Raw genomic sequence first — 56880 nt, 5'->3', positions numbered from 1 at the left:
AACCTTCTGCTTTGCTGATCGTCATAGCTGCGCCCGCTTTTTGTAATAAAACCGCGGCATCTATTCCATCGCAGGGGGCCTGTGCTATCCCTATGCTTGAGGGGATAGTGATCACAAAATCTGCGACACCGAAAGGGGTGTTACAGCAGTTCATGATCTGATTGATGAGTCTATTGACCTCGGTATGTGAGGAAGTATGGGACTGAACTATCACAAATTCGGCGCCTGCGATGCGGGCAACAAAGGTATTTTCATCGGCATAATGTTGTAAACGCTGGCTGAGAATGGTGAGAATTTTATCGCCTATCAGGTAACCGTAACTGTCGTTGATTGATTTGAAATTGCGTAATCCCACATAGAGGACAGAAATATTTCCCTTGGGATGAGTTTCTTCAAGCATATGTGCAAGGTTATTAATCAAGGTGATACGGTTTGGTAGGCCCGTCAGCGGATCGTAACTTTTATGGTATTCCAATGAGCTTTCGGTTGAAGTGCGGGTTTCGATTTCGCGGATAAGTTTAACGCTAAGTTCCGCCAGTTCATGGGTGCGTTGTTGGACTACTTGTTCGAGCTGTTGATTATGGATTTGTAGTTTAGCCTGTTGAAAGAGTGTGACTAAGTTAGCTTCAATCCCGTTCTGAAAACGACTGAGCAAACTACGGAACTGTTTACTGTAGTGATGCTCCTTGTTGTCTAACATGCAGATAGTGCCAAAGGCCGTATTATCTGGCCAGCGCAATGGTAGGCCACAATAGGCGATCATGCCGAGTTTGATATCAGGGTTTTTATCCCAATTTTTATCTTTAAGTGCATTAGGAATATGCAGTTCTCTGCATTCTTCCATCACTGTTTCGCAGTAGAGCCCATGGCCTAGATTGTCTTTATCATGTTGTTTATAGGGGTTGCCTAGGCTATGACTCGAGGCAAAGACTTCTATGTCAGATTGATGTACCCGCATGATGAGTGCTGCTGGGGTATCGACTATTTCAGAGAGTAAATCTAAGGTTTGTTGCCAGTGCCCGAGCATTTCTGCTGGCACTATGATTCCGTCGGTATCGATAGCAAGGTCGGCGAATATTCGCTTTTTTTGAGATTGCTGAAGGGCGATATTATAAGGCATAGAGGCTCAATCCTAGAGGCACAATGTTATTTATAAACTATAGCCTTTTTGTCAGTGATTCGAATTTTTTACTGCTATTAAGTTGAATGGGATGTCAGGCTGACATTGTGAAATTCCTTAAGCTTTCGATAAGAATCCACTATTACCCTAGTACTAGATATTCTGATAATTGGGTTTTGTAGTGGTTAACATGTTGAAAGATAGTAATAAAGTGGGTTTTATCCGCTTTGCCAAGAGTCATTTATTGTCCCCACTTCTGGTTTTTTCGGTGATCATTTTTGGACTTGAATGGACTCATGCCGATATGAAAATGGCAAGCATGTTATTTCAGTGGCAGGGAGGTGTCGATTCCTGGCCATTAAGAGGCCATTGGATAACTGAAAATCTTCTGCATGTCGCGGGACGTGATTTAGTGATCTTGCTGGCCCTAGTTGTGGTGATGGGGATTGTTTTTAGTTTCCGTCGCGATGCGATTCGCCCCTATCGTAAGGGATTGATCTATTTATTCTGTAGTGTGTTTGCCAGCGTATTATTGGTACGTATCGGCAAGAATCTAACCCATATGAGCTGTCCATGGGATGTGGTTGAGTTTGGTGGCCGGCTCATGCATTCCTCTCTCTTTGCCCGTTTACCTGAAGGGGCTGAGTTTGGGCAATGCTTTCCCGGTGGGCATTCGAGTGGCGGTTTTGCTTGGGTTGCAACTTATTATGTATTGAAACAATATCACCCCCGTTATGCCAAAGTGGGGTTAGTGTTCGGGCTCCTACTGGGTGTGGTTTTTGGCATTGCACAGGAGCTACGCGGCGCACATTTCTTAAGCCATGATTTATGGAGTCTCGCGGTTGCTTGGACCAGTGCAAGCCTATTGTATTACGGCTTTTTCCTCCGAGTCCCTAAGGTGGAGAGCGTTAACGTCGCCCATAGCGTTAGTATGATTAATGCTAAATAATGGAACCTAATTATACTTGCTGCGCAGCAAAGTATGCCCTTGTGAGATTGATTAATTTGGCAGTGGCTGTTCCAGTGTTTTAAGGCTCAAAATCTAAAATCGAAGCGAATATCTCCTTGGCGTAAGCGCAGTCTTTCATCCAACAGGTGATTTTTTTCGTTGAGCAGCACATTTTTTTGTTTTAAGAGTGCGGCTTTGTCGGTGAGATTATCCAATTTATTATCGATACTGCCGAGTTCAGTGTCGATGGCATATAAGCGTTCGGCGATTTCGGCTAAACGTTTATTGACTAAATATCGTTCATATCCTTGGTTATAACGTTCTACAAATTGATTATTGCTACAGATCCCATTGTAATGCTCCCCCGCTAATCCTACACGATAACCATTTTCGGGTAGACAATAGTTAATGAGCCCCTGCTGATATCCCTGCTGCCACTGTACCGAGTCCACTTTGAGGTTAAATTCGTGGCAATCCTTTTGGTATTGATTGAGTTGGGTCGCCGTCGCACCACGATTGCCGTCCGCGAGTCCGAGGCTATACCAATCACTGTTACGACATTCTTCGAGTGAGAGACTCGTGCACTGGGTTAAAGATAGGACGGATAGTGCCAGTGTAAGCTGTAAATAACGCATTCAATGCTCTCAAGGGATAAAAGGGGGATCAGAATAATGGTTCGGGGAGGTGAAGCCAAGCGATGAAAGCTGAATCGAGATCAATGCTAATCATCAAGGTTATTACAACGGGTGACAGGCGGCTATGACTGTAAACCCCATTGTCCTGTTTGTGTTGGTTTTGTTAGTCTAACGACTGCGTCTGTGGTGGCGTTGGAGAATGGGATAGTCGTGTGATTAGTTTAGTTAACCATAGGCAAACATGCGGAAATTTAAGGTTAATTTTCAGCATGTTTGTTAACTTCAAACCAAGATAAATCTGTTATTGTGTTTCTGTTCTATGTGCTTTAGTTTTTACTTAAATTTAATCAATCATTTTTTCCTATTTCCGCTAGGAGTCCGCTTTTTTATGAAGATTTGTCCGCAGTATTCCATCTCAAGCCTAAGTAAGGTATAAGGGCGCTATGAAAACTCCGAAACGAATCCAACCTCTGGTTGATGAAGGACTGGTCGATGAGGTCATCAGCCAGTTAATGAGCGGTAAAGAGGCAACTGTGTACGTGGTACGCAGCGGCGAGGATATTCGCTGCGCCAAGGTTTATAAAGAAGCGGACAAACGCAGTTTTAAGCAGGCGGTGCTTTATCAAGAAGGCCGCAAAGTCCGTAATAGTCGCCGTGCCCGTGCGATGGAAAAAGGCTCTAAATTTGGCCGCGATCAAATGGAAGAAGCCTGGCAAAGCGCCGAGGTCGATGCACTATATCGGCTAGCCCATGCTGGCGTTCGAGTGCCAACACCCTATGGCTGTTTCGATGGTGTCCTCCTAATGGAGTTAGTCACCGATGCCGAAGGCAATGTGGCACCACGCTTAAATGATGTGACCCTGTCTGCCGAAAAAGCGGTTCGCGATCACACTTTGGTGATGACCTATGTCAAGCGTATGCTCTGCGCAGGTTTAGTGCACGGTGATCTGTCCGAGTTTAATGTCTTAGTCGATAGTGACGGTCCGGTGATCATCGACTTACCCCAGGCGGTAGATGCGGCGGCGAATAATCATGCTAAATGGATGTTAGCTAGAGATATCAATAATATGACTCAGTATTATGGCCAGTACGCCCCCGAGTTATTAAGGACGCAGTATGCCAAGGAGATGTGGGCCTTGTTTGAGGCGGGTGAATTAAAGCCTGATACCCTACTCACGGGTGAATTCACAGAGGTGCTTGTCGAAGCGGATGTCGGTTCAGTGTTAGAAGAGATCCAGGCGGCGTATGAAGAAGCGCAGGAGCGGAAGATGCGCATCCAAGAGGCGAATGAAGATTATTAGTTGCTATCTTCCCTCGGATTTTGCTGAAACGGGTTGTTTCCTATTAACACAAATCACAGCCTTCCTTGGCGCGCCACACTCACTATAGCGCTAGATCTTCATTGATCCCGTGAATAAAAGGACAAGACCCAAGAGGGTAATATGCTAGTGACTTGGGGGAGCACAATTCACATATTTGATCTTGGGGGAGATAACTCCCTCTAAAGCCTTGCCAAAACCTTTGCTTTCTCTCTTTATATTGACGCTTAAATGACTGCTACAACCTTCTGTGGGGTTAGTCATTAAAGTGACAGAGTCGGATAGTAAACAGCACACTTATTGTTGTTATTTGCACAATTTATATCTTAGGTCGTTGGGGAGCGATAATAGATACCCATCCGACTCTGTCTAAACTGGTTAACTTTCTCTCTTTATTAACTTTTTCACTTAACAATGTGGATGACAAGGCCGGACGAAAAAGGGCGCTGTTATTATTGTTGTTAGCACATCTTTTACATCGTTAGCGTTATCAGCAGGGCGATATGCAATCTTGTCCGGCCTTGTCTATTAGGGCACCGATACGAATGTAAACATTAGCTTATGGTGCGTAATTCATTGTTAAGCTGCTTAATTTTTTCTGCAGTTGGGCTATCTCACCCATGAGAGCACATTCTCTTTGCCGTGGTTGTTGGTCACTTTCTCTTACCCACTGGTATACGGCTTTAGCCGAAATACCGTATTGACGAGCCACATCCGAAAGTAAACGACCTTTCACTTTCACTTCGGAAATGACATTGTGCTTGAGGCTATTGTCGATGATTCCCATGTGCTATCCCTCTTCACTGCGTTCTAACAATATTCAATTTAATGGAGTTGATTTTCCCTTAGTTGCTAACGATGCTGCTCTAAATCCCACTGGCTATATCCAACGTGGCGTAAATAAATCCACTCATGGCGACACAGTTCAATCAATTTCATCATGCCTTTCATCTTTCCTCCTCAACACCTATGACCTGAGGTATTTTCTGTGATTAACACATCTAGACGAGACTCTAGCCAACTGTAATAGGGTTATCGCTTCTTCCTACTCACTAAGTAGTATGTAAAATTCGTGCCAATATTCTAATTTTTATTTTTAATAAAAATCAATTATTTGTAAGTTTGTTTTAAACTGCTTAAATTTTTATGTTTGTCAAAAACGGTGCAAAGTGCACTATTTCAGGGCTTTGCATAGGGGATTGGGTAGTGCGATTTATTGATGGGTTTATCAGTTGTTCCTGTATTTTTGCTGACTAAATTACCGATTGGTGGCATTGGGCTGAGATTAATGATTGTCTCTAGGGAGAATACTTATATACTGCGTTTTTGAATGTTCAGTGGCTGTTTGTCTATGCCATTAGTCGTGAATTTTTTGCCTTCTTTGAGGACATTCACCGTTATCAACTATGTTATGAGGTCATTAGTGATGAAGCGTTTTCAAGCCAGTTCATTTGCACCATCTAAGCTCACTATCGCGGCGATCATCAGTGGGTTATTGGTATCCGGTTGTACAACAGTGAATCCCTATACCAATGAACAACAAACCGCAAAAGCGACGACTGGCGCCTTAATTGGTGCCGTTGCCGGAGCGGCCGTGGGTGTCGCCTCTTCTAGCAAGAGCGACCGCGGCAAAGGCGCCTTAATTGGTGCGGCATCTGGTGCGGCTGTCGGTGGTGGTATTGGTTATTATATGGATGTACAAGAAACGAAATTGCGTCAACAACTTGCATCAACAGGCGTAAGCGTCACCCGTAATGGTGACAATATTATTCTCAACATGCCTAACGAAGTGACCTTTGGTGTGGATCAAACCGAGCTAAGTGATGGCGCTAAGCGCGTGCTGAATTCTGTCGCCGTGGTGGCAAAGGAATACAGTAAAACTCAACTTAACGTATTAGGTTATACCGACAGCAGTGGCTCGGATTCTTACAACTTACGTCTATCGCAGGTACGTGCCAGTGAAGTAGGCAACTACCTGATGAGCAAAGGCGTAGCCTCTGCCCGTGTGAAGTCAAAAGGCATGGGGGAAGCGAGTCCTATCGCATCGAATGCGAACGCCGAAGGCCGTGCACAAAACCGCCGTGTGGAAATCGTGTTAACCCCAACGGGACAGTAATCGTACTTTCAAAATAAGAGTCGCCTACGGGCGACTTTTTGCTTTCTTGCTAGGGACAATTTGTCCCTTACTGTTAAAGAGTTAAGTGATCTTGGCCACAATCATCTCGATTTGAGTTTATTCCACCACCGTTGTACTTGATCCCGCCCGATGTTTTCTCGTTTTGTATGCAATAGATTGAATAAGGATGACTATTCAGTAAGTATTCAGCACCAAAGGAGACAAAGGCATGGAAAAACAGGGCTTAGTGTTGGCATTAAGTTTAGGAGCTACATTAATGGCGGGTATGGTACAAGGTGCGCCAATAGAACTTAGGGCAGCAGGCAGTTTAAAGGCGGCAATGAACGATATTATTGCCGCTTATCAGGCAAAATCCACAACCGATGTGGCTACGCAGTATGCGCCTTCTGGTTTATTGCTTAAGCGGATCCAAGAAGGTGAGCGAGTCGATATTTTTGCCTCGGCGAATATGAAACATCCGCAGGCATTAGTCGATGCGGGATCCGGTGAAAAGGTGCAGATGTTCGCTCGTAATCAACTCTGCGCCATTGCCCAAGCGGATGTGCCACTGACCAGCGCTAACCTATTAGAAACCTTGCTAGCGCCTCAAACCAAAATCGGCACCTCGACGCCCAAAGCCGATCCGGCGGGTGACTATGCTTGGGCCGTCTTTGCTAAGGCCGAGGCCCTAAAAGCCAATGCTAAAACCACATTAGAGACCAAAGCATTGCAACTGACAGGCGGGCCTGAGAGTGCTAAGCCTCCGAAGGATCGTAATCCCTATGCATGGGTGATGGAAAACAAGCAGGCAGACGTGTTTTTAACCTATTGCACTAATGCTGTGCTGGCACAAAAAGAAGTGCCGAGGCTTAAGATTGTAGATTTACCCCCTGAACTGGCCGTTGGCGCCGACTATGGATTGTTGGTGTTAAAGGATGCCAATCGTGCGGCGGCACCGTTAGCCGAGTTTATTTTATCCCCTGAGGGGCAAGCGATTTTAACGGCTTATGGTTTTCAGCCGCCGAAAAAATAATGGCTAATGGACTCATTAAAAATGGCGCTATTAAGCGCCATTTTTGTTGCTTTACTCTAAGACTGAGAGTTAGTGCATTAAATACAACGTTGCTAATCCGAGGAAGGCAAATAGCCCTATCACATCGGTCACTGTGGTGAGCACCATGCCGCCAGCGAGTGCGGGATCGATTTTTAAGCGTTTTAATATCAATGGAATACTCGCGCCTGCAAGCCCTGCAATGGTCATATTGATCAGCATGGCGCCACCAATCAGGCTGGCGAGGGCTAAATCATCTTTCCAGATGAGTACCGCGATAAAGACTAAAATCGACCACATTAAGCCGTTCAAAAAACCAATGGCAAGCTCTTTGCCAATCAGCCAACGGGCGTTACTTTGGCCTATATGCCCTAAGGCAATCCCGCGGATCACTAGGGCTAAGGTTTGATTGCCTGCCACTCCGCCCATACTTGGCACTATGGTCATTAAAATCGCAATGGTGGCAAATTGCTCTATTGTCCCCTCAAACATATTACTGACCGACGCGGCGAGCAGGGCGGCGAACAGATTGATCGTCAACCAGAGTGAGCGGCGAAAGGTACTTTTAAGCACAGGGGCGAAGGTGTCCTCGTCGTCGTCCATCCCCGCCATCCCCATCATAGAGTGCTCGGCATCTTCACGGATCACATCGACCACATCGTCAATGGTGATACGACCCAGTAATTTGCCATCGCTATCCACCACGGGGGCTGAAACCCAATCATGGCGTTCGAATAACTGCGCCACTTCGCTGTCGGACATGCCGACAGGAATGCTCTCGATATCCGTGTCGATAATGCTGCTGATATGGGTATTGGGATCGCAGGTGAGCAAATCGGCAAGTCTAACACCGCCGAGCACTTTGTCCTGTTTATCGACAACATATAGGGTATCTGTGGTATCGGGCAGATTACCCCGCTGGCGTAGATAGCGCAGTACCACATCGATATTGACATCGGGCCTGAGCGTCACTGTGTCTGTGTTCATTAGGCTGCCAGCCGTTTTATCCGGGTAGGATAATGCTTGCTCAACCCGCAGGCGATTTTGCAGGCTCATGGATTGCAAAACTTGCTTATACACAGTGTCGGGTAAACTGCGCAGAATATAGGCGAGATCGTCGGTGTCCATACTGGCGGTCGCCTTAGCGACTCGTTCGGGGCTCATGGCGCGGATCAACGGATCTTTAAGTTCTTCACTCAACTCATCGAGAATATCACCTAACTGCTCTTGGTCAATCAGTTGCCACAGCACTTGCCTCGCCTTTGGAGGAGAAGATTCGAGGATTAGGGCGATATCGGAAGAGGCCATGTTCTGCAGCATTTGCCGCACATGGACAAACATACCGCTACTAAGGGCTTGACTCAGTTGGTCGAAGCGTTGCCCAACTTGATGGCTGTCTGAAGCGTCTACGGGCATTTAACCTCCATAGCATTGTGAACCTGTGGCCTATTAAGCTTTGTATCTTTTACCGATGTTGAGTATACATCTGGCAAAAGAACAAAAGTGTCATATTGTAATTGAGCGGGACGGACAAGGTCGAGTGGCAAGTGAATATGGTGAGACTTGATTTTAACCAAGTGAAATCAAAGGTAAAATACGGCTAATAAACCCTAAAAACTCAGATTAGCAAGCTTCGTCAAACTTAGCGTCAATTAACGCACAAATGGCATCGAGCGCGGACGCGGCATCGGGGCCTTCGGCAATCAGTTTAATGGTTTTGCCCATGCCAGTTTCGAGCATCAATAAACCAAGTACACTGGCGGCTGAGGCCTGTTTATCACCTTGGATTAACGTGATAGTCGCATCGAACTCCGATGCCAGCACCACGAGCTTTGTGGCGGCGCGGGCGTGTAAACCGAGTTTATTGCAAATGGTGACTTGGCGCTCAAGCTTTGGCATGACTCAATTCTCGATGGCGGGCATTTACTTTATGTTTGCCATTGCTAAAACGTTTGGCGAGTTGCTCGGCAACATAGACGGATCTGTGTTGCCCACCCGTACAACCTATGGCAATCGTTAGATAGCTGCGGTTATTGCGTTCTAAATGGGGCAACCAAGTCTCGAGCAGGTTTTCGATTTGCCAGATGAACTTATTGACCAGTGGCTGGCGATTTAAAAACTCCGCCACGGGTTCGTCTAAGCCAGTGAGTGGGCGTAGTTCGGGCTCCCAATGGGGGTTGGGCAGAAAGCGCACATCGAACATAAAGTCGGCTTCGGTGGGCATGCCGTGTTTAAAACCAAAGGACTCGAAGTTGATCACTAATTCTTTATCGATACTGCCGAGCAAAATTTGCCTGACCTGATCGCTTAACTCATAGATATTTAAGTTTGATGTATCTATGTAGTGGTCCATTTGCTGCGATAGGGGCTCGAGCAGTTTGCCTTCGAGCTTAATGGCTTCTTGCAATGAGACACGGCTCTTAGATAAAGGATGTAAACGGCGGGTTTCGCTATAGCGTTTAAGCAGTATTTTATCACTAGAATTGAGGAAAAAGCTGGTCAGCTCCGTGCCCTCGGGGAGATTCGCCAGTTGCCTCACTAACACTTTATCTTGCTCAGGCAGGTTACGTACGTCGACACTGATGGCGACGAGATCGTTACTGCCCTTGAGCTGTTCAAGCAGGCTGCCAATCAAAGGCAAGGGAAGATTGTCGACACAGTAGTAGCCGAGATCTTCAAGCACTCTCAGTGCGACAGATTTGCCTGAGCCCGAGCGCCCTGACACTATGACCAATTTCATCCAGTGATTACCTGATAGAGTTCCGTTTCATCATGCGTCTTGCGCAATTGCTTTAATATTTGCTTGTCGCTGAGCTTTTCGGCCATGCAAGACAAGGTACTTAAGTGTTGCTGACATTGGTCCGCTGGTACGAGCAATGCAAATAAAATATCGACAGGTTGCTTATCGATAGCATCAAAGGCTATCGGCTCCTCACATTTTACGAGTATCGCAATGGGTTGTGTTATATCGGTTAATCGACCATGTGGAATGGCGATACCGTTACCTATACCTGTGCTCCCCATCTTTTCGCGCGCCACAAGGCTTTCGAATATCTCTTGAGATGAGAGGGTTGGGTACTGGGCAGCGGCTAAGTCACTGATGAGTTCCAGTACCTTTTTCTTACTGCCCGGAGTGGCGCAGGTAGTGCACTCCGGCCGCAGTATGGTACAAAGTTCCATTATTAGTGTTTTGTTAACTTCTCTTTGTGTTTAATAACCTGACGATCAAGTTTGTCTATCAGGACGTCTATGGCAGCATACATGTCTGCATGCTCTGAAGTTGCAAAAACTTCACCACCGGTGAGGTTAATTCTCGCTTCGGCAATTTGTTGCATTTTCTCAACATTGAGCACAACGTGCACATTATTGATCTGTTCGAAATGACGTTCAAGTTTTGAAAACTTTTCCTCTACATATGCCCGTAACGATTCGGTAATCTCGATATGGTGTCCACTTAGGTTTATTTGCATAGAAACGTCCTCCGATATCCACTGTAGGCTATAAACTTTTACGCTGGTTAGAAGGAGGAATAAGCATAGCTTCTCGATACTTCGCAATGGTTCTGCGGGCTACGTTAATCCCCTGTTCTGCCAGAAGTTGCGCCATCTTGCTGTCGCTTAATGGTTTTTTCTGGTTTTCTGCGGCAACCAGTTTCTTGATGAAGGCTCTGATTGCCGTGGATGAGCACTCGCCGCCATCGTCGGTGCCGACGTGGCTTGAGAAGAAGTATTTTAGTTCAAAAAGTCCCTTAGGGGTATGCATGTATTTTTGTGTGGTCACCCGAGAGATGGTGGACTCATGCATTTCAACGGCTTCGGCTATATCATTGAGTACCATAGGCTTCATCGCTTCTTCGCCATATTCGAAGAAACCTTGTTGGTATTGCACTATGCAGTTGGCTACCTTGAGCAGGGTCTCGTTCCGGCTTTCAAGGCTTTTAATAAACCACTTGGCTTCCTGCAGATGCCCGCGAATAAACTGGCTATCGGCTTGGCTCTTAGTGCTGCGAGCCATTGAGGCATATTGTTGATTAACATTGATTTTTGGCATGCAGTCAGGATTTAACTCCACCACCCAGCGGCCATTTTTCTTCGAGACCGACACATCGGGGATCACATATTCTTCATCGACGGGAGTGATGAGTAAACCGGGGCGAGGATTCAGGGTTTGGATCAGGGCAATGCCTTCCCTTAATTCATCTTCTTTGAGTTTGGTCTTACGCATTAACAGTCTAAAATCGCGGGCGGCGATCAGATCTAAATGATCTCTGATCAGCATGCGGGCGTTTTCGAGGTGCGGTGTATCCGGTGAGAAATGGGATAACTGGATAAGCAGGCATTCACTTAAATCCCTCGCGGCCACGCCAACGGGATCGAAGTGTTGAATGCGCTTGAGCACGGCCTCGACTTCATCCAGTTCGATTTCTGGATCTCCCATGGCTTCGAGAATATCTTCTGTGCTTTGGGTGAGATAACCCTGATCGTCGATGGCATCAATAATGGCGGTGGCGATCGCTAAATCGGTTTCAGAAAAGGGCGTGAGGTTCTTTTGCCATTCTAGATGTTCGTATAGGCCTTCGCTGGTTTCACCTTGGAAGGGCATATCGTCTTCACGGCTGCCACCCGGACCCGAGTTCGGTGAGGCGGTAAAGACTTCATCCCAAGTCGTATCCATGGGGAGTTCATCCGGCATGGACTCTTTAGTCAAAGATTCTGCGGTGTCGACCGTGGAACTATCCTGTTCGGGCGGCAGAGTACTGGACTCACTGAAATCGGTATCGGCTATGGTCTGGTTGCGTTCGCTAGGTGCGTCAAATTGCTCCTCTTCCAGCTCGAGAAGAGGATTAGAGTCTAAGGCTTGCTGGATCTCTTGCTGCAGTTCCAATGACGACAGTTGCAATAGACGAATAGCCTGTTGCAATTGTGGCGTCATAGTTAACTGTTGACCCAGTTTGAGCTGGAGTGACGCTTTCATGTTACCGCTGATCCCTAGGTTATTATTTTAGAATGAGGTCGCTTGTTATCATTATGAAGGAAGTCCAATGATGTTAAATTTAATGATCATTGGCTCCATTTCAGTAACTATAGCCTGAATTGTTCACCTAAGTACACAGCCCTAACTTGCTGATTGTCTAAGATCTCTGCGGGTGTACCTTCGGCGATCAGGTTTCCGTGACTCACGATATAGGCATGTTCACACACATCTAATGTTTCACGCACATTGTGGTCGGTAATCAAGACTCCGAGTCCACGGCTCTTAAGTTGCTCGATAATTTTTTTGATATCGATAACCGAAATCGGGTCAACACCGGCAAAGGGCTCATCGAGCAAAATAAACTTAGGGTTGGCAGCAAGGGCTCTGGCTATCTCCACTCTGCGGCGCTCACCACCGGACAATGACATGCCCTGGCTGTCGCGAATATGGGTGATATGGAACTCTTCGAGTAAGTGTTCCAATTCCTCTTCGCGTTGATCACGATTGAGCTCTTTACGGGTTTGCAGTACCGCCATGATATTGTCGTGCACTGTGAGTTTACGAAAGATGCTGGCTTCCTGTGGCAGGTAACCGATCCCTTTGCGGGCTCGCAGATGCATAGGATCGGCGGTTAAATCGTCATCATCAATAAAGATATGGCCTTTATCGCTTTTAACCAGCCCGACAACCATGTAGAAGGTGGTGGTCTTACCCGCACCATTGGGGCCGAGTAGGCCAACGACCTGACCCGTTTTGACCGTTAGGCTGACATCTTTAACGACTTGGCGACTCTTATAGCTCTTCGCCAGATTTTGTGCTCTTAGGGTGATCTGGGTCATTTAGAATCCTGTTGTTTCACAGGGGTATCCGCTGGGGTTTCTGGCTTGACATCATCTTGGTAGCTTTCGGGTTGGATGATAGTGATCACCCGATCATTGCCGTTGCCTGTGCTTTCGGCGATGAGTTTTTGCTGGGTGATGTTGTAACGGATGAGATTTCCCGTCACTTGGCTACCCGCCTGATCTAGGGTGGCCGATCCCGTTAGAGTAAGGGTGCGAGTCGCCATTTCGTAGCGAATTTCTTTGGCGCTGGCGGAGGCGGGGCGACCATCGTCTAAAATTTGGGAATAAGTTGCAGGATTGCCCGTGGCCACCAAAATTTTACTGTTTTCACCTTCCGCCGAAAATGCGCGCAGTTGTTCGGCATTAATTTTAATCGAGCCTTGGGTGACTTCTACAGGGCCAAAGAAGATGATTTGGTTGTTTTTAATATCTGCTGTTTGGCTGACCGCCTTGATTTTAACTTCTTGCTTCAGGTCATCCACTTTTGCGAAGACGCCCATGCTCATCATTAGCATTAGGCTGGCAAGTAATACGTTATTTTGCTTCATAGGTTCCTACTACCTGACTGGTCAATTGCACTTCCTGCGCGTTTAGGTCGGCATAAAGGCCTTGCCCTTGAATATTAAAATCTTTCCCTGTGACATAAATGATACGGTCTGAGGTCATTATCATAGTATTGAGATCGAGTTCCAGAAAACTGGTGGACAGGGTCTGTATCGGTTCTTGCGAGTTAATGGCGTCGATAATAACATTATTTTCTAATACAACCTTGCCTGTATCTTTATTGAGCCGACCTTGATCTGCCCGGACCTGCCATTGTGCTTTACCTTGGTCGGGGTAAACAAGGTATACGGGCTGAGTGAAGAAGGTTTGATTCTTTAGCTCATAGTGTTCCATGTGTTTTGCCGTGACACGGCTATTCACTTGGCCCTGATCATTAAATTCAACACTGTGCAGGTCTTCAATAATGTAATCGGGTCTGTCGGCATCACTCAAGCTGTCATCCATATCACCACCACGCTTATGTTGCACTTGCCAATAGAGGATAAGTGCGGTGCCAAAAAAGGCAATGATGGCGAGGGTCACACGACTCATATACTCATCCCGTGGGCCGTGGCGAACTTATTCTGGCTAAGCAACAGCAAGTCGGTTAATTCCCTGAGTGCACCATGACCACCATTGAGGTTGGTGACTAAATGGGCGTGTTGGCGTACATAGGGATGACCATCGGCGACACAGACGGCTAGGCCTACAAGGTTCATCACGGGCAGATCGACAATATCATCACCTATATAGGCCACTTCTTCAGGTGAGACATTATAGAGTGATAACAGTTCTTCATAGGGTTCGAGTTTATTATCAACACCTTGATAAATATGGGTGACACCCAGAGCCGTCATGCGGTTTTCAACAATTTTAGATTGACGACCTGTGATGACTGCGATGTTGAAACCGCTGGTCAACAGCGAGCGAACGCCGTAACCATCGCGGGTGTGAAAGGCTTTGAGCTCTTCCCCTGAGTTACTTAAATAAATACGTCCATCGGAAAACACGCCATCGACATCACAGATGAGCAGTTTAATGTTTTGCGCCCTCTGCCAGACATCATCACTGATTGGGCCATAAAATCCTTGCTGTGGCATTAAATCACTCCCGCTTTAACCATGTCGAGCATATTGAGTGCTCCGATAGGGTGGTGGTCTTTGTCTATCACTATCAGGCCGTTGATATTTTTCGAATCCATCACTTGCAGTGCTTGTGCCGCGAGTACGTTGTCGGTAATTGTGACACAGTTTCGCGTCATGACATCGGCGATAGGCGTAGTGCGTAGGTTCACCTGTGCATCAATCACCCTGCGTAAATCACCGTCGGTGAAAATGCCGACAAGTTTGTGTTCATCATCGATAATCGCCGTCATTCCTAGGCCTTTTTTCGAGATCTCATACAGGGCTTCTGTGATGCAAATATCGTGATTAACCAGTGGTAAGTCGTCACCGCTATGCATAACATCATTGACTTTTAACAGCAATTTTCGTCCTAGCGCGCCACCAGGGTGAGACATAGCAAAATCTTCTCGGGTAAAACCTTTGGCCTGTAGCAGGGCGATGGCGATGGCATCGCCCATCACTAAGGTTGCTGTCGTACTCGAGGTGGGGGCGAGTCCGAGTGGGCAGGCTTCTTCCGGCACCTCAATACATAAATGAATCTTAGCCAAGCGCGCCATATTGGAGTCAGGTTTACCTGTCATGGCGATGACGGGGATGGCTTTACGCTGGATAACTGGCATTAAGGCGAGGATTTCACTCGATTCGCCTGAATTGGAGATCGCTAAAATAATATCGTTGTCGGACAATACGCCTAAATCACCGTGACTGGCTTCCCCTGGATGTACAAAGAAGGCGGGGGTCCCCGTGCTGGCGAGGGTGGCAGAAATTTTATTGCCAATATGGCCGGATTTGCCCATGCCCATAACGATAACTTTGCCAGTACAGTTAAGGATCAGTTCGCACGCCTGTGCAAATTCGGCTGAATCCACATACTGATATAGATTGTCTAGGGCTGACTTCTCAATGTCGATAACTTTGCAGCCCCACTGGCGTAGTTGTGATTGATCTACCATGTCTATCTCTCTTCTTGCATTGTCTTTGTCGCCCCATTGATGGGATTGGAATAGCACAATTTGGTACGCGATAAAGATGATAAAAAATAGGGCGTCCTGCCAGGGTTAGGTTGCGCTTAGGCTATTTTTCTCGTTAGGTTCATTTCTATCGTATCTCACCCGCCTATTGCGGCAGGCTAGTGTTAAGGCGTTAGCTCGTCAAGTAGCCTATGGGCTAATGGGTCAGAATAGCCTGTTTAGTGCTTCAATGTCTTGAGCAGTATCATCGTCTTTACAGTTTATGCCTATGAAATTACCCCATATGGCCTATTGCCTTGCCGAGGCTTCTTCGAACATGACCGCCAAGGTTAGGTTTTTGTGCTATTTAGCGATGATTTAAACAGTGGTGACCAATTTCCTAACCCACTGGAAAACATTAAGTAACATTTTACCCTTAGGGATAGAAAACTTCGCGCGCATTTTCGCTGGAAATGAGGCAAATTGAAAGTATCGCAGGACGATAGTGTCGATTCGGTTGTAGGTTAAAGCGCAATTACGTACAATTTGCGGCTCTTCGATTGGTCTGCAACAGGAAGACGCAGATCACCTCTTTTCAAATATCGGAATCAAGCATGACTCAAGAACAAACGCCGTTGGTTGAGATCCGTCATTTGGGGTTTAGCCGTGGTCAACGTGTCATATATGAAGATATTAGCCTGTCTATTCCTAGGGGCAAAGTGACCGCCATCATGGGGCCGAGCGGTATTGGCAAAACCACATTGTTAAAGTTAATTGGTGGTCAGCTTACCCCCGATCATGGGCAAGTATTGTTTGATGGCCACGATGTGCATGGCGTGAGTCGTAATGAGCTATTCGGATTACGCAAACGAATGAGCATGTTGTTTCAAAGTGGCGCTTTATTTACCGACATTAATGTCTTCGATAACGTGGCTTTCGCCCTGCGGGAACACTCTGGCCTACCCGAAGAAATTATCCGTACTATTGTGCTGATGAAACTGGAGGCGGTCGGACTGCGTGGGGCGGCGCAAATGATGCCGAGCGAATTATCTGGCGGCATGCAACGCCGTGCGGCACTGGCCAGAGCCATCGCCCTTGAACCCGAAATGGTCATGTATGATGAACCTTTTGCTGGGCAAGATCCTATCTCCATGGGTGTGTTAGTGAAGCTTATCCGTGAATTGTCCGATGCCCTTAATCTCACCTCAATTGTGGTCTCCCACGATGTAGATGAAGTGTTAGGGATTGCTGATTATGTCTATGTTGTTGCAGATAAAAAGGTTATCGCCCATGGTACACCGGAGCAACTCAAATATGCTGATAATCCGCAGCTTAAACAGTTTATTCAGGGGGCGCCGGACGGCCCTGTACCATTCCATTATCCAGCGAATAACTATCAGCAAGAATTGATGGCAAAAGGAGTTGGCAAGTGAAGTTATTAGACAGTATTGCCGACTTAGGCCGCAGTGCGATTGAGCTTGTGCTCGGTTTTGGTCGTGCGGGGCTTATGCTTTGGGGGGCCATTTTCCGCTGGCCTAGGGTACGCAAAGGGTTTCCATTATTGGTGCGCCAGATCTATGTGGTTGGTGTGCAATCTATGGTGATCATCTTAGTCTCAGGGCTTTTTATCGGTATGGTGTTGGCGCTGCAAGGCTATAACATCTTAGTCGGTTTTGGCACTGAGGAAAGCCTCGGGCCTATGGTGGCTTTGAGTCTGTTGCGTGAACTTGGGCCCGTGGTCACGGCATTGTTATTTGCCGGGCGTGCGGGTTCGGCATTAACCGCTGAAATCGGCCTAATGAAGAGTACTGAACAGCTCTCAAGTTTAGAAATGATGGCCATAGATCCGCTGCGGCAGATTATTGCACCACGCTTTTGGGCTGGGGTGATCAGCATGCCTTTGCTGGCGTTAATGTTTACGGCTGTGGGTATCTATGGCGGCCATTTAGTGGGTGTGGAATGGAAAGGGATAGATAACGGTGCTTTTTGGTCGATTTTGCAAGCATCGGTAGAATGGCGTAAAGACATAGTTAACTGTTTGATCAAGAGCGGTGTCTTTGCCGTAGTTGTCACTTGGATTGCCCTATATCGTGGTTACCAAGTGATCCCTAATCCGGAAGGGATTAGCCGAGCAACGACATCGACCGTAGTGCAATCAAGCCTCGCCGTACTGGCATTAGATTTTTTACTGACAGCCCTGATGTTTGGCCGCTAATGGAACATTGCGGATTTCGACACAGGTTAGATGGATTAACAGAGTGGTAACTGAGCATGTTGACACGAAAAATTGAATTGTTAGTGGGTGTGTTTCTTTTAACGGGTTTAGCCGCCTTTCTAGTATTGGTGTTCAAAGTCGCCAATATCGAGGTGAAAACCAGCGACAGCAGCTACACCTTAACGGCCAATTTCACTAATATTGGTGGCCTTAAAGTGCGCTCTCCGGTCAAAGTGGGCGGGGTCGTGGTGGGACGGGTGAGCAATATTGACCTCGATCCTGTCAAATTGGTGGCCGTGGTGACGGTTGTGATGGACAAACGTTACGATAAATTCCCTGAAACCAGTAGTTTAGCTATTTTGACTTCGGGCTTGCTCGGTGAGCAATTTCTCGGTTTAACCCCAGGGTTTATGGATGACGATGTGAGCATGCTTAAGGATGGCGATAAGATTGACGATACTCGCTCAGCCTTAGTGTTAGAAGACCTGATTGGTCAGTTTTTATATAGTATGGGTTCAAAGGATAAATAGGGGTTACCACTATGTTTAAAAGCTTATCTCGCTTTTTACTGCCGTTAGTGATGGTTTTTACCGCAATGAATGTTATGGCGGCCGATGTCACGATCAACACTATGGATCCTTATGCCATGGTGAAAGCTGCTGCGAATAAAACCTTCGACCGTTTCCATCAAGATAAGGCTTTAATCGATGCCGATGCGGATCATCTCAAGGTGATTGTGCGCGAAGAATTAATGCCATACGTCGATTATAAATATGCCTCTTACAAAGTATTAGGCCAGTATTTGAAGGATTCTACCGAAGAACAGCGCAATCAATTTGTCACCGCCTTCGAGGGATATTTAATCTCTACCTACGCACAGGCATTTACTGAGTACACTAATCAGAAAGTTGAATTTTCACCCGGTGCCGATTTTCGCAACGAGAAAATTGTCGATGTTAACGTACAGATTATCGAAGCGGGTCGTCCACCGATAAAATTACTGTTTAAAGTGCGTCGTTTGAAGGATGACTCATGGAAAGCGTTTGATTTAGTGGCCGAGGGCGTGAGTTTACTGTCATCTAAACAATCTGAAATCTCTAACCTTATCCGCCAACAAGGTATTGATCCTGTGATTAAGATGCTTGAAGAGCGCACTAAAGAAAAAGTGGTTAAACAATCTAAATCAGGGAAGTAATCGCCGTGGTTGAATTTGTGCAGCAGGGCAGGGTTTGTCATCTCAAGGGGCGCTTATCACAGGCGCAAGTGATAACGCTGTGGCCGCAGAGACAAAGTTTGCTGGAAAAGCAGACACAAGTGTTGTCTTTGTCAGAGCTTGAATATAGTGATAGCGCAGGAGTGGCTTTTTTACTGGCCCTAGTGCGTGCCCATGACTCGCCTCTGACACTTTGTTCCGCCTCGGAGCAGCTTAAAAAATTAATCGATTTATACGATTTACAGTCCTTCTTCACCGAAGAAGCACTTTGAAAACAAGGTACTAAATTTTATGGAATGCAGCTTAATAGAACAGATTTTACGTGATGCGTTAGCGCTTGACGAAGTTCACGCTAGCTCCGATGGCAGCCATTATAAAGTGATCGCCGTAGGCGAATGTTTCGATGGTATGAGCCGAGTTAAACAGCAACAAGCCATTTATGCACCGCTAACGGCACACATTGCCAGTGGTGAATTACATGCATTAACGATTAAAACTTTCACGCCGACTCAATGGAAACGCGAAAAAGTTTTCAACATGCCTAGCTAGTGAGGAAAAGTGGATAAATTAACGATTCAGGCAAGCCCTCCGCTTGCTGGTGATGTGATTATTTCTGGCGCCAAAAAATGCGGCCCTGCCTATTCTGATGGCGGGTGTCTTGGCCGAAACCGACTTTGTGGTTTCTAACGTGCCGAATCTGCGCGATGTGAGCACTAGCTGTAAGTTATTACGTTGTCTGGGCGCCGAAGTGACCGAGCTTGGCGACGGACAGATCCGCATTTCGACCACTAATCTGAATGAGTTTTGTGCTCCCTACGATCTAGTGAAAACCATGCGTGCATCTATCTTGATCTTAGGACCATTATTGGCCCGCTATGGTACCGCTGACGTTTCATTACCGGGTGGCTGCGCCATTGGTGCACGTCCAGTAAACCTCCACTTGCATGGCCTCGAAATGATGGGCGCCAAGATTGAAGTGAAAGAAGGTTATATCAAGGCCCGTGTCGATGGTCGCTTAAAGGGCGCCCATATTTTCATGGACATGGTGAGTGTCGGTGCGACCGAAAACTTACTGATGGCAGCGGCATTGGCCGATGGCGAAACCGTGATTGAAAACGCAGCCCGTGAACCTGAAGTGATCGATTTGGCTAATTGCTTAATTGCCATGGGCGCAAAGATCACTGGTGTAGGCAGTGCAACCCTGCGTATTCAAGGGGTTGAGCGTCTACAGGGCTGTGAGTATCGCGTGATGCCGGACCGCATTGAAACAGGTTCATTCCTGGTTGCCGCCGCGGTGACCCGTGGCCACATTCGTTGCTTAAAGGCCGATCCTGCGTCATTGGAGTCGGTGATCGCTAAGCTTGAGGATGCGGGCGCCGTGATCACTACAGGTGAAGACTGGATTGAACTGGACATGCAAGGCAAACGTCCAAAAGCGGTTAACATTAAAACCGCGCCATATCCTGGCTTCCCAACCGATATGCAGGCGCAGTTCTGTGTGCTCAATGCGCTAGCGCAGGGCACAGCGACCATTACCGAAACCATCTTCGAAAACCGCTTTATGCACGTGCCAGAGCTTATCCGTATGGGCGCAACCATGGAGCTTGAAGGTAATACCTGCATTATCCAAGGGATTGAATCCTTAAGTGGTGCCCAGGTGATGGCAACGGATTTACGCGCGTCAGCGAGTCTAGTGATCGCAGGCTTAGTCGCCGATGGCAAGACTATCGTCGATCGCATCTATCACTTAGACCGCGGCTACGAGCATATCGAGCAGAAGTTCCAGGGCTTGGGCGCGCATGTAGAGCGTGTGCAATAACATTTGCTTAGGACTAGCTCCCAATAAAAAACACAGCCTAGTGCTGGTTTTTTATTGGGCTCAATTTGTTCAGCTAAAAAGGAAGGGACAAAACGAGCTGAATTTTTCGCAAGATTATCTGCATTCGGATAAACAGAAGTAATGAAAAATTCATTGTGAAATATTCCTCTTATCTTAATCATTATGTAGCGGTGCAGCATCAAACTGCCCACTTCTACTGGCAACAACTGTTCAGGTTGCTGGTAAAATTGCCCTGTTTAGGACAAGAAAAAGCCCCAAGAACGTGGGGTGATTTACGAAGAATGACCTCTTTGTAGACATTTTTCTGATGTCGATTATTCTTATTAAATCTACCTGGTTAATAAGTAAATATCATTATATTTCATGGTGTTAATCTCATAAATATTCCCTCGGCCAAATAGCAATATACGCTAAACATTTAACTATAAAGGTATTTATTTCACTACTCGATAAAGTATAACGGGGGAATAACTTTCCAGAATTTGCCGTAATAGGCGGCCTAATGCTATCGCTACAAAAAACATCATCGCTGATGATGACATGAGTCCCCAACATAGAAGTACTAACATGGTTAATAAAAAGCCGTTTAGTGTCAATCGACAAAGTCGATGAGTGAAACGAGCAGGCTTAAATTGTCTTGTTCCTATTGTCGCTTTGCAGATCTTTGTGCCTATAGTGCGTCTGAACGGGCCAAGTTCCATGATAGTTACATACAATAAGTAGCAAATGAACAGCGAAATCATAAACATTGGCAAGGCTTTTAACTCACTTAAGGCGAATAGTCCATTTGACACTTTATTCAATACCTGTTGTTTAACGGGCTGAAAAAGGCCGATATTTGACGTTAATTGGATGGACTCAACCATTGCATGAAGTTTGGTAATTAAACTCGATGGCGAGGTTAGATAAGGAACAACAAATATGGCTGGGATACAACAGATACAAAAATCCACCAGCATCATTATAAATCTGTCCATACCATCAACTTGCTGTAAATAGCTTTGTTGAGATCCACCTCCACCGATTTGAATTTGTTCTTGTTGAATAATAAAGTATCGTGGAATTACTTGCTTAATGTCATTTTCATCATACAGGTCAGTGAGGGCGTTGTTCTTAGACCATAGAAAGGTTTCATCAAAACATTTCATCACTTTAAATGGGTAGGTGATGTATTCTTTTCTGCCGCGTCTTTTTGAAAAGCGTTGCACATATTTCAATAATAAATAAAAGGCTTGGTTCGATATTTTTTGACGAGAAAATAAGTCAAGCTGCTCAACTTGATCAAGGACTTTTTGCCAAGGTTCAGTTATGTGTTCAACATTTTTGTCCATAGTTAACGATGTCAGCTGTTCGACAATACTCTCAGCGGTAATAGATTGAACATCATTTTCAGTTAACTGTGGCGATAAAAATAGCTTTTCTTGACTAAGATTACTTAACGTAAGCTTATTTTTATCATAATCGGTGTTAACTCCAACCTCTAAGTCTTGCAATAAGTTTGTTTCTGTATGCTCGAATTGTTGTCTGTTACAGTTTTCCATTGCTACTAAATTTTGCTGATTAGTAACTTTAGCCGCTATTCTTTCAGCAAGACTTTCTCTAGTTGATCCATGGCTTTCATTATCTTCATCCTGAATTTGATTTAGTAATATCTCGTACGCAGTGCGAATTTGTTTGAATTCTTCGGGGAATTTTTCTGGTTTAAATTGCTTTATTTTTTTACTGTAAGCCTGCCGAAGTCTTTTCTTGTCATGGGTAGGCGTTAACTCAAGCAGCTCCCAATAGTGTTCTGTCATTGGAAAATACCTCGAATATCATATTCTTCAATCACATCTTTAAGGTAGCTACTGAAGCGTTTTATCTCTTGGACATTTTGTGATTCAATTAAACTTGAGAATTTCTCTATTAACGACGAAACAAATTGTTTATCTATATCAGTAGATTGAATGTAAATCCTATCAAGCGACTCTAACAGCGTAATATTTTGCAATACTGTTCTTGGATGGACTTTTAATTCAGCTAACTTGGCTAATGCGCTGGCTTTGTCGGCATCAGATAATTTACCGGAACTTTGCTCAAATAATGCACTACGTTTCTGCTTTGTCGCGTCTATATACACATCGACTTCGAGTAGACCATTGGTATCGTAACTAAAACGAACTTCAACGCAGGTTTCCCCGGCCTTTGACTTGGGGATGTCGACAAGTACATCACCTAAATGCAGATTATTCTCTAAGAACTTACTTTCACCTTGGTAAACTTTAAAGCAAATTTCTTCTTGTCCATCAGCGGCATTAACATATAGTCGACTAACGCTAACTGGGAGTAGAGTATTGCGACTGATTATAGGATCAAAAAAACTCCGGTCAGGGCTTTCTAAGCTTCTTACATTAACGCCAAGACTAAAGGGGCTTACATCAGTTAATACTACGTCTTCAAGGGCTTGGTCATCTGCTGCTAAAGCTGCCTGAATACCCGCTCCTTTTGCGACAACGATATCGGGATTTAAACGATATGATGGGATACGCCCAAGTAATTTTGAAATAGTTTTGTGAAATATAGGCATACGTGTCGCACCACCGACTAATATAACATCGTTAATTTCACTGAGCTGGCTTATGCGGCTATCGTTGATGACACGTTCAATAGGTAGGACAATACGCTTTAATATTGATGAGCATTTAGTTTCAAAATCGACTTCGTTCAAGCTGTAACTGTAAGAGTTGCCATCGAGTATTAATGTAAAGCTTGCTTGTTTTTCTTGGCTGAGCTTAATTTTTAACTGTTCACAATATTGATGAAGAGAAGAAAGGGCATCGGCACTCAATTGTGATTTAGTTAGTTTATGCTGGATTAAGAAATCACTGACGATCACATCTAGAAAGTCCATACCACCTAAAAAATTATCACCACTAGAGGCATGCACCTCCATTACGCCATCAAAGTATTCTAATAGAGTGACATCGAAAGTGCCGCCACCAAGATCGAGAATAAGGTAGGTCTGATCATCTGGCGATTCATGGACGCCATAACATAGTGCTGCGGCGGTGGGCTCATTGATGAGTTTTTCAACGGTAAGACCAGCAAGCTCAGCGGCCATTTTAGTCGCTTGGCGCTGAATATCATTAAAATAAGCGGGGACCGAGACTATGGCTCTATTGACAGTCTCATTCAGGTAGGCTTCGGCATCGCTCTTTAAAGATTTAAGTAACATAGATGATAATTCAATAGCGCTAAAACTGCGTTTACCCAGTAAAATCACTTTATCAGTGCCAATAAAACGTTTGAATTGTTCAGTGGTATGGTGCGGAGCTGTGATCAATCTTTGTTTAGCGGCTTTACCAATAAGAATATTACCTGCATCATCGACATTGACTACTGAGGGAGTTAACTCGTCTCCAAGGGCATTCTTAATGAGTTTGACTTCACCGTGTTCCCAGACGCTGATGGCGCTATTGGTGGTACCTAAATCTATCCCTACAATTGGCATTTGATCCCTTAAATAACAATTCTTTGATAATTGTGCTTGTTCATAAAGTTAACCTAAAATCCAATTGCAATAAATATTGCCATCTATATTTATGATAAATAATTGCATTTGTCGCGATATGATACATTCGGAATAGAGGATTTATGGGGTCTTACTTTTAGGGACCCATTACTTTATGTATCTCAAATTATCAGACAGCAAAGGGCTGACCTTCTAGCCGTGGCTTGCTTTGGAACAATACTTTTTAGCTAAACGAACAGTTTAAAAGGGAGTTAAGATTGGAATTGTTGTGCCAGTGACTGTTGGCGACATGGCCGCTATTTCACATCTGACCCATAGGGATATGGGGAGTGTCACTGGGGAAACAATGGCAATTCACCCTGATCACTAGACGATAAAGTTATCTTGCTTTGGAGGGGACTCAGAATAAGGCGCTATTCCTGCCTTATTCTGAGCTTAACTCAATAGGATGATGCAACAGAGCTTAATTATCGACGACGACTTTCTCATCGATAATCACAGGCAGTACTTGCTCCTTGCCTTGGCGAATAACTGTCATCATGACTTTCTTGCCGGGAGTTGTCTCGGCAATTCTATCCATCAGCATTTCGACCCCAGGCACATCCTCGCCATCGTATTTGATGATTACATCCCTTGGCATTAGCTGCGCCCGTGCTGCTGGGCCATTAGGATCTACACCCATAATGACCACACCTTTTAAATCGGGCAGATTGAGAATTTGTGCAATGACAGGGTTAATCGGCTCGCCGGAAATGCCTAATGCACCACGGATCACGCGGCCGTTCTTAATCAATTTGCCCATAATGCTGTGGGCCAATTTAATCGGGATGGCGAAGTTAATGCCGTGACCACCGCCTTCTTCACCTATTTGGAATGCGGCGGTGTTAATCCCTATGAGGCTACCGTTGGTGTCGATTAAGGCGCCGCCGGAGTTGCCCGCGTTAATCGCTGCATCGGTTTGCAGGAAGTCTAAATAACCCGAACTTAAACCGTTACGGCCAGTGGCACTGATAATACCTTGGGTAATGGTTTGGCCTAAATTGTACGGGTTACCAATGGCGAGCACCACATCACCGACTTGAGGTGGGCTATCTAGATTAACGGGGACAATCGGTAAGTTATCGCCTTCAATTTTAAGGACAGATAGATCGGTTTCAGGATCGAAACCAACCACTTCCGAGGTAAACTTGCGTCCATCTTGCAGGGCGACAACAATCTCGTCAGCTTTCTTAATGACATGATAATTTGTGAGAATATAGCCTTCTTTGCTCATTATCACCCCAGAACCTAGGCCCTGTAGCGAGCCTGAATTGAGTGGGCGACTCTGATCTATGCTGAGGCTGTAAATATTGACAACGGCAGGGGCTGCGCGGCGCACCGCCTTGGCAAAGGACAACTCTACTGTGTTATTCGCCCGGGGCTGAAGCAGACTATTGCCGAGGTGTTGGTCATCAAAATAACGGGTGACCAATAAGAACATTGCCGCCATGATAAGACCGAAAAGGATGGCTTTACCTAGATATAACAGGGTGTCTTTTATTGTCATGGCAGGATAAATATTGAAAAAGGTGGGTTAGATTAACATGTTTAACTGAGCAAAGCATAGGGAACGAGTGTTCCCTATGCTGATCTGAGTCTGAAAAATTGCTTAAGTTTCAGACGCGAGCATCGGTTAGCGTAACACTAAGTACAACATACTCTTATCACGGAGGATCTTCAGTGCTACCGCACCTTCTTGATCCTTCAGTTGTGCTTTTAGCGACTTCAGATCTTTCACCCCAGTACGGTTAATCCCTACAATCACATCGCCTTTTTGCAAACCACTCATCGCCGCGGGTGAACCTTGAGCCACATCGGTAATTTCAATGCCCTTAGCCGAGTTTTCCAAGGAGGCCCCCTGTAGCATTGGGTGGACTGCACCCGCGGCGGCCTCAGTGGTTTGACTGGCTTCGCCTAAAGTGACTTTAACCGTTTTAGAATCACCATCGCGGATCAGCCCTAGCTCAACTTTAGCGCCAGCACCCATAGTGGCAACCTTAGCGCGCAGCTCCTGGAATGACTTAATCGAACGACCATCGACACTAACAATAATATCACCCGCTTTAATGCCTGCTTTCTCGGCAGCACTGTCTTTTGATACTTCATTCACGAAGCCGCCGTGTTGGGTGTCTAAACCAAAGCCTTGGGCGAGTTGACTATCAAGATCGCGTCCCGAGATACCCAGTACCCCACGGCGAACTTCACCGTGTTCAGCAATCTGCGCAACCAAGTTTTTCACCATATTGGCAGGGATAGCAAAGCCGATACCGACGTTACCACCGCCTGGCGCTACGATTGCGGTATTAATCCCAATCAATTCACCGTTTAAATTAACGAGTGCACCACCGGAGTTACCACTGTTAATGGCGGCATCGGTCTGGATAAAGTTTTCGAGCATTTCAATACCTAAACCACTTCGACCTAAGGCACTGACGATACCGGATGTTACTGTTTGCCCTAAACCGAAGGGGTTACCAATGGCTACGGCAAAGTCACCTACACGTAAGTCATCGGAGTTAGAAGACTTAATGGCGACAAGATTTTTGGCCTCAATTTGCAGTAATGCAATATCAGATTCTGAATCAGTACCAATGAGTTTGGCTTTGACTTCACGACCGTCATGTAGACCGACTTGAATATCATCGGCGCCATCAATCACGTGATTATTAGTAACGATATAGCCTTTTTCGGCATCAATAATTACCCCAGATCCTAAACCTCTAAAGGGGCGTTCTTGCACTTGTTCCTGCGGCGCATTGGGGCCGAAGAAATAACGGAATACATCGGGTACTCGTTGCTTAGAAACATGGGTGCCACTCACTGCGACAGAAACCACTGCGGGAGTTGTTCGCTCCAACATGGGCGCGAGGCTTGGAATAGGTTGTCCCTCGACGGTTTGTGGGATCGCGGCCTGTGAGATTGCGGGCATCATAGTCAAGGTAGCGGCTAACATTGCGGCTGAAAGTACAGATAGTTTTGTTTTCATCTATTCATAACTCCAAATAAGGGATCAAGGATCTGGATGTAATGCGTCGTTATAAAGTGCGCACCAGATCAAATCTGTATCGGTACCGGCTATTTGCCTAGGTAACCATTCGGACACGCACCTATTTGAAAAAGTTCATCAATATTAACAAAGGTTAATTTCTTTATGGCTATTTTATCGGCTCTTCCTCGAATGTAACTGAAGCAAAAACTATGGACGCTGAGCTTATTTTTCAAGACTAAAGAGTCAAATAGAGAGCCATTGACTAAGAGTTATAACACAGACCATTGCAATAGGGGGGCAACGGGAATAAGTCATTCACCTTGTTTGTCCAATGCGGCATTAATATATCCTGTGCCACATTTGTCGTGCTAATATCGTCCCAGTTTTAATAAAGGATATAAGAGAATTAAAAAGTGCCTCAGTTAAGCCCTTGGCTGCATTATCAAAGAGATCTTACCCGAGATGGTTTTTCCCATGATCCGGCACAAGAAATTGCCGTTAAGGCGTTGCAACGAGTCTATGAAGACTTAACCGCCGCAGAGGAACCCAGTTCGGCCATCACTAAGTTATTTACTGCTATAGGATTAAAATCTGCACCTGCTGCAACTAAAGGCCTGTATCTTTGGGGCGGTGTGGGTCGCGGTAAAACCTATCTGATGGATACCTTTTATGATGCACTGCCTGGCGATAAAAAATTGCGGGCTCACTTTCATCGTTTTATGCACCAATTGCATTTAGATTTGGATGGACTCAAAGGCACACGCGATCCCTTATTCGTCATCGCTAAACAGATGGCGGCCAAGTACCGAGTGATTTGTTTTGACGAATTTTTTGTCTCTGATATTACCGATGCGATGTTACTTGGTACACTTTTCCAAGCCCTATTTAAAGAGGGTGTCGTGTTAGTTGCTACATCGAATATTATTCCCGATGACCTATATAAAAACGGCTTACAGCGGGCCCGTTTCTTACCGGCTATCGCTTTAATCAATCAGCATTGTGAAGTATTAAATGTTGATTCAGGCATCGACTATCGACTGCGAACGTTAGAGCAGGCGGAGATTTATCACTATCCCTTAGATACGCAGGCCGATACTAACCTGCTGCATTACTTCCAACAATTGGCTCCAGAGGCAGAAATATCAACCGAAGCCATTGAAATTGAAGGGCGTGAAATCCAAATACGTCAACAAGCACAGGGCGTGTTACTCGCAGATTTTAGGGCTCTGTGTGACGGACCTCGTAGCCAACGGGATTATATGGAGCTAGCGCGGATATATCATACTGTGCTCGTGAGCGGCATAGAGCAAATGGGCGCTTTTCTTACTGGAGATGATATTGCTAGGCGTTTTCTTGCCATGGTAGATGAGTTTTACGAGCGCAATGTAAAACTGATTGTATCCGCCCAAGTGCCACTGGAGGACATCTACGCCGATGGATTGCTGAGTTTCGAATTTAGACGTTGTCGTTCACGCCTTATTGAAATGCAATCCCATGATTATTTAAAAACAGAGCACCTACCTTAACCTTGTACGGCATGCGTTTCCTACAGTTACGCCCTCGAATCGCCTGTGGCTTGTTAATCCGTCGGATGATGGGCCACATCGAGCGAAATTTTATAATTTTTGGCAAAAAATCAGGTGATTTTTAACTCAGCTTTGTCTATACTCCGCCACCTGCCCACGTTACTCCGCCAATTGGGCGGAAGTTGTAAGCCGAATTAAGTGCTCGAAGGGGTACCGAAAGGCAATTTTGTGTTGTTTGCAAATGCAAGCAACATGTGAGACAGAAATTAACTTTGGGTTTTTGTAATAATGAAGACTTTTACTGCTACACCAGAAACCGTAACTCGTGACTGGTTCGTCGTTGATGCAGACGGCAAAACTTTAGGTCGTATCGCTACTGAAATTGCTACCCGTTTACGCGGAAAGCATAAGCCAGAATACACTCCTCATGTTGACACTGGTGATTACATCATCGTTATCAACGCTGAGAAAGTTACTGTTACTGGTAACAAAGCGAAAGGCAAAACGTACTACTCGCATTCAGGCTTCCCTGGTGGCATTAAGCAAATCAGCTTTGAAAAGCTGCAAGCGCATAAGCCAGAAATGATCATCGAGAAGGCAGTTAAGGGTATGTTACCAAAAGGTCCTCTGGGCCGTGCCATGTTCCGTAAACTGAAAGTTTACGCTGGCGCAGAACATAACCACGCTGCACAACAACCTCAAGTTCTTGATATCTAAACGGGATTAAGCAAATGGCTGCAACTCAGTACTACGGCACTGGCCGTCGCAAAACCTCTACAGCTCGCGTATTCGCTAAAGCTGGTAGTGGCAACATCGTTGTAAATCAACGTCCTTTGGATCAGTATTTTGGTCGTGAAACTGCTCGTATGGTTGTTCGTCAGCCATTAGAGTTAGTTGAAATGACTGACAAGCTGGACATCTATGTAACTGTTAAAGGCGGTGGTATCACTGGCCAAGCAGGCGCAATCCGTCACGGTATTACCCGTGCTCTGATGCAATTAGATGAAGCTCTGCGTCCATCGTTACGTTCTGCTGGTTTCGTTACCCGTGACGCTCGTAAAGTTGAGCGTAAGAAAGTGGGTCTACGTAAAGCACGTCGTAAGCCACAATTCTCTAAGCGTTAATACGTTTTCGGAATATCAAAAAACCCAGCTTATGCTGGGTTTTTTATTGGCTGAATTTAGCTATCATCTGGAAAATAAAGTGGAACCTGAGAGGGGAAGATGACATTTCAATTATTTATGCTGGCGATTGCATTGGTGTTGATTCTAGAGGGAATAGGCCCGCTGTTGTTCCCCAATAAATGGCGTCGTTATCTGAATGAACTTTCTAATCAAAATCAGCAAGTTTTGCGCAGAATAGGCGGCGCTTTAGTCACGGCTGGGGCCGTTATTTTGATTATTTTTTCATAAATGCCTTACCACTTGGCCTTTAAAATCTGTTAGAATTCTTTTTTAACCACAACCTTGCAGCAAACAATGGGCAAAAACGTAGTTGTTCTCGGCACTCAATGGGGTGACGAAGGAAAAGGTAAGATTGTCGACCTTCTAACAGAACAGGCAAAATATGTAGTTCGCTACCAAGGTGGCCACAATGCTGGTCATACTTTAGTTATCAATGGCGACAAAACCGTACTTCATCTGATCCCATCGGGTATTTTACGCAATAATGTGAAATGCATTATTGGTAACGGTGTGGTGCTTGCCCCCGACGCCCTGATGAAAGAGATCAACATGCTCAAAGATCGCGGCATTCCCGTTGAGGAGCGTCTGCTGATTTCTGAAGCATGCCCGCTGATCCTACCTTTCCACTGTGCCCTCGATATCGCCCGTGAAAAAGCCCGCGGTAATAAAGCGATTGGTACAACTGGCCGTGGTATTGGTCCTGCGTATGAAGACAAAATTTCCCGCCGTGGTTTACGTGTTGGTGATCTGTTTAATGCTGAGCTATTTGCTGAAAAGCTGAAAGAAGTGATGAAATATCATAACTTTATGCTGACAGAGTATTATCAGGTTGAAGCCGTAGATTACGAACAAACGCTAGCAGATGCATTGGCTATGGCCGATTATCTGAAGAGCATGTGTGTTGACGTGACTGAACTCTTGGATACTGCCCGTAAAGCCGGTGAGCCAATACTGTTCGAAGGCGCGCAAGGTACTCTGCTTGACATCGACCACGGAACATATCCCTTCGTAACCTCTTCAAATACCACCGCTGGTGGTGTTGCGACGGGTAGCGGTTTTGGTCCACGTCACTTAGACTATGTCCTAGGTATCATGAAGGCGTACACCACTCGCGTGGGTGCGGGTCCTTTCCCGACTGAACTCTTATGTGAAGTGGGCGATCATTTAGGTACTAAAGGCCATGAGTTTGGTGCGACCACGGGGCGTAAACGTCGTCCAGGTTGGTTGGATGCAGTGGCAATGCGCCGTGCGGTACAAATTAACAGCGTCAGTGGTTTTTGCTTGACTAAGTTAGACGTACTCGATGGTCTGAAAGAAGTGAAGATTTGTGTTGGTTATCAACACCCTGATGGCACAATTTCGAAAGTCACTCCACTAGCTGCCGAAGGTTATGAGCAGGTTACACCTGTTTATGAAACTATGCCGGGTTGGAGCGAGTCAACTTTTGGGGCGACATCGATTGATCAATTGCCACAGGCTGCGATCAATTACATCAAGCGTATTGAAGTCTTGCTAGAAACGCCTATCGATATTATCTCTACGGGTCCTGATCGTAACGAGACCATGATTTTAGTGAGTCCGTTCAATTAAGACTAAAAAGGCCGTGTTTCACGGCCTTTTTCTCCGCTTCTTTATGCCTTTCTCTGTTTGTTTCTGTGGTTAGATATTCAGCTCAAGCTCAAGAAATAGGTTATACTGCCGATGCAAGTATTCACCCTATTGTCATTGAGAGTCGTTATGCTACGTACAGCATTAGTTGCACTACTGCCCTTAGTATCTTCAATGTGTTTTGCAGAAACACAGGCTGTGGATATTTACAGTCAAGCTCAGCTGCTTGAGTTGATCAATAGCAATCAATACTTAGCTAAAGTGAAGCGTGATGACTGCCAGCTAGTCCAAGACATAGAGGCGCGTGCCGAAGTATTGAAACAGCCGCTATATCAGTTCCTGTGGGGCGAAATGCTTAATCATGGGGCCTGCGTGAAGGCAAATCCCGAGAAGGGGATGAACTTGCTACGGGACTCGGCCGAGCAAGGCAGCCCTGAGGCGCTGGTAAAACTTGCCGAGTATTACCAGAGTGGTAAATTTGTTATTCGTAATAAAGACCGTGCAGTTAGCTATTTACTGCCGGCCGCTGCGGGTGGCAGCTTACCCGCTCGTATGATGTTAGTGCGTTTATTCGGTGAAGGTTATGGTAGTCCCCGGGATTATGAGATGGCCTATCACTGGTTATATAACGATGTTTTTGCGGATGAGGCAACTAAGAATAAAGCCTTGTCTTTATTGCAGGTGTTAGCAGCTAAAATGCCCCCAAGTGCAGTGGCGCGGGCCCAGCAAGCTCAGTTGCGAACCCATTAAGATGTCTCTGAAAACAGGGACACATTATTTGGATATTGAATGATTAAAGACCCTCATTTTGAGCGTGAACAGGATAAGTACGAAAACCCTATCCCAAGCCGTGAGTATATTATTGATTACTTACGTTCTCAGAAATCACCTATCACCCGTGACAGCATTGCCGCGGCGTTAAACATCCACGAGGAAGAGCAGCTTGAAGCCCTGCGCCGTCGCTTACGGGCGATGGAGCGCGATGGCGAACTGGTATTCACTCGCGGACAGAGCTATGGCTTACCCGAGAAGATGGATCTTATTTCCGGCACAGTCCTTGGGCATAGAGAAGGCTTCGGTTTTTTCAAACCCGACGAAGGTGGCGATGATTTATTTATCTCTAACCGCGATATGCTGATGTATTTTCACGGCGATAAAGTGCTAGCTCAAAAGGCCGGCATGGACCGCAAAGGCCGCCGTGAAGCACGTATCGTACGACTTATTCAGCCGCGAAGCGCCGCGATTGTTGGCCGTTATCATGTCGATAGCGGTATGGCATTTGTCATTGCCGATGATAAGCGAATTACCCAAGAGATTTTAGTCGCCAATGAAGACCGCAACGGTGCCCGTCAAGGTGATGTTGTGGTGGTGGAGTTAACCCGTCGTCCTGGGCGTTTTGTTAAAGCCGCGGGTAAAGTTACCGAAGTACTCGGTAAACAAATGGCGCCGGGGATGGAAATTGAAATTGCCCTGCGCAACTATGATTTACCCCATACTTGGTCAGCCGTGATCGAGAAGAAACTGCGCCGCATTCCCGATGAAGTCGTCGAAGCCGATAAAGTCGGCCGTGTTGACCTGCGTCATCTGCCATTAGTGACTATCGATGGGGAAGATGCCCGCGATTTTGACGATGCGGTTTACGCCGAAGTCAAACCCAGCGGCGGCTGGCGTTTATGGGTTGCGATTGCAGATGTGAGTTACTATGTGCGTACCGATTCTGCTTTAGATACTGAAGCGCGTGCCCGTGGTAACTCAGTGTATTTTCCGTCGCAAGTGATCCCTATGCTGCCGGAAAAGATCTCCAACGGCCTTTGTTCGCTCAATCCCCACGTTGACCGCTTATGTATGGTTGCCGAGATGACTGTGTCTGCAAAAGGCAAGTTATCGGGTTACAAGTTTTACCCGGCGGTGATGCACTCGCACGCACGTTTTACCTATACCCAAGTGGCAGCCATGTTGGAAGGCGGGCCGATTGCGTCTGAGCATGAAGCCTTGTTCCCGCACTTACAGTGTTTACAGTCATTGTATTTAGCGCTCGATGAGCAAAGAGCCGAGCGTGGTGCGATTGCGTTTGAAACCATGGAAACGCAGTTCATTTTCAATGAGCAGCGCAAGATTGAAAAAATCGTGCCGCGTGGTCGTAATCAAGCCCATAAAATTATTGAAGAATGTATGATTTTGGCTAACGTTTCTGCGGCCAAGTTTGTTAAGAAACACAAAGGTGAAGTGCTGTACCGTGTTCACGAAGCGCCATCTGAGCAAAAATTGGCGAACTTCAAAGAGTTCCTGGCTGAACGCGGTTTGACAATGACCGGTGGTCTCGAACCTACGCCATCGGATTATCAGAACGTCATGTTGCAAATCGCCGATCGTCCCGATGCGGAGCTTATTCAAGTGATGTTGCTGCGCTCTATGCGCCAAGCGATTTACACGCCGGATAATGAAGGTCACTTCGGTCTAGCCTTAGAAGAATATGCACATTTTACCTCGCCAATTCGCCGTTATCCGGATTTAGTTTTACACAGAGTGATCCGTTATTTACTGGCGAAAGAAAGAGGCGAAGCCACTGAGAAGTGGACGCAGGATGGTGGTTATCACTATCAACTCGATGAACTCGATCAATTAGGTGAAGAGTGTTCGACCACAGAGCGCCGTGCCGATGAAGCGACTCGCGATGTGAGCGATTGGCTCAAGTGCGAGTTTATGCAGGATCACGTCGGCGATACCTTTGACGCTGTGATCGCCTCAGTGACCAATTTCGGTCTATTTGTGCGTTTAAATGAGCTATTTATCGATGGCTTAGTGCACATTTCAAGCCTAGGGAGCGATTATTATCAATTTGACCCTATGCGCCAGCGTCTTATCGGTGAGAATACGGGGCAGATCTATCAGGTTGGCGATCCTGTGACAGTAAAAGTCGCCGCGGTAAATCTGGACGATAGGCAAATCGATCTGATGATGATTGGAGATAGCGCTAAGGGCGGCAAGCGTAAAGCATCTGCCAGCCGAGATAAGCCGTTGACGGCCCGTGAGCGAGTCAATCGTGAAGGCGCTAAGTTGGCGAAGGCGACTAAAGCTGGGGCGGTGAAATCGAAAACCAGTTCCGCCAAGGCCAAACCCAAAGTGGGTACTAAAGCAAAGAAAGATGTAAAAAGTCCGGCTAAAAAGCCTAAGGCCGCCAAGCGGAGCACGAGAAAGAAATAAATGAAAAAACAAGATATTATTTTTGGGATCCACGCAGTTGAGGCCCTGTTAAAGCATAGCCCTGAGCGGATTATTGAGCTGTGGTTATTGCAGGGCCGTGATGACGAACGTTTAACTGTATTGGCTAATCAGGCCAAAGCCTTTGGCACGACGATTCAAGTGGCTTCCCGTAAAGCGTTAGACGACAAGGCAGAAAGCAGCCAACACCAAGGCATAGTTGCACGTGTAAAAGCGGCTAAGGTATTGAGTGAGCATGATTTAGACGATTTATTGGCTAAAACAGAATTACCCTTTTTACTGATTTTAGATGGTGTTACCGATCCCCATAACTTAGGTGCTTGCCTACGTAATGCCGACGCGGCGGGTGTACAGGGGATTATCGTCCCTAAGGATAACTCCGTTGGTTTAACTGCTACCGTGAGTAAAGTGGCCTGTGGCGCAGCCGAAACTGTGCCCTTATTCCAAGTGACCAACCTTGCGCGCACTATGCGCCACCTACAGGAAAAAGGTATTTGGATCGTGGGTACGGCGGGCGAAGCGGATTGTGAGTTATATCAAGCCGATCTTAAGGGGCCGCTGGCGATTGCGATGGGTGCCGAAGATAAAGGACTGCGCCGTTTAAGCCGCGAATCCTGTGATTCGCTGATTTCCATCCCGATGGCGGGCAGTGTGTCGAGTTTGAACGTATCTGTAGCGACGGGTATTTGTTTATTTGAAGCGGTACGCCAACGCCGCAGCTAGTTTGCGCGTTTCATCAATAACGATAAAAAAGACGGGCGATCCCGTCTTTTTTATGTCCGTTTGCCCTGGTTCGACTTAAGCGGTTTGCTTGCGGCTATCTGGCTCAAGAATAGTATCTTCCCCCTGGAGCATTAAGTTGTCTTGCGGGGTTAACGTGTCACTCGATACTAAATCAAAGTCGAAAGTGAGTTGCTCCTCATCATGTTCAACGAAGTCATCATTAAGCGCATCGGCACCTAAATCTTCTTCCTCTTCCATTGGTGAGGGAGTCATTTGCTCCTGAATCGATTCGACATCAACGCGTGGGTCGAGTGCTGCCGCAAGGGGCGATGACACTAAGTCCCCCGTGGCCATCATATAGTCTTGGGTCACATTGGTTTCGGCCTTTTGCTGTGAATGCAGATAGCGTAACCGTGAAAAGAGCACTAAGGTACAGACCGACATAAAGCCGTAGAGCATGCTATTGCCGAGCCATTGCATTAGGGTTGAGGCAATAAGTGGGCCGATACTGGCACCTAGGCCGAAGGTGAGTAATATCGTTGCCGACAGGCCGACCCTTTCATTTTGCTCGACACGGGAGTTGGCGAGTGCTGTTGCCAGTGGGTAGAAGGTAAAGCCGAGGATCCCGAACAGAAAAGTCATCACCAGTGACAATACGGGATGATAGGGCGTGAGTGCTATGCCTAAGGCTAAGATCCCAAGGAGCACGCAGTTAATGCGGATCAGGCGGCTGCGGGACATGATATCGGATAATTTCCCCATCGGCCATTGTGCCAGCAGACCTGCTAAAATGGTTGCCGTCATATAGGTGGCGACTTTCTCCGGCGGTAACCCTAAGTTACTCGCATAGGCGGGTGCCAAACCATAAAAGGAGCCCACTATCATGCTACCAATGGCGATGGTAGTCAGTGCCTGCGGTGCTTTTCGCCAGTAGTGAGCAATTTTCAACGGGGCAGGTACTAATGGAGCTGGGTGAATGCGACGTGTTAATGAAATGGGGACGATACACAGGGCAAAACAGATAGCGATCAGTAGTAATGGTTCTAAGCCTAGTTCGGGGTAAATACTGATAGCACCCTGGCCTAAGATCAACCCAAAATAGGAGACTATCATATAGCTGGCGAATACTGTGCCACGTTGGCTGCTCTCCGCTTGTTCATTCAACCAGCTTTCGAGCACCATATATTGGCACATCATGCCCATACCGACGATAAGTCGGAGTAATATCCATATCGCTAATTGATCGACAAGGGCATGACCTAAGGCGGAAGCGGCGACAATCCCGGCGCTGGCAACAAAGGCTCGAATATGGCCAACTTGGGCGATAAGTCTATGGCCGATCTTGGAACCCGCCACAAGGCCAACATAGTAGGCTGACATCATGGCCCCAATCCAGAGCTGAGGCACATTGATGACCGAGAGTCTGAGACCCAAATAGGTTGTCAGTAAGCCGCCTGCCAGCACAGTTAATAGGGTCGTGCTATAGAGAGAGGCGAAAGTGCGTAGCGGGTTTGCCATTAACGACTCCTTGTAAGATTACTCGAGGTGAGTATATCAGGAGTTAGTGTTTATTCAGTGTTGCAAATTGTTGGTATTTATTGATTAAGTTATCGTTTTTATGAGTGAGTCACTAAATTGTGCTGAAATAGGATTTGGCTGAGAGGAATTGTTGTTTCAGCCAAGCTACTTTGCAGCTTACTTATCTAAAGGTATAGAGCAAGTTGAATGTGGTGATAGTGTCTGTCTGCTGACTACCTTCTGGTACGATTTCGGTATATTTAATGTTCATACCTATCTTAAATGCCCAGTCTTGAAACACCAGATTCTTATAGTTCATATCTAACGTGAGGGTGTTGTTATTCTTACCCGCCTCGGCGGTGAGATCGGCATTGAGACTGCTGTATTCTTGCAGCTTCTGAGAAAACTTAGCCGCTGTACGTAAAATGATGTCCTTTTCAGCCCTAGGATCAGGTTCTGTCACCGACTCTGCTGGCAGGTTGTATCTATAACCTGGGCCGATCTCGAGACTGAGCTTGGTTTTATAACTACTGATGGCGTTGAAACCGTAACCACTTGAGATTGTAGATATTTTAGTGTAACTGCCAAACTGATCCCAAGTGAAATCACCGCGGCCAAAGATATACCCCTTGGAGAGCTTATAGTTGGTCTGCAACTGCAGTTCATATTTTTCTGATGTGGTTTGACTTTTTTCAGACGCAAAGTAAGCCTTGAGTGTGGCTTCTTGTTTGGTTTGCTTAGTATCGTAAATCAGTTGGGTTCGACCATTAAAACTGCTGGACTCGGTATTGCCCGTATTCAGTTGCAAGCCTGCTTCGACTTCCGCAGTAAAATCGCTGGGCGGTTCCTGATAATCGGGTGGAACTAGCGCAACTGCCGGAAAAGATAGGCAAAATAAACTAACTGGAGCGATAACTTTTAGCATTGTATTTTATTCTTGGTTGGCTGATCTTAGAGGTCCGAATGTGGGTGAGGCGTCATCATACCTGTATTGACACTCGAGGCAAAGTTATTGCTTGAGTTTCTGGCTTGCTTTCTGTACTATCTCGCGCTCAAATCAGTCACTATTTTTCGTTCCTTGCCTCCATTTGGTCTGACTGAGCCAATAACGAGGCTACATAACCGTAAGGAGCAATAAATGCGTCATTACGAAATCGTATTTATGGTTCACCCAGATCAAAGTGAACAAGTACCAGGTATGATTGAGCGTTACACAGGTGTTATCACCGAAGCTAACGGCACAATCCACCGTTTAGAAGATTGGGGTCGTCGTCAACTGGCTTACCCAATCCAAGATCTGCATAAAGCTCACTACGTTCTGATGAACGTTGAAGCACCTGCAGAGACGATCGAAGAGCTAGAAACAGCTTTCCGTTTCAACGACGCAGTTCTGCGTAACATGGTAATGCGTACTAAAGGTGCCATCACCGAAGCATCTCCAATGGCTAAAGCTAGAGATGAGCGCGATTCACGTCGTGGCCCAGCTGGCGAACGCTCATACGATGAAGCTCACGCTGAAGAAATCGGTGAGTAAGTTTATCTGTGACCACCAATAGCTTGGTGTTGTCCGGAACCATAACCCGTTCCAGACGCTTTAAAAGCCCAGCAGGGATCGCACACAGTGTGATTATGTTGGAACACAAGTCGCAGCGTTATGAAGCCGAAATGCTCCGCAACGTCTACGTACAAATACAAGTGATAATGAGTGGCCCGCGCTTTGAAAGCGTCGCAGACAATCTGAAAGCAGGTGTGGAAGTGCAAGTGCAAGGCTTTATGACCCTTCAACAGGGTAGAAATGGTCAAAATCGCTTAGTTATCCATGCCGAAAATGTCGAATTGAAAACTTAGGAGACTGTCACATGGCACGTTATTTCCGTCGTCGCAAGTTCTGCCGTTTCACCGCTGAAGGTGTTGCAGAAATTGATTACAAAGATATCGTTACTTTAAAGAACTACATCACTGAAAGCGGCAAGATCGTTCCAAGCCGTATCACTGGTACTAGTGCTAAATATCAGCGCCAACTAGCTCGCGCTATCAAGCGTGCTCGTTATCTTTCTCTACTGCCATACACTGATTTACATCAGTAATTGCAGTATTAATTCCTAATCGAATATAGAGGATTTGATAATGAACGTTATTCTGCTTGATAAAATCGCTAACCTAGGTAACTTGGGTGACCAAGTTGTAGTTAAGGCTGGTTACGCTCGTAACTACCTGCTACCACAAGGTAAGGCTGTTGTTGCTAACGAAAGCAACGTTAAAGTATTTGAAGCTCGTCGCGCTGAATTAGAAGCTAAATTAGCTGCTGAATTAGCTGCTGCTAACCTACGTGCTGAAAAAATCACTGCACTGGAAGCGGTTGTTATCGCTTCTAAAGCCGGTGATGAAGGCAAACTGTTTGGTTCAGTTGGCAACCGTGACATCGCTGATGCAGTCACTGCTGCTGGTGTTGAGCTGGCTAAATCAGAAGTTCGTTTACCATTAGGCGCTCTGCGTACTACTGGCGACTTCGAAGTTGAAGTTCAGTTACACACTGAAGTTAAAGCTGTTGTTAAAGTATCTGTTGTTGCAGAAGCTTAATTACCAACTGCTTTAAACTAAAAAACACCGCTTCGGCGGTGTTTTTTATGGGTGAACTTCAGCGTGTTGTCGCCATGGTATCGTTTGACATTGGCTTGAAAGGGAATGCATGCGGTGAGCGATATCTGTACACATTTCATCCCAAAGCGCACTCGATTCTAAAATACCAGTCCAAATAAAAAACGCCCACTGCATAACAGTGGGCGGCTTTGGTATAGAGCAACTTATTGGGTTCAGAGTATTAATTTCTCACTAAATCCAACTCTTGGATAAGATTATCTGCATGATCGACTTGATCCATCATCCATAAAATGTAGCGGATATCCACGTGAACTGCGCGGGTGATGGTGGGGTTGAAAAACCAATCCTTAGTGATGGCTTCATAGGTGGAGTCGAAGTTAAGGCCCACCAATTCTCCTTTGCCGTTAAAGACGGGTGAACCTGAGTTCCCCCCCGTGGTATCGACGCTGGATAAGAAGTTAACCGGTACAGAGTTAAATTCTTCAGGCTTATCTAAGCAAGAGAAGAGTCTGCAAATCCAACTACGGGGATCTTGATAGACGGATTTGACTAAGTGATCGCCAACCCGTTGCTCGTGAATCGCATCGAGCAGTTTTTGGGGGGCATTATAGGGTTCAACACCCGTGTGTTTGGCCACTATGCCATCGAGGCGAGTAAAGGGCTGTTTGTAGAGCGCATCGCGGGACTGATAACCATCGACCATACCATAGCTGATACGCAGCGTACCGTTGGCATCGGGATAGACTGGCCAGTTGTTGGCTTTGTAGTAGTCGATAACGGCTGCCATGTAGGCGGGACGCGCAGTAGACAATTTACCATCCACTATTTTTTTCGCTTTTTCCTCGGCCATATTAGTGTCGTACAAAGCGACTGCTAAACGAATAAAAGGATCGGAGCTGGTTTCAAAGGCGCTCGCGTCGGCATTCATCCAAGCTAGGCGTTTAGCTTGGTCCGTGAGTGTTGTCAGTGAGTAAAGGCCATCAAGCTTAGCCGCGAGATCTGCATCTTTATTGTTTAGATCCAGTGCATCGTCAAGAGCTGCTACACGATTAGTCTGGGAAAGATATGCCGTTAAATCCTGTAACCATAGGGTTTTATCGACATTAATATGAAAGCTAGAATCGATACGTTTTAGACGGGAGCTAAACATGGCCACGTCGCGCTCTTGGTAACCGCTTTCACGTTCAGCATCGCTCTTTTGTTTTTCCTTAGCGAGGCGATAGAGGTTATTGGCCGCTGTTAACAGTGTGCTCGATTGGGCGTTGGTGAAATAATAATTGGTTTGAAATGCATGTTGTTGCTCGGCAAGTAACACTTCTAACTCAGGAATGAGGTTTTGATTTAGCTTAGGATTTTGTTTAAGCCAAGCTAAAAAATTATCCTCACGGTTTTGTTTTATGCCTACAATATCCGTGGCTTTAAAGCCAGCCAGCAGACCGTTGAGTTTCTTCATCCGATTGGCCATCGACGCCATATTGCCTGCATATTTAATGGCGATATCGGCATCTTCCTGCCCCATAGCTTCGATAGTATCAATTTGTAATTGATAACGTTTTGCCTGGGTTGGGTAGAGCCAATCACTGGCAAATTTAAGTTCGCTAGTGAGATTATAACGGCTGGTGGTACCAGGGTAGCCTGCGACAAATACGCCATCGCCGGCCTTTACACCATCGGCATTGACCTTAAGGTAACTCTTTGGCTTGTAAGGAATGTTATCGTCGCTGTAGGCCGCAGGTTTACCATCTTTCCCCACATAGGCGCGCAGGAAGGCAAAATCACCGGAATGGCGTGGATATTCATAATTATCGATATCGCCACCGTAGGCGCCAACACTTTCGGGTGGTGCATACACTAAGCGCACATCGCGGATCATCAACTGCTTGATTAAGTAGTATTCTAGGCCGTTATGGAAGCTGCGGACATTACAGCGGTAGTTGGCATCGGCCTCACAGTTTTTGATCAAGGCTTTACTGTGGCTTTCAATTTCTTCATAACGGCTGAGGGGATCTTGGCTCAAGTCTTTAGTCACGTCGCTAGTCACATTGGTGACGGCTTCGGTGATGTATAAACGCTCGTTAGGACCGGCTGAGGGTTCCTTGTCCATTGATGTTGCTAAAAAGCCTTGTTCTAGATAGTTATGTTCTTTCTTAGTGTTATATTGTATCGCCTTATAGGCACAATGATGGTTTGTTACAACTAGCCCTTGGGGGGAGACAAAACTGGCGGTACAATAGCCCAGCCCTACGACGGCGTTCATTGGATAGCTTGTAAGATCGGCCAGTTTTTCTGCAGGAATATCGATTCCGCGTTCACTGAGTTTGTCTGCAATTGAAGGCATTTGATAAGGTTGCCATTGTCCTTCGTCGGCATTCACTATGCCGGATGTCAAAACTAAGGCCGCAACCAATGCAATACGCATGTTCTTTCCTTATTGATTGTTAGAGTGTCCGTTGAAACAGGATAACAGGCGAGTGTAAACCACCCGTTTGCTTGACACGGGTTTTATATCATATTTTGTTAAGTTGTTGGAAATCGGGAGTGTTAATGTCACAACAAGGTGCTTTTAAGCCTAAAAGTAAGCCAAGGGATTTGCAGCTCGATGGACTCAAGCTGCCACCACATTCTATTGAGGCTGAACAATCGGTATTAGGCGGCCTAATGTTAGACGCCGACGCTTGGGATAAAGTAGCTGAAACCGTGGTAAAAGAAGATTTTTACTCGCGCTCGCATCGGATGATCTTCGCGGCGATGCACCGCCTAGTGGAAACCAGTCAGCCCATCGATTTGATTACCGTCTCTGAACAACTTGAGCTTGAAAATCAGCTTGAAGAAGCAGGCGGTTTTGCCTACTTAGGTGAAATTGCTAAGAATACTCCCAGTGCCGGCAATATTGTCTCCTATGCTGAAATTGTCCGTGAACGGGCAGTTGTGCGCGAGATGATCCGTGTGGCCCATGAAATTGCCGATGCGGGCTACAATCCCGAAGGTCGAGACTCGAGTGCCTTGCTCGATCTGGCTGAAAGTAAAGTATTTAAAATTGCCGAGCAACGTACCAATGCCAACGAAGGTCCAGAAGGCATTAAAACCATTCTTGAAAAAACCGTTGATAAGATAGAACAGCTCTATAACAACCCGCATAATGGGGTGACTGGGGTGTCGAGTGGTTTTAGCGATCTGGATAAAATGACGGCAGGCTTCCAATCCGGAGACCTGATTATCGTGGCTGCCCGTCCATCTATGGGTAAAACGACCTTTGCGATGAACCTCTGTGAACAGGCGGCGATGAATGAAGACAAGCCTGTGCTTATTTTTAGTCTCGAGATGCCCTCGGAACAAATTATGATGCGTATGTTGGCCTCCTTAGGCCGCGTCGACCAGACTAAAATTCGTACTGGCCAGCTTGATGATGAGGATTGGGCACGGGTGTCATCGACCATGGGTATCATGCTCGAGCAGGGCAAAATGTATATCGACGATGGCTCGGGGCTCACTCCGACCGAAGTGCGTAGCCGTGCACGCCGTATCGCCCGTGAATATGGTGGCCTGTCGATGATCATGGTCGACTACCTGCAATTGATGCAAGTACCCGCGTTATCCGATAATCGTACCCTTGAGATTGCCGAAATTTCGCGCTCGCTTAAGGCCCTAGCCAAAGAGCTTGAGATCCCTGTGATCGCACTGTCCCAGCTTAACCGCTCGCTCGAACAACGGGCCGATAAACGTCCTGTCAACTCAGACTTACGTGAATCGGGATCTATCGAGCAGGATGCGGATCTCATCATGTTTATTTACCGTGATGAAGTGTATAACAACGATTCTCCAGACAAAGGCACCGCCGAAATCATTATTGGTAAACAGCGTAACGGCCCAATCGGCCGGGTGCGCTTAACTTTCCAAGGTCAGTATTCTCGCTTCGATAATTATGCTGGTCCGCAGTTTGAAGAAGATTAAGTGTGTGGCGATAGAAGATAAGCAAAGCTTATGTATTCTTTTTATTTCTCAGGCTCTTTATTTCCTGAGTAAGCAAGGTAAATTTTGAAACCTTTTCCCCGTGCAGAAATTAGCAGTAGTGCACTGCAAAATAACTTGGCTGTGCTGCGTCAGCAGGCAAGTGCAAGCCAAGTGATGGCTGTTGTTAAGGCCAATGGTTATGGTCATGGATTACTGAACGTCGCCAACTGCCTCGTCAGCGCCGATGGCTTTGGTTTGGCCCGTTTAGAAGAAGCCTTGGAATTGCGTGCTGGTGGCGTTAAGGCGCGTCTGTTGTTGCTCGAGGGTTTTTTTCGTGGCACCGATTTACCCTTACTGGTTGCCCACGATATTGATACCGTAGTGCACCATGAATCGCAAATCGAGATGTTAGAACAGGTGACTTTGGCTAAGCCTGTCACTGTGTGGCTTAAAGTCGATTCAGGTATGCATAGATTAGGTGTGACGCCTGAGCAATTTTCTACGGTTTATGCTCGGTTGATGGCGTGTGCTAATGTGGCTAAACCCATTCATCTGATGACTCATTTTGCCTGTGCCGATGAGCCTGAAAACTCGTACACTGAGGTGCAAATAGCGGCCTTTAATGCCTTAAGCGCAGATTTACCGGGTTTTAGAACTCTTGCCAATTCGGCGGGAGCGCTTTTTTGGCCTAAAAGCCAAGGAGATTGGATCCGTCCTGGGATTGCGCTTTATGGGGTGTCTCCCGTTACTGGTGATTGTGGTGCAAATCATGGGCTCATTCCTGCGATGAATTTAGTCTCACGTCTTATTGCCGTGCGTGATCATAAAGCGGATCAACCCGTAGGTTATGGCTGTTTTTGGACGGCGAAACAAGATACTCGTCTAGGGGTTGTCGCTATTGGTTATGGTGATGGCTATCCCCGCAATGCACCGGAAGGCACGCCCGTGTGGGTCAATGGCCGCCGAGTGCCGATTGTTGGCCGAGTATCTATGGACATGTTGACCGTTGATTTAGGGGCGGATGCGACGGATCAAGTTGGCGATGAGGCGCTGCTCTGGGGCGCAGCCTTACCGGTAGAGGAAGTGGCCGAGCATATTGGCACTATCGCCTATGAGTTAGTGACTAAACTTACCCCAAGGGTCGCGGTTTGCCTAGCATAAGCCATCATTCTGGGTACAAGAAAACGGTGCATTAGCGCCGTTTTTTTATGGGCCAAGCAACTGATGATTAAGCGGATATGAGCTAGCCGTTCTGCACTTGGTTATTGAAGTCCTTAAGGGCAATAATCAAGCTTGCAGAGCGACATGAAGAGAATGCTAAGGGTTAACTACGGATAACGGATTAATTCTCAAAGCAGATTTCAATAAAGGCGGTACCATGAGGACTAGTGAATGGCATGATGATTTTTGTACCATTCGCTTTATGGGAAATAGTATGCCCCTTACCGGAGACGACCATCGGCGTCGCCATTTCAAACTCGTAGCCCTTTTGGCCTAAAAGATTTTTTGCGCCACCTGTGACCATGTTGGTGATTTCGCCAACGAGATCTGTGACTTCTTCATTTATTTTACCTGGGTTCTCACCCAGCATATTTTGCATGATTTGCAGGACAAGTTTTTGCTCAAAGGTGATGGATAATGAGCCCTTGGTCTGCGGCCCAACCATACCAATTAACCCTGACACATCGCCCTTGGCTAAGTTGTCGGTCTTGACTTGGGGTTTGCCCGGCGTGAGGTCCATACTTGCCATAGTCGAAATGACATTGAGCAGCGATTGCAGGAAGGGGTTAATAAAATTGACGTTCATGCTTTAGTGTTTCCTCTTATGAACTTAAGCCTTATGGTCACCATGTCATTAAGGTTAGACGAAAAGTCGCTGGACCACAGCAATCTTAGTCACACTCTATCAGCTTAGATGACACAAATGGAAATGTGAGGTTAATTTCACGATTTTATTATTATTTATCCGTGAAGACCGTTTGAGACCACATCGTTCGATAGTGCCATTTTAGGCACTTTTACTTCCGTTTGCGTGTACTTGGTTTTGCCTACCTGAGTTTTTTTCTTACCTGTGAGTTTATCGATTTTGCATGGGAAAGATGACCTGATGCGGGAACATTCTAGAATTTTCTGCATGTTTATAAAATTAATCTATCTTATTTTCAAAATCTTAAGTGACATTCGAGATAAGACGTCCGTATCTCTAATCGACAATGAGACTCGGCGCACATTTGTGTTCCATAGTGTGATTTACATTAAATTATAATGCAAATGATAATAATTATTGATTGCGATTTGTGTTTTACATATATTAGCGGCGATTAACAGATGGGGGACATCTGTTACAGAGTTTACTCCGCAACAGGAATGCTTTTAATGAAATTTGCAAAACGCCGCAATGGCCGAATCACGCTTGGTGCCCATGTTTTAGGTTCGCTAACGATAGGAATGGCGGTTTCTGCTGCCCCTGCAATGGCAACGGAACCACAGTCACAAGTCGTTGATAAAAAAGTAGAACATATTGAAGTGAATGGTGAGTACTTAGGCTATAACAGCCGTAAGGTACAATCGGGTAAATTTACCGAAGATCTGCTCAACACCGCCAAAACCGTTACAGTGATCAATCAAGACTTGATCAAAGATATGGGCGCTCAGAGTTTTACCGATGCGCTGCGTGCAACCCCAGGTATTACTCTAGGTACTGGCGAAGGGGGCAATCCTTATGGCGATAGACCTTTTATCCGTGGTTACGATGCCCAATCTTCAACCTTTATCAATGGCATGCGTAATGTGGGCTCACAAAGCCGTGAAACCTTTAACATTGAACAAATCGAAGTCCTGAAGGGCCCAAGCTCAGTGTACAACGGTCGTGGCGCCGTTGGCGGTAGCATCAATATTGTGACCAAAAAAGCCCAGTCCGAAGATTTTATTAATGCCGACGTTACCGTGGGGACGGATTCGCTAAAACGCGCCAGTGTAGATGTTAACCATGTGATTGCCGATGAGGCAGCGCTCCGTGTCAACATGATGGCCCATGATGCCGATACGCCAGGGCGTGATGAAGTGACGGGCAATCGTTGGGGCGTGGCACCCTCGGTAACCTTTGGTTTAACCACGCCAACGAAAGTGACCCTCGAGTATTACCACTTCGAAAATCATGACATCCCTGACTATGGTATTCCCTATGATCAGGCTACGGGTCAACCTGCGGATGTCGACCCCGACAACTTCTACGGTTTGTTGTCGCGGGATTTTCGCGACACTATGGATGATACGGCCTCAGTGTTGATCAGCCATGACTTTAACAACGATATGCAGTTTACGTCGACCTCCATCTATAGCCGTAACAGTAATTACTATATTGTGACTAACCCGGACGACACGACGGGCAACGTGGCTAATGGTTATGTCTGGCGTAACACTAAGTCTCGCCATTCGGTCACTAAGACCTTAGCCACTCAACTGCAACTCTCGGGCGAAGCAAAATTGGCCGGGTTCACTAACCGCTTTGCAGTGGGCACCGAATTAAGTAACGAACGTACCAGCAACTTAAGTTATACGGTCGATACGGGCAATGGTCGCAACGCGGGTTGTAATCAGGCAATGCTGGACAACTACAACTGTACGCTGCTGGATAATCCAAATCCCCACGATCCTTGGGTGGGTACCATCACACTCGGTACTAATGCGACTGTGACTGAAACCGATACTCGCTCTATTTATGCCTTTAACACCATTGAATTAACCGAAGCGTGGATGGTGAATGCGGGGATCCGTTGGGATGATTACAGCACCAGCGCTGAGAACTCCACTTCTCAATTTAGCAATGACACTGACTTCTTCAACTACCAATTGTCGCTACTTTATAAGCCTGCTGAAAACGGCAGTATTTATGCCGCTTGGGGCACCTCATCTAATCCGCCAGGTACCTCTAATGGCGATGGTGCAGACCGCCTCGGCAGTACCAACGCCGATTTAGAGCCAGAAGATACCGAAAGCTATGAGTTAGGCACTAAGTGGGACTTCTTTGCGGGGCGTTTATCCCTTAATGGCTCTGTATTCCAAATCGAGAAAAACAACGCTCGGGTCGCGACCTCTGGCGATCGTAATTCGCCGCAGGAAAACGTCGGCGAGCAAAAGGTGAAGGGTTTTGAACTCGGCTTCTCCGGTGACGTTACTGAGCATTGGCACGGTTTTGGTGGCTATACCTACTTGGACGCGACGTTGGAAAGCAATGGCTATAACCAGGCACTCAATGGCAATCGCTTCCCTAATACCGCTAAAAATAGCTTAAGTTTATTCACCACCTACGATGTGACAGAGGAGTTCACTGTCGGTACGGGTGCCTACTATATGGGCAAAGTCTATGGTAATACGGCCAATACGTTGTCGATTCCGTCCTACTGGCGTTTTGATTTGACCTCATCCTATAAGATGAGTGAATTCTTAACCTTACGCCTGAACGTGCAAAATCTGACGGATGAGCGTTATTACGATAAAGCTTACACCGCGCATTTTGCCAATATGGCACCTGGACGCTTAGTAATGTTAAGTGCCGATATGCACTTCTAAGCAGTATTAATCGAGATCTGAATGGCAGCCCTAGGGCTGCCTTTGATGTTTATGCTATTCCAATAGGATTTTGAAATGCTTATTGAAATTCCGAATGTTTTTTCTAAACAAGAAGTCAATCAGCTAAGGGAAGAGCTCGATGCCCGCACTTGGATTGATGGCAACCAGACTTCGGGCGTGATGGCGAGTACCCGCAAACGTAATCAGCAGTTAGACAAAGACGATCCCGTGGGGCTTCGCATCGGTGAGCTGATCATGGCGCGCCTCTTGGCCCATCCTGTATTTGTGTCGGCGGCGCTGCCATTACAGTTTTATCCCCCCTTGTTTAATCGTTATCAAGGCGGAGAAACCTTTGGCTATCATATTGATAATGCGATTCGCTCGACCAGCGATGGTATGGTTCGCACCGATCTGTCTGCGACCTTGTTCTTGAGCGAACCAGACACTTACCAAGGTGGTGAGCTGGTGATCCAAGATACCTATGGTCAGCAAAGTATTAAGCTGGCGGCGGGCTCTTTGGTGTTGTATCCCTCGACAAGCTTGCATCAAGTTACCCCTGTCACCTCGGGGGAGCGTACCTCTGCTTTTATGTGGTTGCAGAGCATGGTGCGCGATGAGGGGCAACGCCGTTTGTTATTTCAACTCGATCAATCGATTCAATCTTTGACGGCGCAGGCCACGCCAGAACAAGAGCTGTTTAATCTCACCGGGGTTTACCATAACTTGCTCAGACGTTGGAGCGAGCTATAGCTTTGGCTCCGAGTCAGGCTTAATCCTAGCTTAATCTCCCCAAAGCAGGCGGTTTAGGGTATAATCCCGCCAGCTCTGAGGGGCAATAAAACAGTAAACGTTAGCTCGTTTACTGTTTTTCCATTTTTATGCTTGCGGTGTGCATTGCTAACCTGCGGCTTAAATTAAGGCGCTTTATCCCTCTAAGCGACAACATACAGGCAAATTTTAATTACTTGAGTCGATAGTAACGTGTTGAAAAATAATCTTAATGATGGTCTACAGCTCGACCGTACCTTCTCCATTGCACCTATGCTCGATTGGACTGATTTTGTTGTTTTCAGCGGGCTGTAAGCGAGTATGGGAGCCATGTGGGGGATTAGTGATTTGTTTTGTTATCAATTGGGCGCCGTTAAATGATTGGGGCCCCGTTAGGTTTAGGTCAGTTAGATTTCAAATATAGTTAAACAAATTTAGATTATAGGCTGAGCCAAGCATCTTCCCATTCATCAAGACTCAGCAACTCGCTAGTGTCCCGCAAGGTGATAAGTCCACAAATATTTTCAAGCTTAAATGTCTGTGTCACTTCTTCCGTTCTGATACTGCAGCGCATGCGTATTTCTTCTTGAACGTCGCTTAAAAATCGGCTTTCACATCATGATAGCAATTCCTATGGCACTGTTTATATACAGTATTATTTGAAAATCGTTAAGTTTAAGAAAGGCCGTAAAAATTTTTTTTGCGCGTTTACACTTATGCTTTATTAAATATTACATTAATTATCAACAAGTTAGTTGTTGATGGTTTGAGTTAATAGGTTTGGAAAACGCGGATGCGCGTTTTCCATATAGTGTATTTGATGAAAAGCTGATAAGTTCTTTGCAATACAGATAGTTAACTATGCGCGTTTTCACTGTTCTGATGAGGTGAACGCGCATGGCACTAATGAAATGTTATATTTACATGGAGAATCGCATATGGACTCAACTATCAAAATTTCACAATTAACTTTTCTTGCTTTTTATATCAATGGTGCCGCAGGATCGGGAAAGTATACCGATCTTACTTTAGATAAATGTTATTCTGCACTTGAAACAGGTGAAATATTTCATTTATTAGAGTCTCGATTAAAGAACGGTTTTGATTCTAGTCTTTTAAATGAAGACCAAAAAATTGAATTAATTGATGAGTGGCAAGGTTTTGCTAACGTGATTGACCATGGGCGTAAACTTTGTATCGACGACGGTGGCTTAAATTTAGTTGTAGCATACATACTTAATAGCATTCAGTATCGAGAAAAGTAAATATAAAAAGAACTTCAAACGGGAAAAGTACAGTTGGTTATTTCACTCATTTCATATTATAGTCAAATTTATTTTTCCGCTTAAGTAGGTGTTTATTTTTTGAGTTAGGATGTATATGAATCAACCAGAAAACCCAGTAATTTACGTATTTAAAGCTTTATTAGCATACGTTTCCCCAATTTCTCGATTTAAGAACTTCGATACTAAATTTGATAATAAAACCAGTAAGTTATCGAAAAAAACAAAAAACACTCTGTCGAAGGTTTATTTAACTTTCTTCCTTTGCAGTTCATTTTCGTTGATTTGGCTTTCATATTACGATCTTAAGTCAACATTAGAGGCGTTGAGTACATTTCGACACCCAGATTGTGGACTAGTTGAGGGAGTTTGTTCAGATACTTGGCTGTCTGGGTATGTAAAACTAAATGACTTTAAGATTTCTACTATATTGGAAGTACTATTTTTAGTAGTGGGTGTTGTGGTAGGTAATATTGGTTGGGATCAAACGGCAAAAGTAAAAGAGTCAGGATTTGAAATTGCACATGAATTTTTCAATGTGATATTAATAATCGCTCTAGCTACTTTATCTATAAGTTTCATTTGTATTGATCTAGTTGATTTTATTCAAGGTAAAAATGATTACCGCGATTTATCATTGAAGAAACTATTATTTTGTTTGATAACATTAGCTTTATTATTTGGAGTTGAAACTTATTACGCACGCAAAAAATTTAACAAAAAAATCAACGCGGACGAATAAAGCTTGGCTCAGTTTCGCTTCGCTCACAATTATAGCTAAGTCTTAATAATCGGTTATTTTGGTGCTGGGGATCCCCTCATAATTGGGGTTTTCTAGCGTCATGAACTAAGTTTAAATATTTGATTAATGCCCAGCGAAAAATGGTCTCCTTTACCGGATATTTGTCTCTTTTGCAGACTTCCTTTCCAAGTCTAACAATTGATAGCACTGCACGCTTTCTCACGGTATTGGCTTAAAAGTATCGCTGCCATCCAAGGTGTTGTGCCGCTAACCCAATACACCACAACACGATTTCAGCCAGCATAGCGATGAGCAGCAATACATCATATCGCTTTGGACAACGGCTGCAGCTTTGTCTGAAGCCCATGCCATATTGCGGACTGTAAGGTCATCATTTACAGTTGTTCGCGCATATCAGACCAATCCACAAGAATAATGGGCATCACTCTTAATTCATAGAAAATGCGTCGCGGATACTGTGTATGTCATTGATAAATAGAGGACTTATGTTTAGCGGTATGTGGATTTTCGAGCAGTCGGTCAATGCGCTTAATATTGTGTTTTGGTGCAACGTTACCTGTTATGTTCCGTACTAACTGAGTTAACGAGAGTTGATTGCCATCGAGTAAAGACTCAGTATCAACCATCAGAGAATTAAGGTGTATTTGAGGGCATTGTTTTTTGAGTAAATTGTGTAATATGTCGATATCACGCATGATGTTGGATCTATTAGGTTTTTGGCGAAATTGATTAGATCAAACAGCATCATGCGTGTCTACTTATTTGAATCCCATCGAATTTATCTGGGGATTCGCTAGACGCGGGCGTTATGCCTGAAGCGGGTTTTAATTGAGGTAAGTGAATATGAGCAAAGAACAGATTCAAGCAGTGATAGATCTTATCCCTGAGTTGACAGATTTTGGTATCGGTATTTACAAAAAGGGTCGTGGGCTTTCACAAAAAGAAAAATCCGATGAATTCTCAAAAAGTCAGGCTGATTTATTAAAGAGCACAGAAGCATTCAATAAGACTGTTGAGTGGTTAAGTCAGGTAAAGCAAATAAAAAATATCAATTCAAAGCGCAGCAGTTACGGTTTGAAGGACTTGGCTGAGAAGAAAATTGGCTATATTACCAATGGCGTGTTTATAGCAGCGGCAGTTCACTCGGGTTTTAAGTACAAGATAGATGAAAATAGTCCAAATGCGCTTTTCAATATGTCTGAAAAGTCGTTGAAAGAAATTGAAAAAGCATAACAAGGCCAGTCAGCAACGCCCACTTCGTGGGCTGGACCTCAAATCCGCTACGCGGCTTTTCGACCGCTGCTGGCAGCGTTAGCTCACAAAGAACTAGGTGTTATATTTGAATTTAAAGAAATTTCAAATCGAAGATTTATCACATCCGAATAGCGATGTGATTTTCATTCTAGAATCTCCCCATACTCAAGAGCTCAACGTTGGATACCCTGCTGCGGGAGAAACTGGCGTGAATATGAGCAAAGTCATATTTAACTGCGAGCAACCACTTGGTGAACTAATAAAAAACAGGGCTCCACTTCCAACCCAACTCTCTATACTTAATTGCTCTCGAATTCCTCTACAAAGTACGTGTTATGCAGGTGAGAAATTGCCACTAAAACTAGTTGAATTTTTTCGTATCCAAACTATTTACGATCCTTTGGTTCAACGTCAGAAAAATCAAATAAAAGACATCTTGCGTAGCGAGATTGGTTTAAACGCCTTAGATAGTTTTGAATCGCGACTTTATGCAAGTATACAAATTTCACAGAAAGCTAAAATAGTGGTTTGCGGGGTCATCGCACAATGCTTTTTTGAAGAAGTAACGAAGTTACAAGGTCAGTTGCGTAAGGCAACTGAATTTGCGTGGAAAGAATTTAATTTTAGCGTGTTTTATGAATATCATCCTTCTTCAAAATCTGGGCGGTGGAGCGACTCTTCGGGTATGGAAGCTCTGCGACACTATTTGAGCTAACAAATTGTTCAAGAGTGATTCGGCACGCGTGGCATTTTTACTATGCGTTGGTTTTAGTAGTTAAGGTGGCATGCGGAGGCTTCGGTATTGCGTGCCTCACACCTTAACAAGGCGTTGAACTAAGCCGCTGCGCGGAGCCTAAAGTGATCCGCTGCTCCACACTTACTCCTAGGGATAATTCCTCACCTAGAGAAAGCTAAAACGATATCAAGTGATTGCCCATCAAACTGTATAAAAACCGCTACCGCAAAAAAGCAAATTCCTATAGCATCATTCATACCCATTTACACGGATGTGGCAGCGGCAAGTCTAATAAGCGATTTATACCCTGCAAACAGTGCAGCGCACAAATACTAAGACGTTAGTTTTTAAGGAAAGTTATGAGTGAAATTCCGGTTAATGTGCTTGTACCAATAGGTGTTGTTATTGCTGCACTTATTGCAGGTGCATTCTCATTTCTAAGTTTAGTGTTAACCAAGGAGCAGCAAATATCCCAATTACGACAGAACTGGATTGATGCACTGCGGGATGATATTTCTAAGTACATTTCTGCTTTGGTCTCAACAGAAGAAATATATTGGGCTATGAAGCAGAAGCATGGAGATTCCGTGGATGTGTTAGCTCGTTCGGTGGAGACTAAAGAAGAGCATAAAGTACTCGCTATTGCCTATTCGAATATCATGATGCGCTTAAATCCAGATGATAAAAGTAAACACCAAAAGGATTTACGTAAGAGTCTTGTGCAATCAAAAAAACTCGCAAATAATGGGAAGTGGTATGAGTCAGTTGCAATGGTTGATAGCATTCGTGACTTTGCTCAGTTGACGTTAAAAGAAGAGTGGGAGCGAGTTAAGATTGGTGAGCCGTCATTTGTTAACTCAAAAAGGGTGGCTGTAATTGGTGTAATTATCGCATTGCTAGTTGCAGGTCTTGTAATCTACAGCATTTCAGCGCCATCAGAACTGCACACAATTAAAAATTAACAAAGCATTTAAGAGTGATTCTTAACACTTGGCATTTTCAGTTTGAATCTGCTTTAGTGTTTACAGCACAATGCTTTAGGTTGGATGGTGGCGTTGTTCACCACTTAATGCGGCGTTAAGTGATAAATTATTGAGCATATATGTACACTGAGAGTGAATTTAATCTAATTCGTTTTTTGAGTAATAAACAATTCATCAAAAGAGAGAGTTTCTCAACGGATTCCGAGTTTGAATATTCTTGCGACCTTGCATTGGAAATGCGAAAGAAGGGAATTCTTAGTTCTCAATCACAAAAACCATACGTTATTAATCATACTGGGCATGGCACAAAATATGAGATCGTCGGAAAATTAAATTTATCTATTGAGGCACAAGACACTCTAAAATTTAATGACTTTAAAGCTTATGCAAAAATCACTAAAAAATCATCCCAGTGGAATCTAGGCAATAGGCTGAGTGTATTTTCAATTATTATCGCAATATTAGGCGTTGCAGTTGCCATTTTTTTAGCAAATTAAAGCACTTAACAACTGCCGTTCTCCACAAGTTATGTAACAGGGAAGAACTGATGTCAAAACCAATAATACAGATAGCCATTCTCGGCCAGCCGCTACCAGATTTCGATCCGCGCGAACTCGCCACCTGGCGATCCAAGGCATTTGTCGTGAAGCCGGAGATCGAAAGTTTTCAGCTGGATGACCACGCAAAGGGAAATGACTGGGAGTTCACTGACGATCAATTCGAAGCAGGGGTTCGAAGGGATCCTACGTGTGCGTTTCTCATTATCTTTGTGAAGGTGAAACTCGAGAACAACTGGTACCTTCGCCGGCTCTCGGATAATCGCGTCGTCTTTACTTTCTATGAGATGGATCAGATCGTCCGCTTCCACGGACTCCCTTTAAAGAATTTGGCGCTAAGAGTGCTGTATGCAGCAGTTTTGATCTACAGGCGCTACGGAGAGCGAATTCCTCCAGCGTCTGAAATAACAAGCTACGCTCATGATGAGACGCGCGGATGCCTCTTCGACATGAATGCAAACAAAGTGGATGTCGTTCATTCGCTTCATCGACCATGCGTATGTGACCAGTGCTGTTCACTGCTCAAGCAAGCCAAGGTCTCGAATGAGTTGCTCGCGGTTGTTCAAAGCGAACTCCACCGAGTTCAGAAGCCGCTCATCGATCGACTCACAGGTTTCGTTAGAGAGCATACTCTGGTGTCCATCGGTATTTCCATCCTTTCCGCACTCGCGCTCGGTGTTGTAGCCTCGCTCATTGCATCGTTGATATATGAGAACTGGCTAACAGCAACATAACAGGCCCATGCACGCGACGTGCGAAACGCACGTGTGATGAGTGGCGTAAGGCACCTGAAGCGAGAGGCGTGCAATGTCCAGAGCAGTTGACTAGTACATGAGACTAGTTGAACGTCTTGGCGACGAAGAAGGTATTAGTGTTGGCCAGATGTTTGGCAAGTCGTGTATCAAGATCTATGGGAATGTATTCATCGCACAATACAAAGACTTTGTGGTGTTCAAACTCACGGGCTCAAGCCACGCGAAAGTGCTGGCGGCAATGCGTGCGGAACTCTGGAATCCATCTGGTAAAGGACCGCCTATGAAAGCATTCTTCTGATGTAATTAAGCTAATTTAAATCTGATGACTACTGAGCTATATCGTCACGCTCAATCCAAGGTAGAGTGATCTTATCTGGCGTGGTGTCAAATTTAGTGGCTAGAAACTCTTTGAGACGTTCCTCATCTACATAACCATCAGGCATAAATTGTTCACGATTCTCACGCCATGCTTTCCAAATAGCCATTTGCTCATCGGTTAATTGCACGCCTGAAGCACTAACATTCCAATTCTTTCCATCGCAGTCTTTGCCACTGTTTCCGCAACCATCTGGTATGTATGTAGCCATTGCCAACTGACTTCCCTGACCAGCAGTGAATGATGCAACCTCAAGCCATATTTGAGCTAAGTCTGCACCTGTTTGCTTCTGAAGATCCATGGCGGCGACTTTTGCAGTTTCGGCTCTGTCAATTTGAGACAGGGCGGACGGAGATATAATTATCCAGCGCAGGCGCTTTCTGCCTGCAAAGCTGGTGTCATTCTTGTCGATTATTTGATACTCATGTGCAACAGGCTTAGTCACTGTTGAAGTCTGTCCTATCGCTGCTTTAGCCGTAGATATTTGTTCTGCTGACACTGCTGCAATATCAGGAGATTGCTTAACAGGATCCATAAATAAGGCAAAGAGAAACAAGAAAACTGCGGCACCAAGACCATAGAATTTAAAAACTTGTCCGCGAGTTGCTTTGCCTGCCCAAGAGGGTTTAAGTAATCCAATCACACAAATAGCTGATGATGCTAAAAATAATAATGCTAGAACGGTATCCATTCGTTTATTTCCTTTTATATTTAAATCAAAGTGGTGCTTATATGCTCTGGGGCTATTTACTTTTTAGGTAAGCGGCCACCGCTTGCTAAGCATTCTTTGATGGTTTCGTATGGGGTATAGTTTTTAGTGCGTTTATAAGAGCGGCTGGATTTGTCGTGGCAAATATCGTTTTTGCTCTTTTTTACATTGGGTTCACTGGCATCTTCATTGGCGAAGGTGGCGGGGGCAAATAAACACAACATTAAGCAAGCTGATATCCATCTCATCCATTAATTCCTTTTAATTACTACTTTGACCCGTCCTAAATAGCGTTGACACTTTTCAATCTTTATTTGGAGAGTGTAATGAAATCAACAACCAAAACGAACTCAACGGGATT

Annotated in this window: 58 protein-coding genes and 3 pseudogenes (1 of these 61 only partly in view); 35 read left to right on the top strand and 26 right to left on the bottom strand. The window is 45.5% G+C overall.

Annotated features, from left to right (window positions below):
* Positions 1–1120: pseudogene (locus tag SOHN41_RS14870) on the bottom strand (EAL domain-containing protein); it reaches 820 nt to the left of the window's first position.
* Between the two features lie 211 nt (positions 1121–1331).
* On the opposite strand from SOHN41_RS14870, the gene SOHN41_RS14865 reads away from it, so the two are divergent.
* The gene (locus tag SOHN41_RS14865; protein ID WP_037459348.1) at positions 1332–2069 is read left to right on the top strand and encodes a phosphatase PAP2 family protein; all 738 of its coding nucleotides are present in this window, start codon (positions 1332–1334) and stop codon (positions 2067–2069) included.
* Between the two features lie 86 nt (positions 2070–2155).
* Here the strand turns inward: SOHN41_RS14865 and SOHN41_RS14860 are convergent, their stop codons facing one another.
* Positions 2156–2704 carry a DUF2799 domain-containing protein gene (locus SOHN41_RS14860; protein WP_007650518.1) on the bottom strand — a complete coding sequence of 183 codons (549 nt, stop codon included), beginning with the start codon at positions 2702–2704 and terminating at the stop codon, positions 2156–2158.
* Positions 2705–3147: 443 nt separating this feature from the next.
* Here SOHN41_RS14860 and SOHN41_RS14855 point away from each other — a divergent pair, with 443 nt between their 5' ends.
* Positions 3148–4005, top strand: coding sequence for a PA4780 family RIO1-like protein kinase (locus SOHN41_RS14855; RefSeq protein WP_007650516.1), 858 nt, complete (start codon positions 3148–3150; stop codon positions 4003–4005).
* Between the two features lie 577 nt (positions 4006–4582).
* On the opposite strand, the gene SOHN41_RS14850 is transcribed toward SOHN41_RS14855, so the two are convergent.
* Complete coding sequence (locus SOHN41_RS14850) at positions 4583–4810, bottom strand: transposase (RefSeq protein WP_007650514.1); 228 nt, start codon at positions 4808–4810, stop codon at positions 4583–4585.
* 639 nt (positions 4811–5449) lie between these two features.
* Here SOHN41_RS14850 and SOHN41_RS14845 point away from each other — a divergent pair.
* Entirely contained in the window at positions 5450–6139 is a 690-nt protein-coding gene (locus tag SOHN41_RS14845; RefSeq protein ID WP_007650512.1) for an OmpA family protein, read from the top strand.
* A gap of 229 nt (positions 6140–6368) precedes the next feature.
* Positions 6369–7172: a molybdate ABC transporter substrate-binding protein gene (locus tag SOHN41_RS14840; RefSeq protein WP_007650510.1), complete on the top strand. Its 804-nt coding sequence runs from the start codon at positions 6369–6371 to the stop codon at positions 7170–7172.
* 69 nt (positions 7173–7241) lie between these two features.
* Here the strand turns inward: SOHN41_RS14840 and mgtE are convergent, their stop codons facing one another.
* The 11 genes from mgtE to SOHN41_RS14785 all read right to left on the bottom strand — a co-directional run bounded on the left by mgtE (position 7242) and on the right by SOHN41_RS14785 (position 15626).
* A complete protein-coding gene (gene mgtE, locus SOHN41_RS14835; protein ID WP_007650508.1) occupies positions 7242–8606 on the bottom strand; it encodes a magnesium transporter in 1365 nt (454 codons plus the stop codon).
* A 207-nt stretch (positions 8607–8813) separates the two neighbouring features.
* Positions 8814–9089, bottom strand: a complete 276-nt coding sequence (locus SOHN41_RS14830) for an HPr family phosphocarrier protein (protein WP_007650507.1) — start codon at positions 9087–9089, stop codon at positions 8814–8816.
* Complete coding sequence (rapZ, locus tag SOHN41_RS14825; RefSeq protein WP_007650505.1) at positions 9076–9930, bottom strand: RNase adapter RapZ; 855 nt, start codon at positions 9928–9930, stop codon at positions 9076–9078. Before rapZ ends, SOHN41_RS14830 begins: the two co-directional genes overlap by 14 nt.
* A complete protein-coding gene (gene ptsN / locus SOHN41_RS14820) occupies positions 9927–10370 on the bottom strand; it encodes a PTS IIA-like nitrogen regulatory protein PtsN (RefSeq protein WP_011790711.1) in 444 nt (147 codons plus the stop codon). Before ptsN ends, rapZ begins: the two co-directional genes overlap by 4 nt.
* A gap of 2 nt (positions 10371–10372) precedes the next feature.
* Positions 10373–10660 carry a ribosome hibernation promoting factor gene (hpf, locus tag SOHN41_RS14815; protein WP_007650503.1) on the bottom strand — a complete coding sequence of 96 codons (288 nt, stop codon included), beginning with the start codon at positions 10658–10660 and terminating at the stop codon, positions 10373–10375.
* Positions 10661–10688: 28 nt separating this feature from the next.
* Complete coding sequence (locus SOHN41_RS14810; RefSeq protein ID WP_007650502.1) at positions 10689–12164, bottom strand: RNA polymerase factor sigma-54; 1476 nt, start codon at positions 12162–12164, stop codon at positions 10689–10691.
* A gap of 107 nt (positions 12165–12271) precedes the next feature.
* Positions 12272–13003, bottom strand: coding sequence for an LPS export ABC transporter ATP-binding protein (lptB, locus tag SOHN41_RS14805; RefSeq protein WP_007650501.1), 732 nt, complete (start codon positions 13001–13003; stop codon positions 12272–12274).
* A complete protein-coding gene (lptA, locus tag SOHN41_RS14800) occupies positions 13000–13554 on the bottom strand; it encodes a lipopolysaccharide transport periplasmic protein LptA (protein WP_007650494.1) in 555 nt (184 codons plus the stop codon). The genes lptB and lptA overlap by 4 nt, the downstream gene beginning before the upstream one ends.
* Positions 13541–14101 carry an LPS export ABC transporter periplasmic protein LptC gene (gene lptC, locus SOHN41_RS14795; protein ID WP_007650492.1) on the bottom strand — a complete coding sequence of 187 codons (561 nt, stop codon included), beginning with the start codon at positions 14099–14101 and terminating at the stop codon, positions 13541–13543. Before lptC ends, lptA begins: the two co-directional genes overlap by 14 nt.
* Entirely contained in the window at positions 14098–14649 is a 552-nt protein-coding gene (gene kdsC, locus SOHN41_RS14790) for a 3-deoxy-manno-octulosonate-8-phosphatase KdsC (protein ID WP_007650491.1), read from the bottom strand. The genes lptC and kdsC overlap by 4 nt, the downstream gene beginning before the upstream one ends.
* The gene (locus SOHN41_RS14785; RefSeq protein WP_007650490.1) at positions 14649–15626 is read right to left on the bottom strand and encodes a KpsF/GutQ family sugar-phosphate isomerase; all 978 of its coding nucleotides are present in this window, start codon (positions 15624–15626) and stop codon (positions 14649–14651) included. Before SOHN41_RS14785 ends, kdsC begins: the two co-directional genes overlap by 1 nt.
* A 611-nt stretch (positions 15627–16237) precedes the next feature.
* Here SOHN41_RS14785 and mlaF point away from each other — a divergent pair.
* The 7 genes and pseudogenes from mlaF (at position 16238) to murA (ending at position 20870) form a co-directional block, all read left to right on the top strand.
* A complete protein-coding gene (gene mlaF, locus SOHN41_RS14780; RefSeq protein WP_007650489.1) occupies positions 16238–17056 on the top strand; it encodes a phospholipid ABC transporter ATP-binding protein MlaF in 819 nt (272 codons plus the stop codon).
* Entirely contained in the window at positions 17053–17838 is a 786-nt protein-coding gene (gene mlaE, locus SOHN41_RS14775; protein WP_007650487.1) for a lipid asymmetry maintenance ABC transporter permease subunit MlaE, read from the top strand. Before mlaF ends, mlaE begins: the two co-directional genes overlap by 4 nt.
* A gap of 56 nt (positions 17839–17894) precedes the next feature.
* Positions 17895–18368 carry an outer membrane lipid asymmetry maintenance protein MlaD gene (gene mlaD, locus SOHN41_RS14770; RefSeq protein ID WP_007650486.1) on the top strand — a complete coding sequence of 158 codons (474 nt, stop codon included), beginning with the start codon at positions 17895–17897 and terminating at the stop codon, positions 18366–18368.
* Between the two features lie 11 nt (positions 18369–18379).
* On the top strand, positions 18380–19033 hold the full coding sequence (locus SOHN41_RS14765; protein ID WP_007650484.1) for an MlaC/ttg2D family ABC transporter substrate-binding protein: 654 nt from the start codon (positions 18380–18382) through the stop codon (positions 19031–19033).
* A gap of 5 nt (positions 19034–19038) precedes the next feature.
* Positions 19039–19323 carry an STAS domain-containing protein gene (locus SOHN41_RS14760; RefSeq protein ID WP_007650479.1) on the top strand — a complete coding sequence of 95 codons (285 nt, stop codon included), beginning with the start codon at positions 19039–19041 and terminating at the stop codon, positions 19321–19323.
* A 19-nt stretch (positions 19324–19342) separates the two neighbouring features.
* Positions 19343–19600 carry a BolA family protein gene (locus SOHN41_RS14755; protein WP_007650477.1) on the top strand — a complete coding sequence of 86 codons (258 nt, stop codon included), beginning with the start codon at positions 19343–19345 and terminating at the stop codon, positions 19598–19600.
* A gap of 9 nt (positions 19601–19609) precedes the next feature.
* Positions 19610–20870: pseudogene (gene murA / locus SOHN41_RS14750) on the top strand (UDP-N-acetylglucosamine 1-carboxyvinyltransferase).
* A gap of 455 nt (positions 20871–21325) precedes the next feature.
* Here murA and SOHN41_RS14745 read toward each other — a convergent pair.
* The 4 genes from SOHN41_RS14745 to degQ all read right to left on the bottom strand — a co-directional run bounded on the left by SOHN41_RS14745 (position 21326) and on the right by degQ (position 27427).
* Complete coding sequence (locus SOHN41_RS14745; RefSeq protein WP_007650472.1) at positions 21326–22687, bottom strand: J domain-containing protein; 1362 nt, start codon at positions 22685–22687, stop codon at positions 21326–21328.
* Complete coding sequence (locus SOHN41_RS14740; RefSeq protein WP_007650470.1) at positions 22684–24381, bottom strand: molecular chaperone HscC; 1698 nt, start codon at positions 24379–24381, stop codon at positions 22684–22686. The genes SOHN41_RS14745 and SOHN41_RS14740 overlap by 4 nt, the downstream gene beginning before the upstream one ends.
* A 484-nt stretch (positions 24382–24865) precedes the next feature.
* A complete protein-coding gene (degS, locus tag SOHN41_RS14735; protein WP_007650468.1) occupies positions 24866–25948 on the bottom strand; it encodes an outer membrane-stress sensor serine endopeptidase DegS in 1083 nt (360 codons plus the stop codon).
* A 126-nt stretch (positions 25949–26074) separates the two neighbouring features.
* Entirely contained in the window at positions 26075–27427 is a 1353-nt protein-coding gene (gene degQ / locus SOHN41_RS14730; protein ID WP_007650466.1) for a Do family serine endopeptidase DegQ, read from the bottom strand.
* A gap of 416 nt (positions 27428–27843) precedes the next feature.
* Here degQ and zapE point away from each other — a divergent pair, with 416 nt between their 5' ends.
* From zapE to rlmB, 8 genes are all read left to right on the top strand, one after another.
* A complete protein-coding gene (gene zapE / locus SOHN41_RS14725; RefSeq protein WP_007650461.1) occupies positions 27844–28956 on the top strand; it encodes a cell division protein ZapE in 1113 nt (370 codons plus the stop codon).
* A gap of 288 nt (positions 28957–29244) precedes the next feature.
* Complete coding sequence (gene rplM / locus SOHN41_RS14720) at positions 29245–29673, top strand: 50S ribosomal protein L13 (protein WP_007650458.1); 429 nt, start codon at positions 29245–29247, stop codon at positions 29671–29673.
* Between the two features lie 14 nt (positions 29674–29687).
* Entirely contained in the window at positions 29688–30080 is a 393-nt protein-coding gene (rpsI, locus tag SOHN41_RS14715; RefSeq protein ID WP_006083052.1) for a 30S ribosomal protein S9, read from the top strand.
* Between the two features lie 99 nt (positions 30081–30179).
* Positions 30180–30368, top strand: a complete 189-nt coding sequence (locus SOHN41_RS14710) for a DUF2065 domain-containing protein (RefSeq protein WP_007650454.1) — start codon at positions 30180–30182, stop codon at positions 30366–30368.
* Between the two features lie 66 nt (positions 30369–30434).
* Complete coding sequence (locus SOHN41_RS14705) at positions 30435–31730, top strand: adenylosuccinate synthase (protein WP_007650452.1); 1296 nt, start codon at positions 30435–30437, stop codon at positions 31728–31730.
* Positions 31731–31841: 111 nt separating this feature from the next.
* Complete coding sequence (motX, locus tag SOHN41_RS14700; protein WP_007650450.1) at positions 31842–32498, top strand: flagellar protein MotX; 657 nt, start codon at positions 31842–31844, stop codon at positions 32496–32498.
* A 39-nt stretch (positions 32499–32537) separates the two neighbouring features.
* Entirely contained in the window at positions 32538–34952 is a 2415-nt protein-coding gene (rnr, locus tag SOHN41_RS14695; RefSeq protein WP_007650448.1) for a ribonuclease R, read from the top strand.
* Entirely contained in the window at positions 34953–35693 is a 741-nt protein-coding gene (gene rlmB / locus SOHN41_RS14690; RefSeq protein ID WP_007650447.1) for a 23S rRNA (guanosine(2251)-2'-O)-methyltransferase RlmB, read from the top strand.
* 75 nt (positions 35694–35768) lie between these two features.
* Here the strand turns inward: rlmB and SOHN41_RS14685 are convergent, their stop codons facing one another.
* Complete coding sequence (locus tag SOHN41_RS14685; RefSeq protein ID WP_007650446.1) at positions 35769–37211, bottom strand: MFS transporter; 1443 nt, start codon at positions 37209–37211, stop codon at positions 35769–35771.
* Positions 37212–37392: 181 nt separating this feature from the next.
* Positions 37393–38136 carry a DUF481 domain-containing protein gene (locus SOHN41_RS14680; protein WP_007650445.1) on the bottom strand — a complete coding sequence of 248 codons (744 nt, stop codon included), beginning with the start codon at positions 38134–38136 and terminating at the stop codon, positions 37393–37395.
* Between the two features lie 213 nt (positions 38137–38349).
* Between SOHN41_RS14680 and rpsF the strand changes: the two genes are divergently transcribed.
* The 4 genes from rpsF to rplI are packed head-to-tail and all read left to right on the top strand — an operon-like array spanning position 38350 to position 39791.
* The gene (gene rpsF / locus SOHN41_RS14675) at positions 38350–38745 is read left to right on the top strand and encodes a 30S ribosomal protein S6 (protein WP_007650444.1); all 396 of its coding nucleotides are present in this window, start codon (positions 38350–38352) and stop codon (positions 38743–38745) included.
* A gap of 8 nt (positions 38746–38753) precedes the next feature.
* Positions 38754–39059: a primosomal replication protein N gene (gene priB, locus SOHN41_RS14670; protein WP_037459292.1), complete on the top strand. Its 306-nt coding sequence runs from the start codon at positions 38754–38756 to the stop codon at positions 39057–39059.
* Between the two features lie 11 nt (positions 39060–39070).
* Positions 39071–39298, top strand: coding sequence for a 30S ribosomal protein S18 (gene rpsR / locus SOHN41_RS14665; RefSeq protein ID WP_006083042.1), 228 nt, complete (start codon positions 39071–39073; stop codon positions 39296–39298).
* Between the two features lie 40 nt (positions 39299–39338).
* The gene (gene rplI / locus SOHN41_RS14660) at positions 39339–39791 is read left to right on the top strand and encodes a 50S ribosomal protein L9 (protein WP_007650422.1); all 453 of its coding nucleotides are present in this window, start codon (positions 39339–39341) and stop codon (positions 39789–39791) included.
* A 241-nt stretch (positions 39792–40032) separates the two neighbouring features.
* Here the strand turns inward: rplI and SOHN41_RS14655 are convergent, their stop codons facing one another.
* The gene (locus tag SOHN41_RS14655; RefSeq protein WP_007650419.1) at positions 40033–42231 is read right to left on the bottom strand and encodes a S46 family peptidase; all 2199 of its coding nucleotides are present in this window, start codon (positions 42229–42231) and stop codon (positions 40033–40035) included.
* A 125-nt stretch (positions 42232–42356) separates the two neighbouring features.
* Here SOHN41_RS14655 and dnaB point away from each other — a divergent pair, with 125 nt between their 5' ends.
* Both dnaB and alr read left to right on the top strand, forming a co-directional pair.
* Positions 42357–43763: a replicative DNA helicase gene (gene dnaB, locus SOHN41_RS14650; RefSeq protein WP_007650417.1), complete on the top strand. Its 1407-nt coding sequence runs from the start codon at positions 42357–42359 to the stop codon at positions 43761–43763.
* Between the two features lie 84 nt (positions 43764–43847).
* Positions 43848–44924, top strand: coding sequence for an alanine racemase (alr, locus tag SOHN41_RS14645; RefSeq protein ID WP_007650415.1), 1077 nt, complete (start codon positions 43848–43850; stop codon positions 44922–44924).
* A 181-nt stretch (positions 44925–45105) separates the two neighbouring features.
* Here alr and SOHN41_RS14640 read toward each other — a convergent pair whose 3' ends face one another.
* Positions 45106–45570, bottom strand: a complete 465-nt coding sequence (locus SOHN41_RS14640) for a chemotaxis protein CheX (RefSeq protein WP_007650413.1) — start codon at positions 45568–45570, stop codon at positions 45106–45108.
* Between the two features lie 569 nt (positions 45571–46139).
* Here SOHN41_RS14640 and SOHN41_RS14635 point away from each other — a divergent pair.
* Together SOHN41_RS14635 and SOHN41_RS14630 are read left to right on the top strand one after the other, a co-directional pair.
* Positions 46140–48335: a TonB-dependent receptor gene (locus tag SOHN41_RS14635; RefSeq protein WP_007650411.1), complete on the top strand. Its 2196-nt coding sequence runs from the start codon at positions 46140–46142 to the stop codon at positions 48333–48335.
* A gap of 75 nt (positions 48336–48410) precedes the next feature.
* A complete protein-coding gene (locus SOHN41_RS14630) occupies positions 48411–49085 on the top strand; it encodes a Fe2+-dependent dioxygenase (protein ID WP_007650409.1) in 675 nt (224 codons plus the stop codon).
* 457 nt (positions 49086–49542) lie between these two features.
* Here SOHN41_RS14630 and SOHN41_RS20530 read toward each other — a convergent pair whose 3' ends face one another.
* Positions 49543–49677: a hypothetical protein gene (locus tag SOHN41_RS20530; protein ID WP_007650407.1), complete on the bottom strand. Its 135-nt coding sequence runs from the start codon at positions 49675–49677 to the stop codon at positions 49543–49545.
* Between the two features lie 364 nt (positions 49678–50041).
* On the opposite strand from SOHN41_RS20530, the gene SOHN41_RS14625 reads away from it, so the two are divergent.
* Both SOHN41_RS14625 and SOHN41_RS14620 read left to right on the top strand, forming a co-directional pair.
* Complete coding sequence (locus SOHN41_RS14625) at positions 50042–50368, top strand: hypothetical protein (protein WP_007650405.1); 327 nt, start codon at positions 50042–50044, stop codon at positions 50366–50368.
* Positions 50369–50483: 115 nt separating this feature from the next.
* Entirely contained in the window at positions 50484–51128 is a 645-nt protein-coding gene (locus tag SOHN41_RS14620) for a hypothetical protein (RefSeq protein WP_037459290.1), read from the top strand.
* 76 nt (positions 51129–51204) lie between these two features.
* Here the strand turns inward: SOHN41_RS14620 and SOHN41_RS19890 are convergent.
* Positions 51205–51844, bottom strand: a pseudogene (locus tag SOHN41_RS19890) (hypothetical protein).
* Between the two features lie 148 nt (positions 51845–51992).
* Here SOHN41_RS19890 and SOHN41_RS14610 point away from each other — a divergent pair.
* From SOHN41_RS14610 to SOHN41_RS14585, 6 genes are all read left to right on the top strand, one after another.
* Positions 51993–52382, top strand: coding sequence for a hypothetical protein (locus SOHN41_RS14610; RefSeq protein WP_007650400.1), 390 nt, complete (start codon positions 51993–51995; stop codon positions 52380–52382).
* Between the two features lie 106 nt (positions 52383–52488).
* Complete coding sequence (locus tag SOHN41_RS20115; RefSeq protein ID WP_037459285.1) at positions 52489–53118, top strand: hypothetical protein; 630 nt, start codon at positions 52489–52491, stop codon at positions 53116–53118.
* 380 nt (positions 53119–53498) lie between these two features.
* On the top strand, positions 53499–54101 hold the full coding sequence (locus tag SOHN41_RS20170; protein ID WP_007650398.1) for a hypothetical protein: 603 nt from the start codon (positions 53499–53501) through the stop codon (positions 54099–54101).
* Positions 54102–54241: 140 nt separating this feature from the next.
* Positions 54242–54619, top strand: coding sequence for a hypothetical protein (locus SOHN41_RS14595; protein WP_037459283.1), 378 nt, complete (start codon positions 54242–54244; stop codon positions 54617–54619).
* Positions 54620–54669: 50 nt separating this feature from the next.
* Positions 54670–55413, top strand: a complete 744-nt coding sequence (locus SOHN41_RS14590) for a hypothetical protein (protein WP_007650389.1) — start codon at positions 54670–54672, stop codon at positions 55411–55413.
* Between the two features lie 97 nt (positions 55414–55510).
* Complete coding sequence (locus SOHN41_RS14585; RefSeq protein WP_007650386.1) at positions 55511–55732, top strand: hypothetical protein; 222 nt, start codon at positions 55511–55513, stop codon at positions 55730–55732.
* 28 nt (positions 55733–55760) lie between these two features.
* Here the strand turns inward: SOHN41_RS14585 and SOHN41_RS14580 are convergent, their stop codons facing one another.
* Both SOHN41_RS14580 and SOHN41_RS14575 read right to left on the bottom strand, forming a co-directional pair.
* A complete protein-coding gene (locus SOHN41_RS14580; RefSeq protein WP_007650384.1) occupies positions 55761–56501 on the bottom strand; it encodes a DUF4875 domain-containing protein in 741 nt (246 codons plus the stop codon).
* 56 nt (positions 56502–56557) lie between these two features.
* Entirely contained in the window at positions 56558–56767 is a 210-nt protein-coding gene (locus SOHN41_RS14575; RefSeq protein WP_037459281.1) for a hypothetical protein, read from the bottom strand.
* Positions 56768–56880 lie beyond the last annotated feature (113 nt).

Source organism: Shewanella sp. HN-41, assembly GCF_000217915.1.
Taxonomy (GTDB): Bacteria; Pseudomonadota; Gammaproteobacteria; order Enterobacterales; family Shewanellaceae; genus Shewanella.
This window is presented reverse-complemented; position numbering and strand designations above follow the sequence as displayed.

What these genes read in the sequence shown, in the direction of transcription:
- SOHN41_RS14860 (WP_007650518.1), bottom strand. Translation starts at nt 2,704, where the DNA reads ATGCGTTATTTACAGCTTACACTGGCACTATCCGTCCTATCTTTAACC.
- SOHN41_RS14855 (WP_007650516.1), top strand. Translation starts at nt 3,148, where the DNA reads ATGAAAACTCCGAAACGAATCCAACCTCTGGTTGATGAAGGACTGGTC.
- SOHN41_RS14850 (WP_007650514.1), bottom strand. Translation starts at nt 4,810, where the DNA reads ATGGGAATCATCGACAATAGCCTCAAGCACAATGTCATTTCCGAAGTG.
- SOHN41_RS14845 (WP_007650512.1), top strand. Translation starts at nt 5,450, where the DNA reads ATGAAGCGTTTTCAAGCCAGTTCATTTGCACCATCTAAGCTCACTATC.
- SOHN41_RS14840 (WP_007650510.1), top strand. Translation starts at nt 6,369, where the DNA reads ATGGAAAAACAGGGCTTAGTGTTGGCATTAAGTTTAGGAGCTACATTA.
- mgtE (WP_007650508.1), bottom strand. Translation starts at nt 8,606, where the DNA reads ATGCCCGTAGACGCTTCAGACAGCCATCAAGTTGGGCAACGCTTCGAC.
- SOHN41_RS14830 (WP_007650507.1), bottom strand. Translation starts at nt 9,089, where the DNA reads ATGCCAAAGCTTGAGCGCCAAGTCACCATTTGCAATAAACTCGGTTTA.
- rapZ (WP_007650505.1), bottom strand. Translation starts at nt 9,930, where the DNA reads ATGAAATTGGTCATAGTGTCAGGGCGCTCGGGCTCAGGCAAATCTGTC.
- ptsN (WP_011790711.1), bottom strand. Translation starts at nt 10,370, where the DNA reads ATGGAACTTTGTACCATACTGCGGCCGGAGTGCACTACCTGCGCCACT.
- hpf (WP_007650503.1), bottom strand. Translation starts at nt 10,660, where the DNA reads ATGCAAATAAACCTAAGTGGACACCATATCGAGATTACCGAATCGTTA.
- SOHN41_RS14810 (WP_007650502.1), bottom strand. Translation starts at nt 12,164, where the DNA reads ATGAAAGCGTCACTCCAGCTCAAACTGGGTCAACAGTTAACTATGACG.
- lptB (WP_007650501.1), bottom strand. Translation starts at nt 13,003, where the DNA reads ATGACCCAGATCACCCTAAGAGCACAAAATCTGGCGAAGAGCTATAAG.
- lptA (WP_007650494.1), bottom strand. Translation starts at nt 13,554, where the DNA reads ATGAAGCAAAATAACGTATTACTTGCCAGCCTAATGCTAATGATGAGC.
- lptC (WP_007650492.1), bottom strand. Translation starts at nt 14,101, where the DNA reads ATGAGTCGTGTGACCCTCGCCATCATTGCCTTTTTTGGCACCGCACTT.
- kdsC (WP_007650491.1), bottom strand. Translation starts at nt 14,649, where the DNA reads ATGCCACAGCAAGGATTTTATGGCCCAATCAGTGATGATGTCTGGCAG.
- SOHN41_RS14785 (WP_007650490.1), bottom strand. Translation starts at nt 15,626, where the DNA reads ATGGTAGATCAATCACAACTACGCCAGTGGGGCTGCAAAGTTATCGAC.
- mlaF (WP_007650489.1), top strand. Translation starts at nt 16,238, where the DNA reads ATGACTCAAGAACAAACGCCGTTGGTTGAGATCCGTCATTTGGGGTTT.
- mlaD (WP_007650486.1), top strand. Translation starts at nt 17,895, where the DNA reads ATGTTGACACGAAAAATTGAATTGTTAGTGGGTGTGTTTCTTTTAACG.
- SOHN41_RS14765 (WP_007650484.1), top strand. Translation starts at nt 18,380, where the DNA reads ATGTTTAAAAGCTTATCTCGCTTTTTACTGCCGTTAGTGATGGTTTTT.
- SOHN41_RS14755 (WP_007650477.1), top strand. Translation starts at nt 19,343, where the DNA reads ATGGAATGCAGCTTAATAGAACAGATTTTACGTGATGCGTTAGCGCTT.
- SOHN41_RS14745 (WP_007650472.1), bottom strand. Translation starts at nt 22,687, where the DNA reads ATGACAGAACACTATTGGGAGCTGCTTGAGTTAACGCCTACCCATGAC.
- SOHN41_RS14740 (WP_007650470.1), bottom strand. Translation starts at nt 24,381, where the DNA reads ATGCCAATTGTAGGGATAGATTTAGGTACCACCAATAGCGCCATCAGC.
- degS (WP_007650468.1), bottom strand. Translation starts at nt 25,948, where the DNA reads ATGACAATAAAAGACACCCTGTTATATCTAGGTAAAGCCATCCTTTTC.
- degQ (WP_007650466.1), bottom strand. Translation starts at nt 27,427, where the DNA reads ATGAAAACAAAACTATCTGTACTTTCAGCCGCAATGTTAGCCGCTACC.
- rplM (WP_007650458.1), top strand. Translation starts at nt 29,245, where the DNA reads ATGAAGACTTTTACTGCTACACCAGAAACCGTAACTCGTGACTGGTTC.
- rpsI (WP_006083052.1), top strand. Translation starts at nt 29,688, where the DNA reads ATGGCTGCAACTCAGTACTACGGCACTGGCCGTCGCAAAACCTCTACA.
- SOHN41_RS14710 (WP_007650454.1), top strand. Translation starts at nt 30,180, where the DNA reads ATGACATTTCAATTATTTATGCTGGCGATTGCATTGGTGTTGATTCTA.
- SOHN41_RS14705 (WP_007650452.1), top strand. Translation starts at nt 30,435, where the DNA reads ATGGGCAAAAACGTAGTTGTTCTCGGCACTCAATGGGGTGACGAAGGA.
- motX (WP_007650450.1), top strand. Translation starts at nt 31,842, where the DNA reads ATGCAAGTATTCACCCTATTGTCATTGAGAGTCGTTATGCTACGTACA.
- rnr (WP_007650448.1), top strand. Translation starts at nt 32,538, where the DNA reads ATGATTAAAGACCCTCATTTTGAGCGTGAACAGGATAAGTACGAAAAC.
- rlmB (WP_007650447.1), top strand. Translation starts at nt 34,953, where the DNA reads ATGAAAAAACAAGATATTATTTTTGGGATCCACGCAGTTGAGGCCCTG.
- SOHN41_RS14685 (WP_007650446.1), bottom strand. Translation starts at nt 37,211, where the DNA reads ATGGCAAACCCGCTACGCACTTTCGCCTCTCTCTATAGCACGACCCTA.
- SOHN41_RS14680 (WP_007650445.1), bottom strand. Translation starts at nt 38,136, where the DNA reads ATGCTAAAAGTTATCGCTCCAGTTAGTTTATTTTGCCTATCTTTTCCG.
- rpsF (WP_007650444.1), top strand. Translation starts at nt 38,350, where the DNA reads ATGCGTCATTACGAAATCGTATTTATGGTTCACCCAGATCAAAGTGAA.
- rpsR (WP_006083042.1), top strand. Translation starts at nt 39,071, where the DNA reads ATGGCACGTTATTTCCGTCGTCGCAAGTTCTGCCGTTTCACCGCTGAA.
- rplI (WP_007650422.1), top strand. Translation starts at nt 39,339, where the DNA reads ATGAACGTTATTCTGCTTGATAAAATCGCTAACCTAGGTAACTTGGGT.
- SOHN41_RS14655 (WP_007650419.1), bottom strand. Translation starts at nt 42,231, where the DNA reads ATGCGTATTGCATTGGTTGCGGCCTTAGTTTTGACATCCGGCATAGTG.
- dnaB (WP_007650417.1), top strand. Translation starts at nt 42,357, where the DNA reads ATGTCACAACAAGGTGCTTTTAAGCCTAAAAGTAAGCCAAGGGATTTG.
- SOHN41_RS14640 (WP_007650413.1), bottom strand. Translation starts at nt 45,570, where the DNA reads ATGAACGTCAATTTTATTAACCCCTTCCTGCAATCGCTGCTCAATGTC.
- SOHN41_RS14635 (WP_007650411.1), top strand. Translation starts at nt 46,140, where the DNA reads ATGAAATTTGCAAAACGCCGCAATGGCCGAATCACGCTTGGTGCCCAT.
- SOHN41_RS14630 (WP_007650409.1), top strand. Translation starts at nt 48,411, where the DNA reads ATGCTTATTGAAATTCCGAATGTTTTTTCTAAACAAGAAGTCAATCAG.
- SOHN41_RS20530 (WP_007650407.1), bottom strand. Translation starts at nt 49,677, where the DNA reads ATGCGCTGCAGTATCAGAACGGAAGAAGTGACACAGACATTTAAGCTT.
- SOHN41_RS14625 (WP_007650405.1), top strand. Translation starts at nt 50,042, where the DNA reads ATGGACTCAACTATCAAAATTTCACAATTAACTTTTCTTGCTTTTTAT.
- SOHN41_RS14620 (WP_037459290.1), top strand. Translation starts at nt 50,484, where the DNA reads ATGAATCAACCAGAAAACCCAGTAATTTACGTATTTAAAGCTTTATTA.
- SOHN41_RS14610 (WP_007650400.1), top strand. Translation starts at nt 51,993, where the DNA reads ATGAGCAAAGAACAGATTCAAGCAGTGATAGATCTTATCCCTGAGTTG.
- SOHN41_RS20170 (WP_007650398.1), top strand. Translation starts at nt 53,499, where the DNA reads ATGAGTGAAATTCCGGTTAATGTGCTTGTACCAATAGGTGTTGTTATT.
- SOHN41_RS14595 (WP_037459283.1), top strand. Translation starts at nt 54,242, where the DNA reads ATGTACACTGAGAGTGAATTTAATCTAATTCGTTTTTTGAGTAATAAA.
- SOHN41_RS14590 (WP_007650389.1), top strand. Translation starts at nt 54,670, where the DNA reads ATGTCAAAACCAATAATACAGATAGCCATTCTCGGCCAGCCGCTACCA.
- SOHN41_RS14585 (WP_007650386.1), top strand. Translation starts at nt 55,511, where the DNA reads ATGAGACTAGTTGAACGTCTTGGCGACGAAGAAGGTATTAGTGTTGGC.
- SOHN41_RS14580 (WP_007650384.1), bottom strand. Translation starts at nt 56,501, where the DNA reads ATGGATACCGTTCTAGCATTATTATTTTTAGCATCATCAGCTATTTGT.
- SOHN41_RS14575 (WP_037459281.1), bottom strand. Translation starts at nt 56,767, where the DNA reads ATGAGATGGATATCAGCTTGCTTAATGTTGTGTTTATTTGCCCCCGCC.